Origin of the sequence: Streptomyces sp. NBC_00344 (genome assembly GCF_036088315.1) — a bacterium.
In the GTDB taxonomy this organism is placed as follows: Bacteria; Actinomycetota; Actinomycetes; order Streptomycetales; family Streptomycetaceae; genus Streptomyces.
The window spans coordinates 4,865,299-4,921,765 of sequence record NZ_CP107996.1 but is presented as its reverse complement, the minus strand read 5'-3'; the positions used below and the strand labels follow the sequence as shown (position 1 = coordinate 4,921,765).

Genomic DNA, 56,467 nt, shown 5'->3' with positions numbered 1-56,467 from the left:
ACGGTTGGCGAGCGCGTCCGGCGCCGCACTGGGTGCGACGCCGGACGAAGGATTTCTGCTGGTGCCGTTCCCGGCAGTCCTGCCGGGAACGGCACCCGTGCCGCGGCGGGGGTGTTCGCCCCCGTGGGGCGACACCTGCCCGCCACGGCGCTAGACGTTGACGCCGAAGTCCTGAGCGATACCGCGCAGACCTGAGGCATACCCCTGGCCGATGGCCCGGAACTTCCACTCCGCGCCGTTGCGGTAAAGCTCGCCGAAGACCATCGCGGTCTCGGTCGACGCGTCCTCGCTCAGGTCGTAACGCGCCAGCTCGGAGTTGTCGGCCTGGTTCACCACGCGGATGTACGCGTTGCGGACCTGGCCGAAGCTCTGCTGGCGGCTCTCGGCCTCGTAGATCGAGACCGGGAAGACGATCTTGGAGACATCGGCGGGGACACCCGCGAGGTTCACCTTGATGACCTCGTCGTCGCCCTCGCCCTCACCGGTGAGGTTGTCACCGGTGTGCTCCACCGAGCCGTCGGGGCTCTTGAGGTTGTTGAAGAAGACGAAGTTCGAGTCGTTGGCGACCTTGCCCTCTTCGTTCGTCAGCAGAGCGCTGGCGTCGAGGTCGAAGTCACCACCGGTGGTGGTGCGTGCGTCCCAGCCGAGACCGACGATGACCGCGGTCAGATTGGGTGCGGCCTTGGTCAGCGAGACGTTGCCGCCCTTGCTGAGGCTGACTCCCACGAGTCCTCCCAATTGGTGTCGAGGGGCCGAGGAGGGCCCTTGCCCCCGTTTTTACGTGGCATCGGATCAACGAATCGATCCTAGTGACCGGTTCCCGGCCACGGCAGACTCTTGACCGGCCGGCTCAGAGGGTGTCGAGCGCCTTGACGTACTCGTTCAGGTCACGCGCGTCGGGCAGACCGTTGACCACGGTCCAGCGGACGACGCCCTCCTTGTCGATGATGAAGGTTCCGCGCACCGCGCACCCCTTGCCCTCGTCGAAGACGCCGTATGCCCGCGAGGCCTCGCCGTGCGGCCAGAAGTCCGACAGCAGCGGGTACTCGAGCCCCTCCTGCTCCGCGAAGACGCGAAGGGTGTGGATGGAGTCGTTGGAGACCGCGAGCAGCTGCACGTCGTCGTTGACGAACGTCGGCAGCTCGTCACGGAGCGCACAGAGTTCGCCGGTGCAGACACCCGTGAAGGCGAAGGGATAGAAGAGGAGCACCACGTTCTTCTCACCACGGAAGTCCGACAGCCTGACGGTCCGGCCGTGGTTGTCCTTGAGCTCGAAATCCGGGGCCTTGGTGCCGACCTCGATCGTCATGAAAACGCATCCCTTCGGTGGGGCCATTCGAATGATGTCCACCCTAGAGGGGAGCGAGCGGGCTCCGTACGTCCGCAGCCCCTCCGCCGTACCACCGCGTCCGGGCGGGGCCCCGCGGGCCCGGACGTACGGCAGAGCCCCCGCCGGTGACTACCGGCGGGGGCTCTCGGGGCTCATGGCGACTCAGCGCTTGCCGGACTTGGCCACCTTCGGGGTGATCAGACGGCTGCCCGTCCAGTCCTTGCCGGCGTTGATGCTCTTGGTCTGGGCCAGACCGGCGGTCTGAGCGGCCTCGTTGATGTCGCTCGGCTCGACGTAACCGTCACGGCCGGTCTTGGGGGTCAGCAGCCATACCGCGCCGCCGTCGTCGACCAGACCGATGGCGTCCACCAGCGCGTCCGTAAGGTCGCCGTCGTCCTCGCGGAACCACAGAACGACGGCGTCAGCCACATCGTCGTAGTCCTCGTCGACGAGTTCCTGGCCGATGACACTCTCAATACCCTCACGGAGTTCCTGCTCGACGTCGTCGTCGTAGCCGATCTCCTGGACCACCTGTCCGGGCTCGAACCCCAGGCGTGCTGCCTGGTTGGTCCGCTCCTCCGCGTGGTCCGCGGTCGCGCTCACGGTTTGCCTCCTGATCGTTTTTGGAATTGCGTCAGCCACGCGCGGGCGCGGGGCGTTGGCCGTAGTCCACACGGATGGGACCGATCGCGCAAGTACCCAGCGGCCGAGACAGCCGAAACGGTGACGATTCGATGCACCTCACCGCAACTCCGAGCGGGCCTGGACGCCCCTGCGTGACGTGCGCCACACTGTTCATCCGGGTTTGTGAGGTTCCGCGGCTTCGGTACGCCAATCGGGACCGAACGGGCTTTGGGAACACTTGAGCGTGCCGGGCGTAAGATTGCGATTTGGCCCGACCCATCCCGCGCCTTCGGACGGGAAATCTCGTCGAGGGGTGGTTACCCCTCGGTAGAGATGACGTAGAAGTCTTCGCGGTACACGATGGAGGCGGCGTACACCCCGTACTGCACGACCGAACAGCGAAGGAAAAGCGTGGCTTCCGGATCCGATCGCAACCCGATCATCATTGGCGGCCTTCCGAGCCAGGTCCCGGACTTCGATCCGGAAGAAACCCAGGAATGGCTCGACTCACTCGACGCCGCCGTCGACGAGCGTGGTCGCGACCGCGCCCGCTACCTGATGCTCCGCCTGATCGAGCGCGCACGCGAGAAGCGCGTGGCCGTGCCCGAGATGCGCAGCACGGACTACGTCAACACCATCGCCACCAAGGACGAGCCCTTCTTCCCCGGCAACGAGGAGATCGAGCGCAAGGTCCTCAACGCCACCCGCTGGAACGCCGCGGTGATGGTCTCGCGCGCCCAGCGTCCCGGAATCGGGGTCGGTGGCCACATCGCCACCTTCGCCTCGTCGGCCTCGCTGTACGACGTGGGCTTCAACCACTTCTTCCGCGGCAAGGACGACGGCCTCGGTGGGGACCAGGTCTTCTTCCAGGGTCACGCGTCCCCCGGCATCTACGCCCGCGCCTTCCTTCTCGACCGGCTCTCCGAGCAGCAGCTCGACGGTTTCCGCCAGGAGAAGTCGAAGGCGCCGAACGCCCTGTCGAGCTATCCGCACCCCCGGTCGATGCCGGACTTCTGGGAGTTCCCGACCGTCTCCATGGGTCTCGGCCCGCTCGGTGCGATCTACCAGGCACGGATGAACCGCTACATGGAGGCGCGCGGTATCGCCGACACCTCCACGTCACATGTCTGGGCCTACCTGGGCGACGGTGAGATGGACGAGCCCGAGTCGCTCGGCCAGCTGTCCATCGCCGCCCGCGAGGGGCTGGACAACCTCACCTTCGTGGTGAACTGCAACCTTCAGCGGCTCGACGGCCCGGTGCGCGGCAACGGCAAGATCATCCAGGAGCTGGAATCGCAGTTCCGCGGCGCCGGCTGGAACGTCATCAAGCTGATCTGGGACCGCAGCTGGGACCCGCTGCTCGCCCAGGACCGCACCGGCATTCTGGTCAACAAGCTGAACACCACGCCGGACGGGCAGTTCCAGACATACGCGACCGAGACCGGCGCCTACATCCGTGAGCACTTCTTCGGCGACGACCAGCGGCTGCGCTCCATGGTCGAGGGCATGACCGACGAGCAGATCCTGCACCTCGGCCGCGGCGGCCACGACCACCGGAAGGTCTTCGCGGCCTATACGGCGGCCAAGGCCCACAAGGGTCAGCCGACGGTGATCCTCGCCCAGACCATCAAGGGCTGGACACTGGGCCCGAACTTCGAGGGCCGCAACGCGACCCACCAGATGAAGAAGCTGACGGCCGACGACCTGAAGCGCTTCCGTGACCGGCTGCATCTGCCGATCGCTGACAAGGAGCTCGAGGACGGCAACCCGCCGTACTACCACCCGGGGCGGGACTCCGAAGAGATCCAGTACATGCACGAGCACCGCAAGGCGTGCGGTGGTTACGTACCGACCAGGGTGGTGCGCGCCAAGCCGCTGCCGCTGCCGGACGACAAGGCGTACGCGACCGCGAAGAAGGGCTCGGGCCAGCAGTCGATCGCCACCACCATGGCGTTTGTCCGCGTCCTGAAGGACCTCATGCGGGACAAGGAGATCGGCAAGCGCTTCGTGCTGATCGCCCCCGATGAGTACCGCACATTCGGCATGGATGCCTTCTTCCCGAGCGCGAAGATCTACAACCCGCTCGGCCAGCAGTACGAGTCCGTCGACCGCGAGCTGCTGCTCGCGTACAAGGAGTCGCCGACCGGTCAGATGCTGCACGACGGCATCTCCGAGGCCGGCTGTACGGCGTCGCTGATCGCTGCCGGTTCCGCGTACGCCACCCATGGCGAACCGCTGATCCCGGTGTATGTCTTCTACTCGATGTTCGGTTTCCAGCGGACCGGCGACCAGTTCTGGCAGATGGCCGACCAGCTCGCCCGCGGCTTCGTGCTGGGCGCCACGGCCGGCCGCACCACGCTGACCGGTGAGGGTCTGCAGCACGCGGACGGTCACTCCCAGCTGCTGGCGTCGACCAACCCGGCCTGTGTCGCGTACGACCCGGCCTACGGATACGAGATCGCGCACATCGTCAAGGACGGTCTGCGCCGGATGTACGGCGGGACGCCCGAGGAGAACGAGGACGTCTTCTACTACCTCACCGTCTACAACGAGCCGATCCAGCATCCGGCGGAGCCGGCCGGCGTGGACGTCGACGGCATCCTCAAGGGCATCCACCGCATCAGTGCGGGCGAGCAGGGCCGGATCCCGGCCCAGATCATGGCGTCCGGTGTCGCGGTCCCGTGGGCGATCGAGGCCCAGCGGATCCTCGCCGCCGAGTGGAACGTGAAGGCCGATGTCTGGTCCGCCACGTCCTGGAACGAGCTGCGCCGGGAGGCGGTCGATGTGGAGCGGCACAACCTGCTCCACCCCGAGGAGGAGCAGCGCGTCCCGTACGTCACGCGGAAGCTCGCCGATGCCGAGGGCCCGTTCGTGGCCGTCTCGGACTGGATGCGCGCGGTGCCCGACCAGATCTCGCGCTGGGTCCCCGGCGCGTACCAGTCGCTGGGTGCGGACGGCTTCGGTTTCGCCGACACCCGGGGTGCGGCACGGCGCTTCTTCCACATCGACGCGCAGTCGATCGTGCTCGCGGTGCTCACGGAGCTCGCCAAGGAGGGCAGGATCGACCGCTCGGCGCTGAAGCAGGCGCTCGACCGCTACCAGTTGCTGGAGGTGGCCGCGGCCGACCCGGGCGCGGCGGGCGGCGACGCGTAGGTTCGCCGGTACATCATCACCGCGGCGGGCGGCGGGGCCCTGGGGTCCCGCCGCCCGCCGCGGTTCTTTACGATGCGCTGCATGAAGCAGCAACCGGCCCAGATGCGCTGGGAGCGGCGCACCCAGTGGCCCCTGCTGGCGCTGGCCATCGCTTTCGCCGTCGCCTACGCCGTCCCGATCATCCAGCCTGATTCCCACTCCGCGTGGATATCGGCCTGCACGGTCACCGAGTGGGTGGTGTGGGCGGCGTTCGCCGTCGACTACGCGGTGCGTCTCGCGCTGACACCGGACCGGAAGTTCTTCATCCGGACCCACTGGCTCGATCTGCTGGCGGTACTGCTGCCGCTCGCCCGGCCGCTGCGGCTGCTGCGGCTCGTGTCCACACTGGCCCTGGTCGGGCGGCGGGCCAGGATGGCCCCCCAGATACAGCTGACGACCTATGTGGGCGGCGCGGTGGTGGGGCTGCTGATGTTCGGGTCCCTTGCCGTGCTGGAGGTCGAGCGGAACGCGCCGAACGGCAACATCCGGACGCTCGGCGACGCGGTGTGGTGGTCGTTCACCACGATGACGACGGTGGGCTACGGGGACCACTCCCCCACGACGGGTCTCGGTCGCGTGGTCGCGGTGGGGCTGATGATCTCGGGGATCGCGCTGCTCGGGGTGGTGACCGCGAACATCGCTGCCTGGTTCATCTCCCGCTTCGAGCGGGACGACGAGGAGGAGCACCGGCGGATCGCGGCGATCGAGGCGCTCACCGCGGAGGTGGTCGCGCTGCGCACGGCCGTGGCGGCGCTGTCCGGCGAGCCCGGCTCCGGAAGGGCCATGGGCCTGCCCCACCCGCCCCCTGCCACCGCCGGGAGCGGTACCCCGGCCGGGGCGGATGCCGCCGGCCGGCTGCCGGCACCGTCCGGTGAGTGAGCGGGGAGCGGCCGGGGCCGGTCAGTTCTCCCGGGGCTGAGGCGCGGTTGCACCGAACTGCGGGGACTCATCCCGTGGGCTCGGGAGGGAGGACCGCCTCCCCCCGGGTTGGCCAACTGCGTCCGGGGAGCCGAACAGCACCGGTCGAGCAGCGGCGCGGCCCAGGTCCGTGGCGCCGCGGGAGCTAGGATCCGGGCCATGGCTCTGACCATGAACGACATGGACCGGTTCGAAGCCTCCATGCCTCGCCTGGAGGCCATCGCCTACCGCCTCCTCGGCTCCGCGAGCGATGCCGAGGACGCCGTACAGGACACGTTCCTGCGCTGGCAGGCCGCCGACATCGGCCGCATCGAGGTCCCCGAGGCCTGGCTGACGAAGGTCCTCACCAACCTGTGCCTCAACCAGCTCACCTCGGCCCGCGCCCGGCGCGAGACCTATGTGGGCCAATGGCTGCCCGAGCCGCTGCTCGCCGGGGACCCGATGCTCGGCCCGGCCGACACTTCCGAGCAGCGCGAATCCGTCTCGTTCGCGGTTCTCACCCTCATGGAGCGTCTCTCCCCCAACGAGCGGGTGGTGTACGTACTGCGGGAGGCCTTCGACTACCCGCACCGGCAGATCGCGGAGATCCTCGACATCACCGAGGCCGCAAGCCAGCAGATCTACCACCGCGCCAAGAAGCACGTGGCGGACGGCAAGGCCCGGACCGAGATCGACGAGGCCGCCGCCCGGCGGATCGTCGAGGAGTTCCTCGCGGCCGCCACCAGCGGCCGGACCGAGCCGCTCGTGCGGCTGCTCACCGAAGATGCCATCGCGATCGGCGACGGCGGCGGGAAGGTCCCGGCCCGCGCCAAGGCGTTCGAGGGTGCCCTCGCGGTCGCGACGTTCATGCGGGGCCTGTTCAAGCCCGGCAAGGCCAAGCGCGCCATCGTCGGCGGCTCCCCCGAGGTCTACGTCACGACCGCCAACGGCGCCCCCGCCCTCGTGGCTGTCTTCGACGGCCGGGTCATCGGCGTCATGTGCCTGGAGATCACCGCCGCGGGCATCGCCGCGTTCCGCAACCAGGTCAACCCCGACAAGCTCGAACGCGCGACCCGGCGGTGGGTGGCCGCCGACCATGGAGAACCCCTGCTCATCGCCTTCTGACCGCGATGTGAGGTGCTTCACATCGCACCCCTGTCAGGAATCGGCGGGCTGTCCGGTTCAAGTGGCGAACCCGCGCGAGACAGGAGCAGGGAAATGAAGCACCGAATCATCGTCCTCGGAGCCGGATACACCGGAGCCATCGCCGCCGGTCGCCTCGCCAAGCGGCTGCGCCGCGAGGACGTCACCATCACCCTCGTCAACGCCGAGCCGGACTTCGTCGAGCGCGTCCGGATGCACCAGTTGGCGGTAGGCCAGGACCTCGCGCCCCGGCCGTTCAGCGAGATGTTCGCGGGCACCGGCGTCGAGTTGAAGCTCGCGGAGGTCACTGCTGTTGACGTCGACCGCAGGACCGTCGCCATCACCGACGCGAACGGCGCCGAGGAACTGGCGTACGACAGCCTCGTGTACGCCCTCGGCAGCAGCTGGAACACCAGAGGCGTCCCCGGCACCGCCGAGCACGCCCACGAGATCGCCGGCCGCCCCGGAGCGCTCCGCCTGCGCGAGCGGTTGGCCGGACTGGCCGCCGGACAGCCGGTGGTCGTCGTCGGCGGTGGCCTCACCGGCCTGGAGGCGGCGACCGAGATCGCTGAGGCCCGCCCGGACCTCGACGTTGCCCTCGCCTCCCGTGGCGGGCTCGGCGACTGGCTCTCCCCCAAGGGCCGCCGGCACCTGCGGAAGGTGTTCGACAAGCTCGGCATCACCGTCCACGAGCACGCCGCCGTCACCGGAGTCGAGGCCGACCGCATCGCCACCGCCGACGGGAAGTCCGTCCCGACCGCGGTCACCGTGTGGACTGCCGGCTTCGCGGTCCACCCGATCGCGAAGGCCACCGCACTGGAGGTCACCGGCGCAGGCCAGATCGTGGTCGACGGGACCATGCGCTCGGTCTCGCACCCGGATGTGTACGCCATCGGCGACGCGGCCATGGCCATGGGCCCCGGCGACAAGCCGCTGCGGATGTCGTGCGCATCGGGCACCCCCGCCGCATGGCAGGCCGCCGACGCCATCGCGGCACGCCTGACCGACGGGAAGCTCCCGAACGCGCCGCTCCGCTACTTCAACCAGTGCATCTCACTGGGCCGCAAGGAAGGCCTGATCCAGTACGTCACCGCCGACGACCGTGCCGTCCGGGCGGCTCTGACCGGACGGTTCGCCGCCGTCTACAAGGAGCTGGTCTGCAAAGGCGCGGCCTGGGGCGTGGCCAATCCGACGCTCGGGATGCCGGCCCGGCGCCGCCGCGTCGTGCAGGAGGGGGGCCGGGCCGACTCGGCCGCCAGGGCATCGGCCTGACCCGGCCGTGCTCCTGCGGGCCTTGGACGAGAACGCGGACCCCGGCGCCGAACAGGTGGGTGAAACCGCGCAGCTCGGACCACGGGCACGTGGCCCGAGGCACGCACGAGGGGTGTGCGAGCTGATGTACGGCACTGGCCTTTCGGATCCGGTCCCGGCTCGCGTTCAGCCGGCCGGCGGCCCGCTCGTCGCGAGCCGTGCGGCCCTTGCGGACCACGGTGTCACGAACGGATCGGGCGGCGAACCGGCAGGTGAGAGCCGCTTTCAGCCGGTGATCCGGTCAGCTCTCCCAGATCTTGAACGCCCTTACCTGATAAGGCGATCGAGGCAGCCAGGTGCCCCCGCCGGGATACGTGGCGAACTCCCCCGTCTCCGCACACTCCGCGGACTGGTACGTCGTGACGGGCCGCCCGGTGCGGTTGGCCAGCGACTGGACGGTGGTTCCGGCGGGGAGAGCCGTACAGCTCTCGATCTCCGCCCCGGAGAGTTCGACGTTCCGGCGGGTGCCCTTGAAGTCGGCCCGCTCCCAGAGGCAGAGCTGACCGGCCGCGCAGTCCCCGAGACGGATGTGGGCGAGCGCCGGTGCGGGCAGCGGTGCGAGCACCGCCGCCGTCAGAAGGGCGGCCAGGACGGCCTTGCGCTGGGTGGAAGTGCTGTTCATGGTGCATCCCCCGGTTCGTGCGGATCAGTTGTCCGCAGCCTGGGCCGCCCGGAGGCGCCGGCGGAAGGGGTGGCGGTGAGCACCACCCGGATAGGCGACAGCCCCGCCGGATGTCTCCGACGGGGCTGTTGATGCCCGGGGTTGACGCGGACCGGCGTGAGCCGGAGGGCTCACGCGGACCGGCCGGGCCGGGGCGCGTTCGGACGTGAGCCGCGCCCGAACGGGGTCCGGATGCGGGCCGCGCCCGGCCCTGGCCTCAGATGTGGGCCGCGCCGGCGCCGGCTTCGGCGTTCTCGCCGCGCTTGGTGAGCAGTGCGACGAAGATCGCCACTGCGGCGACCCCGGCCGCGACCAGGCAGGCCAGGCCCATGCCCGAGATGAAGGTGTCGTGGGCGACATCCGTGATCTTCGCGGCGATCGCCGCCGGGGTGTTCGGTGCCACCGGAGCGCTGCCGACCTGGACCGCCTGCGAGGCCTGGTCCAGCTGATCGGACGTGAGCGGCGGGAGCTTGGCCGCGGCCCAGTTGTCCGGCAGCGCGCTGTCGACCTTCGATGCCATGACGGCGCCGAGCACCGCTGTGCCGAGGCTGCCGCCGATCTGCATGGCGGCCTGCTGCAGACCGCCCGCCACACCGGAGAGTTCCATCGGGGCGTGACCGACGATGACTTCGGTCGCGCCCACCATGACCGGCGCGAGGCCGAGACCGAGCAGGGCGAACCAGATCGACATGGCAGCACTGCCGGTGTCGGTCTCCAGCGTGGACATGCCGTACATGGCCACAGCCGTGAGGAGCATGCCGCCGGCCAGCGGGATGCGCGGGCCCAGCTTGGTGATCACCGCGCCGGCCAGCGGGGAGCCGACGATCATCATGCCGGTGAGCGGCAGCAGATGGAGACCGGCGTCGACCGGGCTCATGCCGTGCACGTTCTGCAGATAGAAGGTGACGAAGAACAGACCGCCCATGAAGGCGATGGCCATCAGGACCATCAGGACCACACCGGCCGACAGCGGCACGGAGCGGAACAGGCCCAGCGGGATGAGCGGTTCCGCGACCCGCGTCTCCCAGAACGCGAACAGAGCGAAGCAGACCAGCGAGGCGGCCAGGAAGGCCCAGACCTTGCCGTCGCCCCAGCCCCAGGCGGGAGCCTTGATGAGCGCCCAGACCAGGCAGAACATCGCCGCGGAGAGCAGCACGATGCCGAGGATGTCGAAGGACCTCGGGGCGTTCGCGGCGCGGTGGTCCTTGAGGATCACCACGCCCATGAGGAGCGCCACCACGCCGACCGGCACGTTGATGAAGAAGACCGACTGCCAGCTGACGTGCTGGACGAGCAGGCCGCCGATGATCGGGCCACCGGCTGTGGAGGCACCGATGACCATGCCCCAGAGACCGATGGCCATGTTGAGCTTCTCGGCGGGGAACGTCGCCCGCAGCAGACCGAGCGCGGCCGGCATCAGCAGAGCGCCGAACAGGCCCTGGAGCACGCGGAAGGTGACGACCAGGGTGACACTGCCGGAGAAGCCGATGGCACAGGAGGCGGTGGCGAAGCCCACCACGCCGATGAGGAAGGTCTGCCGGTGCCCGAAGCGGTCGCCGAGCTTGCCCGCGGTGATCAGTGTCACGGCGAGCGCGAGGAAGTAGCCGTTGGTGATCCACTGGACCTGCGCGAAGGTCGCGCCGAGGTCCTTCTGGATGGCGGGGTTGGCGATCGCGACGATCGTGCCGTCGAGCGCGACCATCATCACGCCGATGGCAACGGAGATCAGCGTCAGCCAAGGGTGGCCACGGAGCCCCTTGGCCGGTGGGCCCACGGCATCCTGCGGCGCCTGTTCGACAGTGGTCTGACTAGTCATACGGGTCAGATTAGTGTCAGTCTCTGACAGTTGACCAACCAATTCACAAGTCGGTCGCTGTCACGTAGCTCACAGGTAATCTGAAGAGCTCCGGACAAAGCTGCGAAAACGGAAAGAGGTCCCATAGGTGGCGATCGAGCAGACGCACCCGCCGGCGCAGGGTGCGCCGACCGGACTGCGGGAGCGCAAGAAGCAGCGCACCCGTGACGCTCTGCTGAGGGTCGCGCTCGAACTGTTCACGGCCCAGGGGTACGAGCACACGACCATCGACGAGATCACCGAGGCCGTCGAGGTCTCCCAGCGCACCTTCTTCCGGTACTTCGCCGGCAAGGAGGAAGCGGCCTTCGCCGTACAGGACCTGGTGGAGTCCCACTACGTCTCGGCACTGACCGCCCGGCCCTCCGCGGAAAGCCCCTTCGAGGCCATGCGCAACGCCGTCCTCACCTCCTGGGACAGCGTCGGCCAGGCCATCGAGAACCTCGTACCGGTCGAGCTGTACCTGCGGACGTACCAGATGATCGAGTCGTCGCCCGCCCTGCTGGCGATTCACCTCCGCCGCTCGTCCGAGATGGAGGAGAAGATCGCCCGCCTGATCGCCGAGCGCGAGGGCCTCGACGTGGACAGTGACCCCCGGCCGCGCGTGGCGGTGGCCGCGTTCACCGGAGTGATGCGGGTGACCGGTCAGCTCTGGGGCAGAGGGCAGGACGTCAGCATCGCGGCCATGCGCGAGCTGACCGTGACCTATCTCGACCAGATCGGGCCCGCGCTGAGCGGGAACTGGCGTACGACAGACGCACACGGTACGTAGCCAACCGGATGCATTCCCACCATGGAACGTGATGTCCGTCACTGACGTCGCGAGGGGCCCTCCGCGTCTCCTAGGGTGGGCCTCAGTGACTTCCTTCGACTCCTCCCCCACTCTCACCGTCTGGCGCACTCTGCTCGCGCTCGCGGTGGTGTTCGTCATGCTGGCCACGACCGGATGGACCGCGACCCACCACCACAGGACCCCCGGCGCCCGCGAGGCCTCGCTCGCCGCCTGGGGCCGTGGCACCGTCGCCGGTCATCAACTGCCGTCGCCCGCCGCGTCGCCGTCCCGGCTCGCGCATTTCTTCGCCTCGCTGAGCACCACACAGCGCACTCGCCTCGCGGACCGCTATCCGCTGGTCGTGGGCAACCTCAACGGCGCCCCGGTGACCCTGCGCTACCACGCGAACCGTTCCGCACTGGAGCAGGCCCGCACCGTGGAACGCCGGCGGCTCACGGACTCCACGCTGAGCGCCGACGGACACCAGGACGCCGTACGTACCTACGACCGGTACTCGGCGCTGCTGCAGGACGGCCGGCAGATCCTGGCGTTCGACCCGGCGGGTACCGGCCGGGTCGCCGAGGTCTTCGGCAATCTGCAGCGCGCCCAGCACATCTCGGTCGTCGTGCCCGGAGTCGACACCAATCTGCTGACCTTCCAGCGGGCCCAGCGCCCGTACTCGGCACCGGTGGGCATGGCCAAGTCGCTGTACGCCGCCGAGCACACCACAAGCCCGGGCGCCCATACGGCAGTTATCGCCTGGGCCGACTTCACTTCGCCGGTCGGGGTCGGAGTCGACGCCGCCATCGGCCGGCTCGCCGAGGACGGTGCCGTACGGCTGCACGCACTGGTCGACGCCCTGCCGGGGAACGCACCGGTTGCGCTGATCTGCCACAGCTACGGGTCGGTGGTGTGCGGGGTGGCCGCGCACGACATGTCCACCAGGGTCAGCGACATCGCGGTCGCCGGAAGCCCGGGGATGCGGACCGGGAGCGCCGCGGGGCTGGACACCGACGCCCGGGTGTGGGCGATGCGGGACAGCGACGACTGGATCCAGGACGTGCCGCATCTGGACGTCGGCGGCCTCGGGCACGGCGCAGACCCCGTGTCCTCCGGCTTCGGCGCCCGAGTGGTCTCGGCGGGCGGTGCGCACGGCCACGCAGGCTACTTCGAGCCGGGCACCGAAAGTCTCAGCAACTTCGCCGCAGTGGGTACCGGGAAGTTCGCCTCCGTGAGCTGTGCGGACGGCAGGGACTCCTGTCACAGCTGATTTTGCGGTGACGGAGGGGACGGACGCGCGTAGAAGCCGGTGAATCCGGTCCCGCGCCGAGGGGCGACGCGCGGGCGCACGCCCCCTACGATGTGGCACATGGGTGATGTGCTGGCGGGAATTCAAGCCACCTGGGAGTTCGCGACAGACTCCGTGCTCATCCGCTTCGAACGGGGGATCCGCACGCCGAAGCTGTTCACGGCGCTGCGCGGGCGGCGTATCCCGCACGAAGCGCTGGAGTCCGTGACTCTCAGAGGGGGCAGACGCGGGACGGTGGTGCTGCAGGCGGTGCCGCGCGCCGGCGCGGATCCGCTGATGGAGGCGGCGTCCGGCCAGCTGAAGGAGGCGTGCGACCCGTACCGGCTGGTGCTGCCCGCGGAGCGGGTGACGCTCGCGGAGTACTACGCCGAGGAGCTTGCCGCCCGTCTGACCCCGGACGCCAAGGAGCCGGCCGAGCGCTTTCTGGTGGCAGCCCCGGAGGGGCCTCTGCACTTCAAGGCCTACGACGGCAAGGCGTCCTTCGACGGCAAGCAGGTGTCGTTCAGGTGGTCGTGGACAGGGGCCTCGTCCGCCAAGTGGAAGTGCGGCGACCAGCGGATTCCGGTGACGGACCTGACCGGCGTCGACTGGCGCTCCCCGGAGGCCCTGGACGGCTATCTGCGACTGCTCAAACGCGGCGACGGCGGTGCCGCGCAAGCGGACCAGGACCCCTCCGCGGTGGTCTTCGGGCTCGGCTACGGACCCGTGCACGAGTCACTGCCCTTCGCCGCCGCCGTACTGGGAGCGGCGAGGAACGCCAGGACCGCTCCGGTTCCGGTTCCAGTGGCCGCCGGGAGGCGTGATCCCGCCGATATCGCCGAGCGGATACGGCACTTGGCAGAACTGCACCACTCCGGTCTGGTGACCGACGAGGAGTTCACCGCCAAGAAGTCGGAACTGCTCGCCGAACTGTAGGGAGCCCGGGTGCGTCGCGTTGTCCCGCGCCGGCCCCGGGACTGCGCTCCATACCGGGGCCGGCGCTTCACACCGGAGTCACTCTCCGTGCGTGCGGCACCGCGGGGCACCGGCCCGGGAATGCGGGAACAGCCCGCCGGGCGGCCTCGGGGGCTGCTCGCGGCGGGCTGCGCACAGGTGCCGGGGCGGGTGCCCGCCGGGACAGCCGCTATTCGCGGGCCGCAGCTGTCGACGACATGTCCGGGTACCGCTCCCCGGCGACCTGGCCGGCGATCGGCTCCAGGAGGGCCAGGTCGTCCGCGGTCAGCCGGAGGCGGGTGGCGCCGGTGTTCTCCAGCAGACGGCTGCGCTTCCGGGTCCCCGGGATCGGCACCACCGCGAGGCCGTGCACCTCAGCCCGCTGCTGCACCCAGGCGAGGGCGACCTGGGCGGCCGTGGCTCCGTGCGCCGCGGCGATCTTGTGTACCGGCTCGAGCAGTGCCGCGTTGGTCCTGGCGTTGTCACCCGTGAACCGGGGCTGGGACTGACGGAAGTCGCCGCCGGCCAGCTCCTTGGACGCGTCCGAGAACGAGCCGGTCAGGAAACCGCGGCCGAGCGGGGAGTACGGCACGACGGCCACCCCGAGTTCGGCTGCCGCGCCCACCGCACTGATCTCCGTGTCACGGCTGAACAGCGACCACTCGGACTGCAGCGCGGTGATGGGGTGCACGGCATGAGCCTCGCGCAGCTCGGCCCCGGTGACCTCGCTCAGACCGAGGTACTTGACCTTCCCCGCCTGTACCAGCTCCGCCATGACGCCGACGGACTCGGCCAGCGGCACGGAGGGGTCGCGACGGTGCATGTAGTAGAGGTCGATCGCCTCCACGCCCAGCCTGCGCAGGCTGGCCTCGACCGCCTGGCGGACATAGGCCGCGTCGTTGCGCACGGCGCGGTACCCGGGGTCGTCCGCGCGGCGCTCGACGGCGAACTTGGTGGCCAGGGTGATCTCGTCGCGGTGTGCGGCGACGAACGGGGCCAGGAAGCTCTCGTTGGCGCCCGAGCCGTAGATGTCGGCCGTGTCGATGAGGGTGACGCCCGCCTCGACCGTTGCCTCGAGCGTGTCGCGGGCCGCCGCCTCGTCGGTGTCTCCGTAGAACTCGCTGATGCCCATGGCACCGAAACCCTGCACACCGACCTCGGGCCCGTTCCGGCCCAGTCGTACCTTGCTGATCTTTTCGCTGCTCATCAGGTCTAGAACCTCTCCGACGCCCGCCGGGCGTCCGCGTAAAAGCCGATCTTGAAGTCGAGTACGGCGAGGGTGTCCTGCAGCTCCGCGATGCGCGTCCGCACATCGCGGCGGGTCTGCTCGAGGAGCTCCTGCCTCGCCTCGAAGGTGGCCTCCCCTTCGCGTGCCAGCTCGGCGTAGCGGACCATGTCCGCGACCGGCATTCCGGTCAGCCGCAGCTTGCCGACGAAGACGAGCCAGTCCAGGTCGCGATTGCTGAAGCGGCGCTGACCGGTGTGCGACCGGTCGATGTGCGGCATCAGGCCGATCCGCTCGTACCAGCGCAGGGTGTGTGCGGTGAGCCCGGTGAAGGCGACGACCTCGCTGATCGTGTACTGGTCCTCGCCGTCGGGACGCCTGTCCCGGGTGGACGGCGCCGCGCAGATGTTCGCTGTCTCCGGTGCGGGCACGGTCTCGATCACAGTCATGCGGTCCCAGCTCCCCTTCGTCCTCGCGACACCCTCAACGCTAAATCCTTCGAGTGCACTCCAAGCAAGCGAAAACGGGAAGAACTTTCCGGGACGCCACCGCTAGCCTCTCCGGCATGAGCCCCGTTCGCCGCGCCACCCCCGACGATGCCCAGGAGCTGGTCCGCCTGCGCAAGGTCATGCAGGACTCGATGTCAGGAGAGCGGGATCCGGACACCGGCTGGCAGTCCGCCGCCGTGGAGACACTCCGCGTGAAGCTCGCGGATCCCGCGGGCGACCTCACCGCGTTCGTCGTGGACCGGCCGGACGGCGGCCTCGCGGCGTGCGTGGTGGGCATCGTCGAACACCGGCTCGGCGGCCCCGGCAACCCCGAGGGTGTGAGCGGTTATGTCTTCAGTGTCGCGACCGACCAGGACATGCGTCGCCGCGGCTTCTCCCGCGCCTGTATGGAGGCGCTGCTCGACTGGTTCCGCGAGCGCGGGGTCCCCAGGGTCGATCTGCGTGCCTCGTCGGCGGGCGAGCCGCTCTACGCCTCGCTCGGCTTCGTACGGACCCCCGATCCCGCGATGCGGCTGGCCCTGTAGCCCCCGCGGGTGCCCGGCGGGCACCCCCTAAGCTCGTCACCCATGAAGAGCCTGGTGATGACCGAGAACTGGCCGGTGGAGAACGCGGCGGCCGCTGTCGTACGAGCGGACGGGACCCTGGCCGGTGCGCACGGCCCGACCGGACGGCGCTTCCGGCTGGCATCGGTCACCAAGCCGCTCACCGCGTACGCCGCGCTGGTGGCGTACGAGGAAGGCGCCGTCGAGCTCGACGAACCGGCGGGCCCCAGTGGATCCACCGTCCGTCATCTGCTCGCGCACACCAGCGGACTGGCCTTCGACGAACAGCGGGTGATGGCAGGCCCCGGCGAGCGCCGGATGTATTCCAACGCCGGCTTCGAGGCCCTGGGCGAGCACATCGCGAAGGCCACCGAGATCCCCTTCCCCGACTACCTGCGCCAGGCGGTGCTCGAACCGCTCGGTATGACGTCGACCTCCATGGACGGCTCCCCCGCCAAGGACGGCGTGTCGACGGTGGACGACCTGGCGCGGTTCGCCGCCGAGTTGCAGGCTCCCCGCCTGCTCGACCCGCGCACGGTCGCCGAGGCGACCTCGGTCGTCCATCCGGGGCTGAAGGGCGTACTGCCCGGTTACGGTGTGCAGGACCCGAACGACTGGGGCCTCGGTTTCGAGATCCGCGGCACCAAGTCCCCGCACTGGACCGGCGCTTCGTCCTCGCCCCGCACCTCCGGCCATTTCGGCCAGTCGGGCACGTTCCTGTGGGTCGACCCGGATGCGGGGGCCGCCTGTGTGGCGCTGGCCGACCGGGACTTCGGACCGTGGGCGATCGAGGCCTGGCCGCCGTTCACCGACGCGGTGCTCGCCGAACTGGCCTCCTGAGACGTCGGGCGCGGGCCCGCTGTCAGACCGTGCCGAGGTCCCAGATCAGCACTTCGGCCGCGGTGTCCGCCACCACATCGAGCCCGCTTGTGTCAGTGAGACGGGCCGCGTCGCCCGGTGCCAGCTCTGTTTCTCCCAGGCGAATTTCGCCCCGCACCACATGGAGGTAGACCCCCGCGGAGTCCGGCACCGCGGTGCGCTCGCCCGGGATCAGCCTGCGGACGTGGAGCAGCACGCCCGCCGCCCTGACCTCGTAGGGCGTGGAGTCCGCGATGCCGTGCACGATGTCGTACGAAGGGTCGCCGCCCGGCTCCAGCGGAGTGAGCCACATCTGGACGAAGACCAGCGGGTCCTGTCCCTCGTTGCGCTCCTCGTGGCGCACTCCGCCGGCCGATGACAGCCGCTGGACGTCGCCGGGCCGCACCACCGTGGCATGCCCGGCCGAGTCACGGTGGGTGAGCTCGCCCTCGGCGACCCAGGTGATGATCTCGGTGTGGCTGTGCGGGTGCTCGTCGAAGCCGGCCCCCGGCGCCAGCCGCTCCTCGTTACAGGCGAGGACCGGGCCGAAGCGGAGGTTGCCGGGGTCGTAGAACGCGCCGAACGAGAAGGCGTGCAGGGATTCGATACCGGCCGCGGGATCGCCCCCGCGGTAGCGCTCGCCGGAGCGCCGTACATCCATCACGCCGACCACCGTAGCCCCGCCACGCGATACCGCTCTCCCGATAAGGCAGTCTTGTGCATGTGCCCCGACCCCATGCCGCGCAGCCCTCACCGCACACCGCACATCCGCATGCCGCGACGCTGAAGCGTCTGGAGCAGGCCTCCGGCAGGCTCTCGGCGAACGCCATCGCCCGGATGGACGAGACGCTGCCGTGGTACCGGGCGATGCCTCCGGAGAACCGGTCCTGGATCGGCCTGGTCGCTCAGGCCGGCATCGCGGCGTTCACCGAGTGGTTCCGGCATCCCGAGGCGCCGCAGGCCATCTCCACCGATGTCTTCGGTACCGCTCCCCGCGAACTGACCCGGGCGATCACCCTGCGGCAGACCGTCGAGATGGTGCGCACCACCATCGAGGTCATGGAGACGGCCATCGAGGAAGTGGCCGCCCCCGGTGACGAGTCCACCCTCCGTGAGGCGCTTCTGGTGTACGCCCGGGAGATCGCCTTCGCCACCGCACAGGTGTACGCGCAGGCGGCTGAGGCGCGTGGTGCCTGGGACGCGCGGCTCGAGTCGCTCGTGGTCAACGCGGTCCTCTCCGGTGAGGCCGACGAGGGGGCCGTGTCCCGCGCCGCGGCTCTCGGTTGGAACTCGCCCGACCATGTCTGTGTGATCCTGGGCACCGCCCCCGACGGGGACAGCGAGCTCACCGTCGAGGCCATCCGCCGCGCCGCGCGGCATGCCAAGGTCCAGGTGCTGACCGGGGTGCTCGGGAACCGCCTGGTCGTGATCGCGGGCGGCAACGACAACCCGCTCCAGGTCGCCAAGGCTCTGATCGGCCCTTACGCCGCGGGGCCCGTGGTCGCGGGACCGATCGTTCCCGACCTGCTGGCAGCCACCCGCTCCGCACAGGCCGCCGCCGCCGGACTCAAGGCCGGCTACGCCTGGCAGGACGCGCCACGCCCGGTGCTCGCCGACGATCTGCTGCCGGAACGCGCCATCGCGTCCGATCCGGCAGCGCGCGAGCAGTTGGTGGAGGAGATCTACAGACCGCTGGAAGAGGCGGGTTCGGCGCTGCTCGAAACCCTGAGCGTCTATCTGGAACAGGCCAGCAGCCTCGAAGGGGCGGCCAGAATGCTCTTCGTGCATCCCAACACCGTGCGCTACCGGCTGCGACGTGTGACGGACGTCACCGGGTGGTCACCCTCCGATGTGCGATCCGCATTCACCTTGCGGATCGCGCTCATCCTGGGGCGCCTGGCCGACGGGGATACGCAGCTCTAGACTTTTGTCGAACACCAACAATTAGCCCGCCGGTTCTTCGTCCCTGTCCCCACGGGCGTTTGGAGCCGTCCACAAGAGAGAGTGTGAGGGTGCTCGTACTCGTCGCTCCCGGCCAAGGCGCTCAGACGCCCGGCTTCCTGACTCCCTGGCTCGAACTCCCCGGTGCCGCCGACCGTATCGCTGCGTGGTCGGACGCCATCGGACTCGACCTTGCCCACTACGGCACCCAGGCCGACGCGGACGCCATCCGCGACACCGCCGTGGCCCAGCCCCTGCTCGTCGCCGCAGGTCTGCTGTCGGCGTCCGCGCTGGGTGACTTCACTCCCGGCGCCGTCGCCGGACACAGCGTCGGCGAGATCACCGCCGCCGCCTTCGCAGGCGTACTGGACGACGCCGCGGCGCTCGGATTCGTACGGACCCGGGGACTCGGCATGGCCGAGGCCGCCGCGGTCACCGAGACCGGAATGGCGGCGCTGCTCGGCGGCGAGCCCGAGACGGTCCTGCCTCATCTGGAACGGCTCGGTCTGACTCCGGCGAATGTGAACGGCGCCGGCCAGATCGTGGCCGCGGGCACCGCGGAGCAGCTCGCCGCGCTCGCCGAGAACAAGCCGGAGGGGGTGCGCAGGGTCGTCCCGCTCAAGGTGGCCGGCGCCTTCCACACCCACCACATGGCCCCGGCGGTGGCCGAACTCGGCAAGGCCGCGGAGGATCTGGCCGTGTCGGAGCCGGTCGTGCCATACATCTCGAACGCCGACGGCAGGGTGGTCAGCACCGGCGCCGAGATCATCGCCCGGCTGGTCAACCAGGTCTCCAATCCGGTCCGCTGGGATCTCTGCATGGAAACCGCTCTGGGGCTTGGCGCGACCGCGCTCATCGAGGTCTGCCCCGGCGGCACCCTGGTGGGGCTGGCCAAGCGCGCCATGCCCGGTGTCCGGACGCTGGCCCTGAAGACTCCCGACGATCTCGAAGCTGCTCGTGAACTCATCGCCGAGACCCAATCGCCTGCCGCTGACGCGGCAGGTGCCTAAGGAGTCCGAGAGCATGGCGAAGATCAAGCCCGCCCAGGGCTCCCCGCACGCACGCATCATGGGTGTCGGCGGCTACCGCCCGACCCGGGTGGTGCCCAATGAGGTGATCCTGGAGACGATCGACTCGTCCGACGAGTGGATCCGCTCGCGCTCCGGCATCTCGACCCGCCACTGGGCCTCCGACGAGGAGACGGTGGCCGCCATGTCGATCGAGGCGTCCGGCAAGGCGATCGCCGATGCCGGGATCACCGCCGACCAGATCGGCGCGGTCGTCGTCTCGACCGTCTCGCATTTCAAGCAGACCCCGGCCATCGCCACCGAGATCGCCCACAAGGTCGGCGCCGGCAAGGCGCCCGCCTTCGACATCTCCGCGGGCTGTGCCGGCTTCGGCTACGGACTGACCATCGCCAAGGGCATGGTCGTCGACGGATCAGCCGAATACGTCCTGGTCATCGGCGTCGAGCGGCTCAGCGACCTCACCGACCTGGAGGACCGTGCGACGGCCTTCCTGTTCGGTGACGGCGCGGGCGCGGTCGTCGTCGGTCCGTCCGACGTGCCGCATATCGGACCCACCGTCTGGGGGTCCGAAGGTGACAAAGCGGAAACGATCAAGCAGACCGCTCCGTGGTCCGACTACCGTGGCGGCAACGGCCCGGCCAAGTTCCCCGCGATCACGCAGGAGGGCCAGGCGGTCTTCCGCTGGGCCGTGTTCGAGATGGCGAAGGTCGCCCAGCAGGCGCTGGAAGCGTCCGGGATCACCGCGGACGACCTGGATGTCTTCATCCCGCACCAGGCCAATATGCGCATCATCGACTCGATGGTGAAGACACTCAAGCTGCCGGAGCATGTCACGGTCGCCCGTGACATCGAGACCACCGGCAACACCTCGGCAGCCTCGATCCCGCTCGCAATGGAGCGGCTCCTGGCAACCGGTCAGGCCAAGAGCGGCGACACCGCGCTCGTCATCGGCTTCGGGGCGGGTCTCGTCTACGCCGCGGCGGTCGTTACCCTCCCCTAGGGCATTCCGGAGCAATCCGGTTCGTTCGAACTTCCCCAGATGTCACCGAAACACTCTGCTACACACCGAAGGAGCGCCACCATGGCCGCCACGCAGGAAGAGATCGTCACCGGTCTCGCCGAGATCGTCAACGAGATCGCCGGTATCCCGGTCGAGGACGTCCAGCTGGACAAGTCCTTCACCGACGACCTGGACGTCGACTCGCTGTCCATGGTCGAGGTCGTTGTCGCCGCCGAAGAGCGCTTCGACGTCAAGATCCCCGACGACGACGTCAAGAACCTCAAGACGGTCGGCGACGCTGCCGACTACATCTCCAAGCACCAGTCCTGACCCACCCCTTGCGGCTGACGCCACCCGGCGGTGGCGCCGTGCTTCAGATCCCTCTACACGTGGAGAAGAAATTCCAGTGAGCCCGACCAATCGCACCGTGGTCGTCACCGGTATCGGCGCAACCACACCGCTGGGTGGCGACAGCGCATCGACCTGGGACGGACTGCTCGCGGGCCGTTCCGGCGTGAAGCCTCTCGTCGATGAGCGTTTCGCCGAGCTTCCGGTCCGTATTGCCGCGCCCGCGGCCGTCGACCCGAGCGAGGTCCTGCCCCGTCCGCTTGCCCGCAAGCTGGACCGCTCGGCCCAGTTCGCGGTCATCGCGGCCCGTGAGGCCTGGGCAGACGCAGGCTTCACCGCAAAGGCCGGCGAGGACACGGCTGTCCAGCCCGAGCGGCTCGGCACGGTCATCGCCTCCGGTATCGGCGGCATCACCACTCTGCTCGACCAGTACGACGTGCTGAAGGAGAAGGGCGTACGCCGCGTCTCCCCGCACACCGTCCCCATGCTGATGCCGAACGGCCCCTCGGCCAACGTCGGGCTCGAGCTCGGTGCCCAGGCGGGTGTGCACGCACTGGTCAGCGCATGCGCGTCCGGCGCCGAGGCGGTCGGTTACGCGGTCGAGATGATCCGCACCGGCCGGGCCGACATCGTCGTCGCCGGCGGCACCGAGGCGACCATCCATCCGCTGCCGATCGCCGCCTTCGCCAACATGATGGCGATGTCCAAGAACAACGACCACCCGGAGCAGGCCTCCCGCCCGTACGACACGGCCCGGGACGGCTTCGTACTCGGCGAGGGCGCCGGCATCGTCGTCCTGGAGTCGGCCGAGCACGCCGCCGCCCGCGGCGCCAGGGTGTACTGCGAGGTCGTGGGCCAGGGCCTGTCGTCGGACGCCCACCACATCGCACAGCCGGAGCCCACCGGTCGCGGCATCGCAGCCGCGCTGCGGCATCTGCTCGAATCGACCGGCCTGAAGCCGGCCGAGGTGGTTCACCTCAACGCGCACGCGACGTCGACCCCGCAGGGTGACGTGGCGGAGATCAAGGCGCTGCGTCAGGTGCTGGGCGACGACCTCGACCATGTCGCGGTGTCCGCCACGAAGTCGATGACCGGGCATCTGCTCGGCGGCGCCGGCGGCATCGAGAGCGTCGCGACGGTTCTGGCGGTGCACCACCGCATGGCACCGCCGACCATCAACGTCGACGAGCTCGACAAGGACGTGGACGCCGACATCGTGCGGGACAAGCCGCGGGCGCTGCCGCAGGGCGCCATCGCGGCCGTCAACAACTCCTTCGGATTCGGTGGGCACAACGTGGTGCTCGCGTTCCGCTCGGTCTGACCACCGGCGCCCGACGCCGAGCCGGCGCCCGCTCCCCCGCAGAGGGGGAGCGGGCGCTGTGCTGTCCCGGGCCCGTAACAGCGGTGGCCGACATGGTAACTTCGCTGTATACGAGTCGTATGCACCGTCGTACGCTCGGGTCGTCGTTCACAGGGTCGTGTACCGGGGTCGTGTACAAGGGGGCCGTTCAGTGGTGGTGTCGGGCAGGGAGCGCGCCTACGCGTATCTCAAGGAGACCGTGCTGACCGATCCCGCGATGCAGGGTGAGTTCCTTTCGGAACAGGAGATCGCCGACAGGATCGGAGTCTCCCGTACACCGATCCGCGAGGCGTTGCTGCTGCTCGCCGCCGAGGATCTCGTCGAACTGGTGCCCAAGCGCGGCGCACGGGTCGCCCCGTTGTCCGGCCGCGAGATCAGCGAACTGATGCAACTGCGCGGAATCGTCGAGCGGTTCGCCGCCGAGCACGCCATTGCCGCGGGCACCGCGCCCATCGAGGAACTGACCGCCTGCCTGGAGAGCCAGCGCCTGCTCGGCGGCCCCGAGCAGGCCAAGGAGTTCATCGCGGTGGACCACCTCTTCCATGCCACGCTGGTGTCCGCCGTCGGGAACAGCCTGCTCGACCGCCACTACGAGGGGCTGCGCAGCCGCCAGGTGCGGGCGGGTGTGGTGGCGCTCTACAACCAGCGGGGACGCCAGGACGCCGTACTCCACGAGCATCAGGCCATCGTGGACGCGCTGGCCGACGGCGCCGCGCCCGCCGCGTGCACGGCGATCGACAGCCATCTGCGGTCCACACTCGCGGTGTTGCTGGCAGGCTGAAGCCCCGGAGCCCGGCAAGGGCAAGGCGTCGGACGGCCGGCCTCAGGCGTCCCCGTCAGGCGTCTCCGTCAGGCGTCTCCGTCAGGCGTCTCCGTCGACGGCGCGGTCCGGTCGCCTCCGTGCTCGTGTCCGTGTTCGTGTTCGTGTTCGTAGGTGAGAACGAGCATGGTGACGCCATCCGTTGTGACCCATGGACCGTGCTCCATTCCCGGTGGCCGGCACGCGTACATACCGGCCGTGAACGTCCGGTCCAGGGTGAGGTCGTGCAGCGAGCCCGCGAGGATGTAGACCTCCTCCCAGCAGTCGTGGCGGGCAACCCCGAGCGCGGAACTGTCGGTGCCCGGCGCCCAGCGCTGGAGCACCGTGCGGTGGTGGACATCCGTGGCCGCGGCGAGCGGCTGTTCCAGGACGCCGGGCGCGGAGCCCGGCGGCGTGGTCCACGGGGCGGCGGGCGGATGGAACTCCGACTCCGGCTTGTTCACGCGGACCCCCCGATCCTGGTCTCTCCGTCCATACCCCGGACCAGGCGCCGATTGGCCAGGACGGACGTGCTGCGCCGCACCGCGGCGACCTCGTCTGCGTCGATGTCCCCGACCAGCAGGCCCGGTTCGGCGCCCAGTACGTGCCGTACGGTGCCGTCAGGGCCGATCACGCTGGAGCGGCCGATGCCGGTGGGCGCCCCGGAGACGGCGGTGGCTCCGCTCGCCGCGGGGTCCGCCTGGTCCACGGCCGCGACCCAGAGCGTGGCGTCCAGCGCGCGGGCACGGACCAGCAGATCCCACTGCGCGGCCTTGCCGGGGCCCGCGCCCCAGGACGCGGGGAGGAGGGTCAGCGCCGCGCCGGCGTCCGCGTGCGCCCGGAACAGTTCGGGGAAGCGGATGTCGTAGCAGGTGGCGAGCCCGACACGGACCCCGTCGACCTGGAACGTGACGATACGGTCCCCTGCCGCCACACCGTGCGACTCGGTGTAGCCGAACGCGTCATAGAGATGGATCTTGTCGTAGGCCGCTTCCACCCCGGGGCCGGTGGCCAGCAGGGTGTTGGTGACCTTCCCGTCCGGTGCGGGGGTGAACATCCCCGCGACCACCACGACCCGGTGCTGTGCGGCGATCTCGCGCACCCCGTCGGCCCACGGCCCGTCGAGCGGCTGCGCGAGAGCGGCGAGGGGGTTGCCGAAGGCCGCCATGGTGGCCTCGGGGAAGGCCACCACCCGGGCGCCCGTCTCGGCGGCGCGCCGGGTCTCCTTCTCGACCAGGGCCAGGTTGGCTCCGGGGTCGGGTCCGGTGGTGAGCTGACTCAGGGCGATACGCACGAGGGCGACTCCGTTCGGTGGGCAGGGGTGAGGTCCGCGTCTTCCGCCGGGTCCGCGTCGCGGCCCAGGCAGAGTCCGGTGACGGTGACGGCCGCGGCGACCGCGAGGTACAGGGCGAGCGGCACCCAGACGTGGAAGGTGCCGAGCAGAGCGGTGAAGATCAGCGGGGCGACCGCGCCGCCGATGAGCCCCGCCAGCGTGTAGGCGAGCGAGGAGCCGGTGTACCGCAGGCGCGGGCTGAACTGCTCGGCGACAAAGGCCGCCTGGGGCCCGTACATCAGCGAGTGCAGCATCAGGCCCACCACCACACCGAGGGTGAGCAGGAGCCACGACCCGCCACCGACCAGGGCGAAGAACGCGAAGGGCCACAGGCCGGCGCCGACCGCCGCGCAGCCGTACAGCAGCCGCCGGTTGACCCGGTCGGAGAGTGCGCCGGCCAGCGGGATCATGAAGAGCTGCAGGGACGAGCCGATGAGTACGGCGGCAAGCGCGGAGCCGCGGGACATACCGAGCTGATCGGTGGCGTAGGTCAGCACGAAGACGGTGAACATCGCGTACAGCACGTCGGGGCCGACCCGGCTGAGGATCGCGGCGGTCAGGCCACGCGACTGCGTGGTGAACACCTCTTTGACAGGGGCTTCCGGGCGCGTCTTCTCCGCCTCCATCGCCTTGAAGACGGGGGTCTCCTCCAGGCTCATCCGGATCCACAGGCCGAAGCCGACCAGCACTCCGGAGAGCAGGAACGCCACCCGCCATCCCCAGGAGAGGAACTGGTCCTCGCTGAGCAGCGCGCCGAGCGCGGCGAGAGCGCCGTTGGCCAGCAGGTTTCCGGCGGGCGGGCCGATCTGGGCGGCCGAGGCGTAGAAGCCGCGGCGGCGCGGGTCGCCGTACTCGCTGGAGAGCAGTACGGCCCCGCCCCACTCACCGCCGACCCCGACGCCCTGCGCGAAGCGCAGCACCACCAGGGCGATCGGTGCGGCCACGCCGATGGTGCCGTAGGTGGGCAGCAGACCGATGGCGACGGTGGCGGCGCCGATCAGCACCAGCGTCGCGGTCAGAACCCTCTTGCGGCCGATCACATCGCCGAGCCAGCCGAAGACGAGGCCGCCGAGCGGTCGGGAGACGTAGCCCACCGCGTAGGTGGAGAACGCCAGCAGAGTCCCGGTGAGCGGGTCCTCGGACGGGAAGAAGAGATCTCCGAAGACCAGCGCGGCGGCCACCGAGTAGATGGCGAAGTCGTACCACTCCAGTGAGGTGCCGACGAGGCTGGCGAGGAAGGCGCGGCGGATCCCGGAGCGGTTCGCGAGAGATGCCTCGGTGCCTTGCTGAGTGTGCTGCATGCTTCCGGTCCTGACTTCGGGAACATCGACCTTTCGGCATACTTCTTGTATACAGGCAGTATGCGCAACCCCCGCGCCGGAACTTAACCCCTTCGAAACCACCTTTCAGGAGGCCCTTCCATGGCCGTGCTGACCTTCGAGCTCCCCGACGGATCCGCTCGTGACGTCGATGTCCACCGGGTGCTCAACGCCGGATACGCCGGGCGGAGCCAGGACGATGTGGCCGCGCATGTGGCCGAGCTGGCGGAACTGGGTGTCCCCGCGCCGGCCACCATTCCGGCCCTCTACCCCGTCTCCCCGTATCTGGCGCAGCAAACCGACCGGGTCGCCGTCCAGCACGGCCGCACCTCGGGCGAGGCGGAGTGGGCTCTGGTCGTGGCCCCGGACGGCGAGCTGCTGCTGACGGCTGCCTGCGACCACACCGACCGCGATCTGGAGGTACACGGCGTCGCCTGGAGCAAGAACGCGAGCCCCGACGTCCTGGCCCGCACGGCATGGCGGCTGACGGAGGTGGAGGACCGCCTCGACTCCCTGACCCTGCGCGCCTGGGTGGGCCCGGCCGGAGCGGAGACGGCGATCCAGAACGGCACTCTGGCCGAGCTGCTCCCCCCGGCCTACTGGCTCAAAGCTCTCGAGGACCGCGGCGACCTGGTCCCCGGCACGGTCCTCATCTCGGGCACGATCCCGATGGCCGAGAACGTCGACCAGTTCGGCGACCGCTGGCGCGTGGAACTCTCGGACCCCGCCACGGGCAACACCATCCGCCTGGCCTACGACGTCGTCCCCATGCCGGAACCCATCGGCTGACATCCGCCGGAACCTGGCCCGGCCGGCGCGTGCGACGCGATCCGAGCGGGCGGGTGAGGCCACTGCGGGCCCGGCCGGGGCGTGAGCCGCTCCGGGCCGGGCGGCGCGTGAGCCCCCCGGCCCGGCCGGGCTCGATGCGTTCCCGCCCCGGCCCCACCCTCCGTTACGCCTCGAAGCTGGCGAAGTACGAGGCCGCCATGTCATCGCCACCGTGCCCCAGCGCCTGCGCCCGCCGGAAGCGCTCCCCGCCCGCCGCGGCCACATCGAGCCGTACACCGGCCGCACGGCCCGCCTCGACGATCAGCCGGGCGTCCTTGGCCGCCGTGGTGACCGAGAAGCTCGGGGTGTAGTCCTCGGTGAGGATCGCCTGCGCCTTCAGATGCAGATAGCCGCAGTCCAGCGATCCGCCCCCGACTGCGTCCAGGAAGCGCGCCGGGTCGACGCCGAGACCCGCGGCCAGGGCCAGCGCCTCGGCCGTCCCGTTGGTGAGGGCGAGGACCCAGCTGTTGCAGACGAGTTTGAGGCGGGTGGCCGCTCCGGTGGCGCCGTCGTCACCGACCCAGACGGTTTTGGTGCCGACCGCTTCCAGGACCGGGGCGAGCACATCGCGCGCCCGCCCGGGGCCGGCCGCCAGGACGGTCAGCAGGCCCTTCTCCGCCGGTTCCTTGGTACCGAGGACCGGGGCGTCCACGAAGACCAGTCCGTGGGTGCGGGCCAGACCGGCCAGCGGGGTGATCGCCTCGGTGCCCACGGTGGTGGACTGCAGCCAGACCGCTCCGGAGCTCAGCGATGCGAGGGCGGCGTTCATGGCGTCGGCAACCGCGCCGCCGTCGTACAGCATGGTGAGGATCACGTCCGCGCCCTCCACCGCCTCACCGGGGGTACCGGTGACACGTGCGCCGGCCGCGGCCAGCGGCTCGGCCTTGGAGCGCGTACGGTTCCAGACCCGTACGTCGAGTCCGGCGCGGCAGAGGTTACGGGCCATCGCGGCGCCCATGATGCCCGTACCGAGGACAGCTACTGAAGTGTTGTCAGCCATGACTCCACGGTAGGTCGGCTCACACCACTTGGTGCAGCCAGCGCACCGGTGCGCCTTCGCCGGCGTGCCTGAAGGGCTCCAGCTCGTCGTCCCACGGCTTCCCGAGCAGCTTGGCGATCTCCGCCTCGAGGTCGCTCTCGCCGCCCAGCGACCGGGTCAAAGCGGCACGCAGCCGGTCCTCGGGGACCATGATGTCCCCGTGCATGCCGGTGACGGCATGGAAGATGCCCAGCTCCGGGGTTGCGCTGTAGCGCTCGCCCTCCGCGGCGGGACACGGCTCCGATGTCACCTCGAAGCGCAGCAGATTCCAGCCACGCAGCGCGGACGCGAGTTTGGAGGCCGTGCCGGACTCGCCCTTCCAGGAGAACTCGGCTCTCCAGGTGCCGGGTGAGGCCGGCTGTCTGATCCAGTCCAGATTCACCCTGGCACCCAGCACCCCCGCCACTGCCCACTCGACATGCGGGCACAGCGCGCGGGGTGCGGAGTGCACGTACAGAACTCCACGTGTCGTCACCGGGACCTCCAGTGCGGTTCGAGGTTCGCCTTCCCCAGCGGCGTCTCGCCCGTTCTGCCCCGGGGTGCAACAGTAAACAGCATCGGGAGTTAATCTCCTGAAATGGGACAGTATGTGACGGGATGTATTTATCGGATCCGCGGGTGAGCGAAGTTGTCACTGGTTCGACGGGGAAAAACTACCGCGCGGCGGCCTCCCGGGTGTGACGTACTGTCGGTCCAGGGGCCTCAGGACACCCAGCATTCACTCGGCAGGACGTCAGGGTCCGCCACTTGGAGGGGGCCAGAGCATGCCGGAGACCGGCCGGAAACTTCGCGACCGCGCCACGGTCGCCACGTTGACGGCGGCGCTTCTCGTGCCGCTCGGGGCGCTGGCGGGGTGTGACTCCTCCCCCGGCGGGCCCTCGGCGCATCGTCACCCGTCCCCCTCACCCGCCTGGGACACCAGCCCGGGTTCGGTGGCCGCGGTGGGTGACTCCATCACCCGCGGCTTCGATGCCTGCACGATCCTGTCGGACTGCCCCGAGGTCTCCTGGGCGACCGGCACGGACGCCGGGGTGCGCAGCCTCGCCAGCAGGCTCGGTGCGAAGAGGGTCTGGAACGACGCGCGGACCGGCGCCCGGATGGCCGATGTGCCCGGCCAGATCGAGGCGATCGTGGCGCACAAGCCCGCTCTGGTGACCGTCATGGCGGGTGCCAATGACGCCTGCCGGGACTCGGTTTCGTACATGACACCGGTGGATGAATTCCGGACATCGTTTGCGACAGCGCTGAAACGATTGCGCAGGGCTCTGCCGAGGACCCAGGTGTATGTGTCGAGCGTCCCGGACCTGAAGCGGCTCTGGTCGCAGGGGCGCGGCAATCCGCTGGGCAAGCAGATCTGGAAGCTGGGACTCTGCTCGTCGATGCTGCGGGACGCCGACGCGATGGACAAGTCCGCTGTTCAGAGGCGCGACACCGTGCAGAGCCGGGTCGTCGCGTACAACAAGGCGCTCAAGGACGTGTGCGCCGGCGACCGGCACTGCCGGTACGACGGCGGGGCGGTCTTCGACTACCGCTTCACCGGTGGCCAGTTGAGCCGCTGGGACTGGTTCCATCCCAGCAGGGACGGCCAGGCGCATCTCGCCGAGATCGCCTACCGCAACGTCACCGCAGAGCACCCTCCGGCGTAGGGTCACGATCATGAGCGCGCAGCCGGAACCCTTCGGCCGTCTGGCAGACGGCACCCCTGTCCACCGCTGGACCCTCGAGCGGGGTGGTACGCGGGTGCGCGTACTGACGTACGGCGGAATCGTGCAGTCGGTGGACGTGCCCGACCGTGAAGGCGCGCGGACCGGTGTGGCACTGGGCTTCGCCGACCTCGCCGGGTATCTGGAGCGCCCCGGCCCGTATCTCGGCGCGCTCGTCGGCCGTTACGCGAACCGGATCGCCGGGGGCGTCTTCACCCTCGACGGGCAGACGTACCGGCTGGCCCGCAACAACCCGCCCAACAGCCTGCACGGCGGGGACCTCGGTTTCGACAAGCGCGTCTGGGAGGCCGAGCCCGCCGGCGCGTACGGGGTGCGGCTGTCCCGCGTCAGCCCCGACGGCGAGGAGGGCTTCCCCGGCCGGCTGCCGGTCACCGTGACGTACAGCCTGGACGGGAACGGCGCCCTTCGGATCGCCTATGAGGCGACCACCGACGCGCCGACCGTGGTCAATCTGACCAATCACTCGTACTGGAATCTGGCCGGTGCGGACTCCGGCAGCGCGGCGGGCCATGAACTGCGGATCTCCGCCTCCCGGATCACCCCCGTCGACGAGCACCTGATCCCGACAGGGGAGCTCGCACCGGTGGAGGGCACCCGCTTCGACTTCCGTGCGCCGCGGAAGGCCGGGCCGGGATACGACCACAACTACGTGCTCGACGGCCCGGACGCGGCCGAACTGTACGACCCGGGCTCGGGCCGGGTGCTGACCGTGACGACCACCGAGCCGGGAATCCAGCTCTACACCGGCGACCACCTCGACGACGGTCCGTTCGGCGCCGGAGACGGCATCGCCCTGGAGACCCAGCACTTCCCGGACGCACCCAACCGGCCGGACTTCCCCAGTGCGGTGCTGCGGCCGGGGGGCGTCTACGCGTCGGAGACGGTCTACGGGTTCTCGGTGCGATAGGGGAAAGGCCCTGGCCAACGAGGCGGGGCATTCCATTGTGCAGCGTATCGGGCTGTACGCGGAGGTGGCGGTCGCGGGGTGGCCTGGCCGTTCTTCGCCACCGAATGGAGAACGAGGCACGGCGTTCGCGTGCGGATGCCGATGGCCGACCACGTATCCGACCCGGCCACCGGACTCGCCGTCACTGACCTTCTTCCCTTTGCTCTCCCCATGCGGGCCGCGAGCAAGGAAGCTCCGACTCCGACAGTGAGGAGGCGGAGCGTGGTGCGCGGGCCCACGCTCCGGGGAACGGGCCGGGGCCGGGAACTTCCCGTCATCCCGCGGCGTCGTCCCGTCTCCCCGATCCGGTTGTCCGGCCCAGCAGGTTCGCCTGCTCGCCCTTCAGCCGAGCGAACCTGTCGCGGGTGTACTCCCTCAACTCCCGGCCCGGAAAAGGCATGAGCGACAGGTGTTCTTCGTAGTTCCCCTGCGCCCAGCGGGCAGCGGTGATCTCGTAACCGGAGACGTGGGCGCAGAGCTGCAGCAGGGCCGGGGGCACTTCTTCCTCGATGAGGAGATCCGCCTTGGTGACCACCACGTCGCGCATCGCCTGGATATTGGGGATGAAAACGGTGGTGGCCCAGGTCCGCCACTGGGCCAGCTCCTCCTCGGTCGGAGGGATGTCGTGGTCGAACGGATCGCGTCCGTCAGGGCGGGCGTACGTCTCCGAAAAGGCGTCGTACACGCGGCTGTTGGCCTCCATCAGCGCGAAAAGGGGACCGTAGAAGTCGCTCAACTGCCGGTTGACCCGGGCCAGTCGGGCCTGCCTCTGGGTAAGTCGCAGTCCGTTGAGATACGTCACCAGGTAGCCGATGAACGCCAGCCCGACGGTCAGGATCGCTGTCGTCATGGGAAGTGATGCTAAGCCGCCCTATCGGATCGCATGAGGCCGGCCGGTCGCTTCCCGTGGGCAGCGAGAGCCATTTCCGGCCCTGCCGCCTCGTCACTCACGGGTGATGCACAGCAACACCCCACACCCGCCGTGCACACTCCCGCTCCGGCAACGCCATCCGGCCGGTCACCCACGCCCGTCCAGGACCGCTACGGCTGCGGCCGCCTCTTCCGTGCGACGGAACCGGCCACTGCCACGACCGGCCACCCCGGCGCGCCGACAGCCGCCCGGCAGCGATACGCAGCCATCCCCACCCATCGGAGGAACCCGCATGGTCAGCTCGCCGCACGAGGCGATGCACCGCATCGTCCGGGAGTATCGGGATGTCGCGCTGCATGGTTCAGCCGCACCACCACAGCGACCTCTGCGGAGGCGAGCTTCGCGGAGCCGTAGCGGGGGTCTGCCGCGCGGACCAGCAGGGCGGAGGGCACCCGAGTGGACGGGTGCCCTCCGCACCAGGCGCCGTGTGACGCGCGCACCACGTACGGACCCGGCGCGTCCACCTCGCGACGCGCCGGAGGTCAGACCTTGACCGCCGCCGTCAGCCTGGTGTCCGTGACCGAGCGGGAGGCCTGGATCTCGTATGGCCCCTCCTGCCGGGACCAGCCGCCGGATTCCTCGTCCCAGATCTCGAAGGCGCGGGACGAGAGGTCGATCTCCACCTCGACGGTTTCACCGGCGGCAGCCCGCACCGTGGCGAAGCCGGCCAGCTGGCGGGCGGCGCGCTCCGCTCCGCCGTCGAGAGGTGCGGCATAGATCTGCACGGTCTCCCGGCCCGTGCGGCTGCCGGCGTTGCGGATACGCACAGTGGCTCGGGCAGCGGTGGCGTCCAGGGACTCGTACTCCCACGTCGTGTAGCCGAGGCCGTGGCCGAAGGGGTAGGCGGCAGTGGTGCCCGCCTTGTCCCAGGCCCGGTATCCGATGAACACACCTTCTTCGTAGGGGAGTTCACCGCCGGACGGCTCGACCCTGCTGACCGGGGCGTCCTCAAGGACGGCCGGCCAGGTGGTGGGCAGCCTGCCGCCCGGCTCCTCGGCGCCGAGGAGTACGTCGGCGAGTGCGGCGCCGCCCTCCTGGCCGGGGAACCAGCTGAGCAGCACCGCCGCCACGTCCTCCCGCCAGGGCAGCTCCACCGGGGAGCCCGCGTTGACGACCACCACGGTGTTCGGGTTGGCGGCGGCCACCGCGCGCACCAGGTCGTCCTGACGGCCCGGCAGCTTCAGGTCCTTGCGGTCGAAGCCCTCGGACTCGACCCGCTCGGTGGTGGCGACCACCACGACGGCGGTGTCCGCGTCCCGTGCCGTCCGGGCCGCCTCGGCGATCAGCTCGTCGGCGTCGCGCTGCGGATCGCGGTGCATCAGGGAGAAGCCGATGGCCTGGAGTCGGGCGTCCGGGCTCTTGTAGACCGTGTACGCCAGGGCGATCGCGACCGAATCGCCCGCTGTGAGGTCGACTCCACCGCGCTCGACCGGGCCGCCGAAGACCGCCCCGAACGGATCGGCCTCGTCGCCCGGCAGCTCGTCCCCGTCGAAGAGCACCTGCTCGCCGACGGTGAGCCGGAAACCGCCGAGCCCCCGGGTGCCGAAGGTGTGCTGCCCGCTCTCCCGAGGGGTGAAGGTGCCCTTCACCTCGATCGTGTGCAGCGTTTCATGGGTGACGCCTTCCGGCAGGTCACTGCCCACCCACTGGATGCGCCCGCCCGGGATGGAGGCCGTCCCGATGACCCGGCCGTCCTCGTCGCGGCAGATGGCGTGGAGCGCGAAGCCCTGTTCGGCGGCGGAGAGTTCACCGCTCGGGTCGGCGCCCAGCGCATACCTGACCGCCCCTTCCGGAAGAACCGCCGCCAGTCCGTCCAGCGGAGGGACCACCCGGGTGGGGAACACGGTGGCCGAACCGCCGCCCAGGATGCGGGCATCACGGGCTGCCGCACCGATCAGGGCGACCTTGGCGGTGCCGGCCGCGGTGAGCGGGAGCGCGCCGCCCTCGTTGCGTACCAGGACGAAGCCGCGGTGGGCGATCTCGCGGGCCAGTTCGCGTCCGTCCACATCCGCCGGCGGATCGGTGACGACCGGCGGGGCGCCTTCGAGAATGCCGACCCGGGCCGCCAGCCGCAGCACATTGCGGACCGCCGCGTCCACGTCCGCCGCGCCGACCTCACCCGACCGGACCGCGGCGGCGAGCGGTTCGCCGTACGGGGTGACCGGGCCCGGCATCGCGACGTCGAGGCCGCCGGTGATGGCCCCGGCGGTGGAGCGGGCTGCCGTCCAGTCGGAGACGTTGAAGCCGTCGAAGTTCCATTCGCCGCGGAGGACTTCGTCGACCAGGTAGCGGTGCTCGGTCATCGTCGTGCCGTTGACCGTGTTGTACGCGGTCATGATGCCCCAGGGATGGGCATTTCTGACGATGGCCTCGAACGGTGCGAGGTACAGCTCGCGCAGCGGTCGCGGGGCGATGAGGTTGTTGACGGTGAAGCGGTCGGTCTCCGCGTCATTGCCGACGAAGTGCTTGACCGTGGTGCCGACACCGCCGCTCTGGACGCCCTGGACATAGCCGGTGCCGATCTCCCCGGTGAGATACGGGTCCTCCGAGTAGCACTCGAAGTGGCGGCCACCGAGCGGCGAGCGGTGCAGATTGACGGTCGGCGCCAGCAGGACGTGCACGCCCTTGCGGCGCGCCTCCTGCGCCAGCAGCACCCCGGCCCGGCGGGCCAGCGCGGGGTCCCAGGTGGCAGCGAGCGCGGTCGGGGAGGGCAGCGCGATCGACGGGTCGTCGGCGGTCCAGCGCACACCGCGGACACCGATCGGCCCGTCCGACATGACCAGCGACTGCAGTCCGATCGCGGGCAGTTCGGGGAGGGTCCAGAAGTCCTTTCCGGAGATCAGCCGAGCCTTGGCATCGAGGTCGAGCCTGCCGAGCGCCGCTTCCACGACTGCCTCACGGACCTGCTCCGCATCGTTGATCGGGTGGTCTGCCACGGCCGTACCTCCGCATTGACGTCCAGTGTGTGTCTCCATCCTGGCGCGACTACCGGTAGATCGGTAGGTTAAGTTATTCATCTGTAATCTTAGGTGTGGTGTCATACGGTCTTCGGACATACCGCGGGGAAGGGGCCGGTGCATGGTCAGTGCCAGAAACGAGGAACGGCGTGCGGAGATCCTCCGGGCCGCGCTGGAGGTGATCGCCGAGCGCGGCTACCGGGGCACGACCCTCGGTGCCGTCGCCGAGCGGGTCGGCCTCACCCAGCAGGGGCTGCTGCACTACTTCCCCACCAAGGAGGCGCTGCTGGTCGCCGTCCTCGAGGCACGCGACCGCTGGGACCCGGGGGCGGCCGGACGCTCGCCGGGCGCGTGGCGGCTCGATCTGCTCGGCTCACTCGTGGAGTACAACGCGATGCGCCCCGGCATCGTGCAGACCTTCGCCGCGCTGCTCGGCGAGAGCGTCACGGACGGCCATCCCGCCCGGGAGTTCTTCACCCGCCGTTATGTGCAGGTGCGTGGTTCCATGGCGGCCACCCTGCGCGGGGAGTTCGGCGACCGGCTGCCCGGCGGGCTCACACCTGATGAGGCGGCGCCGCTGCTGGTGGCGGTGATGGACGGGCTGCAGTACCAGTGGCTGCTGGACCCCGAGGCGGTGGACATGCCGGCCGCGTTCCGGGCGTTCGTCGCCTTGTTGGGGGCACCCGCCGTACGGTGACGCCGAATACGCCCGAGTGACGCGGCGGGGGATCAGCCCGCCGCGGTCACATCCGCCTCGTCCGGAGCGGCGGCCGGGGCGGGGTCCGGATCCGGGTCCGTCTCCCCCAGCAGGTCGCGGCTCATCAGCGTCGCACCGGCGACCGCCCCAGGCATCAGGAACACGGCGACGAGCGGCACCACGAACGCCAGCGCCAGCGGTACACCGAAGCCGAGGACCATCAGCCGGCGCCCCTTCAGCAGCACCAGACGCTGCCTGAACTCGATGCGCCTGCGCTGCAGCGCCACCGCTGTGAGCTCCTCGGTGAGGAAGAAGCCGGTGACGCAGAACCCGATGGCCGGCACGACCGTCTGGCCCACGCCGGGGAGGAAACCGGCGGCGAAGAGCAGGATCCCGTAGAACGTGACCCGCACCAGAATGCGGAGACTGTCCCGCGCGGAGATCCAGAGCTCGCGCCAGAGCGGGAGGCCCGACTCATGGACCTCGCCGTTCTCCGACTTCTCCACCCGCTCCGAGAGCGCCTCGTAGAAGGGCTGGCCGATCAGCAGTGTCATCGCGGTGAAGGAGATGACGGACAGGAGAAGGGCCAGCGCCCAGAGCAGTACGGTCAGGGCGCCCCTGAGAAGTCCCGCCCAGGGCGAGCTCCAGTCGTCCGCGAACGGGGTGGCCCAGGCCGTCACGTCGTCCGCCCAGAAGAAGAGGGCGACCAGCACTGCCAGATACAGCACCAGCGTGATGAGACCCGGCAGCAGGCCGAAGCCGTACTGCCTGCCGTGCCGTCCGACCCAGCGCTGGCCCTTCACGAGATAACCGAAACCCGCCCCGAGATCACCCATGGCGCAAGCCTATCGGTGTGCGTCCACCTGCAGAACGGTCACCGGAACCGGCCGCTCGGGCTCGGCGAGGGTGTCGGTGCCGGCCTGCGCCGTCCCAGACAGAACCGTGACGCTTGGTATTTGTCGTTCGAAATTCCGGACGCCTTTCGATATTTCGGCTCAAGGAGCATGCCGTCCCGGACGTCACACCGTCAACACCGCCGACACACCCTGCGGCTACGGACCGAAACCGTGATCCGCGGAGGCATTGACGTTGAATGCATCACGCGCTTACGGTCACGCCAGCATTTCGAACGCATGACGAAATATCGAACGCCGCCGCTCCCCAGGGAGCGGCATCACGCACACCACCGGGGGGCAACTGCCTTGCGAATCACCGGAATCAGCACCCACGTCGTCGGAACGCCCTGGCGCAACCTCACCTATGTGCAGGTCCACACGGACGATGGGCTCACCGGCGTCGGCGAGACCCGCATGCTCGGCCGCACGGACGCACTGGTCGGCTACCTGAAAGAGGCCGAGGCCAACCACATCGCCGGCTCCGACCCGTTCGCACTGGAAGACCTCGTCAAGCGGATGAAGTACGGCGACTACGGGCGGGCCGGCGAGATCGTCATGTCAGGCATCGCCGTCATCGAGATGGCCTGCTGGGACATCAAGGGCAAGGCGCTCGGCGTCCCGGTCTGGCAGCTGCTCGGCGGCCGGGTCACCGACCGGGTCAAGGCATACGCGAACGGCTGGTACACCACCGAGCGCACCCCGGACGCCTACCACAAGGCCGCTCGCACAGTGATGGAGCGTGGCTACCGCGCCCTGAAGATCGACCCGTTCGGGACCGGGCACTTCGAGCTCGACCAGGCACAGACCACCTACGCGGTCTCGCTGATCGAGGCGGTGCGGGACGCCATCGGTCCGGACGCCGAGCTGATGCTGGAGATGCACGGGCGGTTCTCCCCCTCCACCGCGGTCCGCCTCGCCCGCGACCTCGCCCCCTTCAGGCCCGCCTGGCTGGAGGAGCCGGTCCCGCCGGAGAACCTCAAGGCGCTGGAGAAGGTCGCTGCCAAGGTGGACATCCCGGTCGCCACCGGCGAACGCATTCACGACCGGATCGAGTTCCGCGAGCTGTTCGAGTCCCAGGCCGCCGACATCATCCAGCCGGACGTGGGCCACATCGGCGGCATCCTGGAGACCCGGAAACTCGCCGCGACCGCCGAGACGCACTACATGCTCGTCGCCCCGCACAACGTGGGCGGATCCGTGCTCACCGCAGCCAGCCTCCAAGTGGCGGGCTGCACCCCCAACTTCAAGATCCTCGAGCACTTCAACGACTTCGCGGACGCAGAGATCAAGAAGGTCGTGAAGGGCGCGCCGCAGGTCGTCGACGGATACTTCGAACTGTCCGATGCGCCCGGCCTGGGAGTGGAGCTCGACGTGGACGCTGCCGCCGAATTCCCGCAGCAGCAGGCCAGGTTCGACCTCTGGGCCGAGGGCTGGGAGAAGCGCGCCCCCAAGGCGCCCCGGTGAGCGGGATGAGCCGCGCCGTCGTCGTCGACGCCCCCGGAGTGCACCACGTGGTCAGCGGTGTGCAGCCCGAACCCGGCCCGGGCGAGGTGCTCATCAGGGTCGCAGCGGCCGGAATCTGCATGAGCGACCGCGAGGTGTACGACGGCCACCGCGATCCGGGCTACGTCCGCTACCCGGTCGTCCCGGGCCATGAGTGGTCCGGAACCGTCGAGGCAGTGGGCGCGGGTGTTGACCCCGCGCTCGCCGGGCGCAGGACCGTCGCCGAGGGCTTCCGCTTCTGCGGAACGTGTGCGCAGTGCCGGCGCGGCGCGACCTCGCTGTGCGGCGCCGGTTACGACGAGACGGGCTTCACCCGCCCCGGCGGATTCGCCGACCATCTGGTCGTCCCCGCCCGGCTGCTCCATCCGCTGGCCGACGACGCGGATCTGCGGTCGGCCGCCCTGCTGGAGCCCGCGGCCGTCGTGGCAGCGGCGGTACGGGCGGCACGGCCCGAACCCGGCGACCGCATCGCCGTCGTCGGTGCGGGCACGCTGGGCCTGCTCGCCGTACAACTGCTCGCGGCGACGTCACCCGCGGAACTCACCGTGATCGACCCCCGGGCCGAACGGGCCGCGCAGGCAGTGGTTTTCGGTGCGACGGGGACACGTGCGCCGGAGGAGGCGCCTGAGGTGCGCGGCCGCTACGACCTGGTGGTCGAGACCGCCGGCGCACCCTCCACCGCGGCCGACTCCTGCCTCCTGCCCCGCCGCGGCGGCCAGGTGGTGCTCACCGGGATGTTCACTCCCGGCGCCAGGGGCATCGACCCCGTGCACCTCTCGCTGAACCAGCTCACCGTACGGAGCATCTTCGGGGCGCCGTCCGCTGCCTGGTCCTTCGCGGTGCGCGCGTTCACCGCGGGAATCCTCGACCCCGCACCGCTGATCACGCACGAGTTCCCGCTCGAGCGGTACGCGGAAGCCGTCGCGCTCGTCGGGAGCGGCGATCCGAAGACCGGGAAGGTGCTGCTGCGGCCGTGAATCCCACCAGGCCGGGCACCGGCCCATGCCCAACGACACGAACCGTGTCCGAAATACCGAACGCGCTACCGAGTATGCAAGGAACCCGCCTGTGACCGACGCATCCGCCTCCTCCCCCCGCCGTCCCGGCGAACAGGCACTCGCCGCCCTCGGCCTCGCCGCGCCCGCGCTCAGCCCCACCGACGCCTCCGGCCGGTGTTTCCCCGACGGCGGCACCTGGCGCACCGAAGTGCCCTCCGTCGAAGGGCCCGAGGCGCTCGACGTCGTACTCAAGGAGTCCGCCCAGCTCGACGTGCCCATCCACCGCATCAGCCAGGGCAGCGGCGTCTGGATGCTCACGGACACCGAGATAACCGACATGGTGGACGCCTGCGCCGAGCGCGACATCGAACTGTGCCTGTTCACCGGGCCGCGCGGCACCTGGGACATCGGCGCCTCCACCCGTACCGAATCGGGCGGCGGCGGGCTGCGGGCCCGGGGCCACGACGCGGTCGCCGGTTCCCTCGAGGACGCCGTCCGCGCCACCGGGCTCGGGGTGAAGTGCCTTCTCGTCGCGGACGAGGGTGTGCTCTGGTCACTGCACCGGCTGCGCTCCGCCGGGGTGATCCCCGCCGACACCACCTTCAAGGTCTCCGCGCTCATCGGCCCGGTGAACCCGGCCTCGTATGCCGTGTTCGAGCAGCTCGGTGCGGACTCCATCAACATCCCGTCCGACCTCACACTCGCGCACCTCACGGAGATCCGCCGGGTGTCCGCCGCCCCCATGGACCTCTACATCGAGGCGCCCGACGACCTGGGCGGCTACGTCCGGATGTACGAGGCCGCCGAGCTGATCCGGCGCGGCGCGCCGATCTACCTGAAGTTCGGGCTCTCCAAGTCGCCCGGCATCTACCCCTACGGCGCCCAGCTGCGCGACCGCACCCTCGACACCGCCCGTGAGCGTGTCCGGCGCGGCCGGCTCGCCCTCGATCTGCTCGCACGGCACGGCGCGGACGGCGGCATGTCGCCGCTCGGTTCCCGGCTGCCCGGCTCCCTCAACCGTTTCACCGTCTCCCCCTCCACCGAGAAGGACTGATGACCATGAGCCACACACGCCGCGCCGCGCTCGCCCTGACCGCCGGCGCCCTGACCCTCTCCCTCGCCGCGTGCGGGCAGAGCAGCGAGGGCGGCAGCAAGGAGACCAAGACCGGGGGCAAGGGCTCCACGATCGGCATCGCCATGCCGACCAAGTCCTCCGAGCGCTGGATAGCCGACGGCAACAACATGGTCAAGCAGTTCAAGGCCATGGGCTACAAGACCAATCTGCAGTACGGCGACGACAACGTCGACCAGCAGGTCGCCCAGATCGAGAACATGATCACCAAGGGCGTCGACGCCCTTGTCGTCGCCGCTGTCGACGGCAAGTCCCTCTCCGACGTGCTCCAGCAGGCGGCGGACCAGCACATCAAGGTGATCTCGTACGACCGGCTGATCCTCGGCACCCCGAACGTCGACTACTACGCCTCGTTCGACAACGAGAAGGTCGGTGTGCTCCAGGCGACCTATCTGATCGACAAGCTGGGGCTGAAGAGCGGCCGGAAGAAGGGGCCGTTCAACATCGAGCTCTTCGCCGGCTCGCCCGACGACAACAACACCCGCTACTTCTTCGACGGCGCGATGAAGACGCTGAAGCCGTACATCGACAAGAAGCAGCTCGTCGTACGCTCCCGGCAGACCGCGCTCGATCAGGTCACCACGTTGCGCTGGGACGGCGGGACCGCGCAGAAGCGCATGGACGACCTGCTCACCAAGGCGTACTCCTCGGGCGCGAAGGTCGACGCGGTCCTCTCACCGTACGACGGGATATCGATCGGTGTGCTGTCCGCGCTGAAGTCGGACGGCTACGGCACGAAGGCCAAGCCGTACCCCCTCGTCACCGGGCAGGACGCCGAGGTCGCATCGGTGAAGTCGATCATCGCGGCCCAGCAGACGCAGACCGTCTACAAGGACACCCGGGCGCTCGCCAAGCAGGCCGTGCAGATGGCCGACGCCGTACTGAACAAGAAGAAGCCCCAGGTCAACGACGTCAAGACATACAACAACGAGAAGAAGGTCGTTCCCGCCTATCTGCTCAACCCGGTCAGCGTGGACAAGTCCAACTACAAGTCGGTCCTGGTCGACTCGGGCTACATCAAGGCGAGTGAGCTGCAGTGACCGGCACGCCGGTTCTCGAGATGCGCTCGATCGTCAAGACCTTCCCCGGGGTCCGCGCGCTCTCCGGTGTGTCCCTGACGGTCGCCGAGGGCGAGGTCCACGCCGTCTGCGGTGAGAACGGCGCGGGCAAGTCGACCCTGATGAAGGTGCTCAGCGGGGTGCATCCGCACGGGAGTTACGAGGGAGACATCCTCTTCCAGGGTGCCGACTGCGCGTTCCGGGACATCCGGGCGAGCGAGGCGCGCGGGATCGTCATCATCCACCAGGAGCTGGCGCTCATCCCGTATCTGTCCATCGCCGAGAACATATTCCTCGGCAACGAGCACGCGAACCGCGGGTTCATCAGCTGGAACGAGACGCTCAAGCACGCCTCCAGGCTGCTGAAGCGGGTCGGGCTGAACGAGCACCCGCAGACCCGGGTCGCCGACATCGGGGTCGGCAAGCAGCAGTTGGTGGAGATCGCGAAGGCGCTCTCCAAGGAGGTCAAGCTGCTCATCCTCGACGAGCCGACCGCTGCCCTGAACGACGACGACAGCGCCAAGCTGCTCGATCTGATCCTGGAGCTGAAGGACCAGGGCATCACCTCGATCATCATCTCGCACAAGCTCAACGAGATCGCCGCGGTCGCCGACTCCGTCACCATCATCCGCGACGGGCGGACCATCGAGACCCTCGATGTGAAGGCCGCGGTGACGACCGAGGACCGGATCATCCGCGGGATGGTCGGCCGCGACCTCGACAACCGCTTCCCCGAACGCACCGCCTACGAGGGCGACCCGGGCTCCCGGCCCGCCCTCGAGGTGCGCAACTGGACCGTCCACCATCCCATCGACCAGCAGCGCAAGATCGTCGACGATGTCTCCTTCCATGTGCGCAAGGGTGAGATCGTCGGCATCGCGGGGCTGATGGGAGCGGGCCGTACCGAGCTCGCGATGAGCGTCTTCGGGCGCAGTTACGGCCGCAACATCTCCGGCTCGGTCTTCAAGGACGGCCGGGAGATCCGTACGAAAACCGTCCCCGAGGCGGTCGGCCACGGCATCGCCTACGTCACCGAGGACCGCAAGCACTACGGCCTCAACCTGATCGACACCATCGGCCGCAACATCACGATGAGCGCGCTCAAGAAGGTGTCCAAGCGCGGCGTGGTCGATGAGCACGAGGAGACCCGGGTCGCGGAGTCGTACCGGAAAACCATGAACATCAAGGCCCCGACCGTCTTCGAACACGTCGGCCGGCTGTCGGGGGGCAACCAGCAGAAGGTCGTCCTCAGCAAATGGATCTTCGCGGGCCCCGACGTCCTGATTCTCGACGAGCCGACACGCGGCATCGACGTCGGCGCCAAGTACGAGATCTACACGGTGATCGACCAGCTCGCCGCCGAGGGCAAAGCCGTTGTCTTCATCTCCTCCGAACTCCCCGAACTGCTCGGCATGTGCGACCGCATCTACACGATGGCGGCGGGCCGGCTCACCGGTGAGGTCGCCAGGGCTGACGCGACGCAGGAACTGCTGATGCGCCACATGACCATGAACAGAAGGTAGTTGTTATGGGTCCGGTCACCACCGAAGCCCCGAAGAGCGCCGGTCCGGCGCCCGAAGTCCCCCGCTCCACCACCGGAGCCCTCCTGATGGAGGCCGCTCGCCGCAACATGCGCCAGTACGGGATGCTGATCGCGCTCGGCCTGATCGTCGTGCTGTTCCAGATCTGGACCGGCGGCGTCCTGCTCAAGCCGAACAACGTCACCAATCTGGTCCTCCAGAACAGCTACATCCTGGTGCTGGCCATCGGCATGATGATCGTCATCATCGCCGGCCACATCGACCTTTCCGTCGGCTCGCTGGCGGCGTTCGTCTCCGCCGCCGGCGCCGTCATGATGGTCGATCACAAGGTGCCCTGGGTACTGGCACTGGTGATCGCACTGCTGATCGGTGCGGCCGCCGGGGCCTGGCAGGGCTTCTGGATCGCCTATGTGGGCATCCCCTCGTTCATCGTCACACTCGCCGGAATGCTGATCTTCCGGGGCGCGACGCAGATCCTCCTGGGCTCGCGCTCAGTCGGACCGCTCCCGGACGGCTTCCAGAAGATCTCGACCGGCTATCTGCCGGCGATCGGCCCGAACACGAACTACCACAACCTCACCCTGCTGATGGGCCTGGGCCTGATCGCGGTCGTCCTGATCCAGGAGCTCCGCTCGCGCCGCCGCGAGAAGGAGTACGAACTCGACATCCTGCCCAGGGGCCTGTTCCTCACCAAGTGCGTGGCGATGAGCGCCGCGGTCCTCGCCTTCACGATGACCCTCGCCAGCTACCGGGGGGTGCCGGTCGTACTCCTGATCCTGGCCGCCCTGCTCATCGGACTGGGCTTCGTCATGCGCAACGCGGTCATCGGCCGGCATGTGTACGCGCTCGGCGGCAACCAGCCCGCGGCCAAGCTGTCCGGCGTCAAGGACAAGCGGACCATCTTCATGGTCTTCGTGAACATGGGTGTCCTGGCGGCCCTGGCCGGTGTCGTCTTCGCGGCCCGGCTCGGCGCCGGGACCCCCAACGCCGGAGTGAACTTCGAACTCGAAGCCATCGCGGCGGCCTTCATCGGCGGCGCCTCCATGAGCGGCGGCGTCGGCACCGTGTTCGGCGCGATCATCGGCGGTCTCGTCCTGGGCGTGCTCAACAACGGCATGTCCCTGGTGGGTGTCGGAAGCGACTACCAGCAGGTCATCAAGGGGCTGGTGCTGCTCGCCGCGGTCGGCTTCGACGTCTACAACAAGCGCAAGGTCGGTTCATAGGTCCCGTAGGACTCTCTCTGAGGAGCTGCACGCATGCTGAACCGTTCACACAAGCCGAGCAGACGCACCGTGATAGCAGCGACGGCGGCGGCCGGGGTGGCCGCCACCACATCGATGGGCAGTGCCCGTGCCGCCGGGGGAGGCACACCGTCGAAGGAGCTCTTCGGCAGACTGGCCGACGGCACCAGGGTCCATGTCTGGACGGTCGCCAACGGCGGGACCCGCCTCCAAGTCCTCTCCTACGGAGGGATCATCCATTCCCTGGAGGTCCCCGACCGCAGGGGACACACGGCGAACATCGCGCTGGGTTTCGACAACCTCGCGGACTATGCCGCCAAGAGCCCCTTCTTCGGTGGTCTGATCGGGCGGTACGGCAACCGGATCGCCGGCGGGAAGTTCACCCTGGACGGCGCCGGATACCAACTCCCCCTGAACGACGGGGTGAACAGCCTGCACGGCGGCACCAAGGGCTTCGACAAGCAGATGTGGCACATCGAACCCCTCACCCGTGGCTCCGATCGCGGGCTGGTGCTCTCCCGGATTTCTCCCGACGGCGAGATGGGTTACCCCGGCACCCTCAGGGTCCAGGTCACCTACACCCTCACCCAGCACGGGGAATGGCGGATCGACTACGAGGCGACGACGGACCGGGCAACCGTCATCAACCTCACCAGCCACACCTATTTCAACCTGGCAGGTGAGGGCAGCGGTTCCGTCTACGACCACACCCTGGAGCTGGCCGCCGCCCGCTACACCCCGGTCGGCTCCTCCCTCATCCCGACCGGCGACCTGCCCAGGGTCTCCGGCACCCCCTTCGACTTCCGTCGCGCGAAGGCGATCGGGGCCGACATCCGGGAGGCTGACCAGCAGCTCGTGTACGGCAAGGGCTTCGACCACAACTGGGCGCTGGACAAGGGCATCACCGCCCGTCCCGAGTACGCGCTCACACTCGCCGATCCCGGGTCGGGACGGGTGATGAAGATGTACACGACCGAGCCCGGTCTGCAGTTCTACTCCGGCAACCAGCTGGACGGCACGCTGGCGGGCACATCCGGGAAGCTCTACCGGCAGGGAGACGCGCTCTGCCTCGAGGCCCAGCACTACCCGGACTCCCCCAACCAGCCGGCCTTCCCGAGCACGGTGCTCAGGCCGGGGCAGACCTACCGCACCACGACCGTCCACGCGTTCTCGTCCCGCTGACGGGCCCCAGGGAACGCTGTGCCCCGCAGGTGCCTGACCCCTGCGGGGCGCAGCCCTGTCCGGGCCCCGGCAGGCTCACCCGGTGTGGTTCGCTGCCAGTGCGAGCAGTTCGCCGACCGACCAGTGGTCCAGCGCATTGCGGCCGTACTTCGCCGCCAGGACGGTGCCGTCCCCGCTGATCAGAAAGTCCGCGGGAAGGCCGAAGACACTCTCGTGCTCGGTGGGGTACGAAGGGCGGCCGGCCCTGTTTCCGCGCCAGCCGTCCGGGAAGCCGCGCACCGCGGTGGGCCAGACCCGCGGGTCGAACACGGCCTTCTTGGACGACCCCACGCCGAACGCCGCGTACAGCGTCTTCTCCGGGTCGGGAACGACCGCGAAGGGGAGACCGTCGTGGTGCGGCAGCATCGCCTTCGCCGACGAGTGGAAGACCGCCACCTCGAAGATCCCGGCGTCCACGAGCTCGTTGTGGCGGACGGCGATCGAGCGCAGATGGGTGTTGCAGAAGGGGCAGCCGGCGAAGCGCCGGAACTGCAGATGGGTCAGCAGGCCGGGAGCCGGCACACTGACCCGCCGGCCGTGGATGGTGGTCAGCTCCCGGGAGCCGACGGTGTCACCCGGCGCGTAGTGGTGCTCCGCGTGCGACGCGGCGGGGGCGTGGTGGCCGGACGGGGTGTTCCGTGATGTCTTCATGCACCTGGGAGCGCCGCGGGGGCCGGAGTGTGACATCCCGGGCCTCTGGACGGCCGCCCGTCTCGCGGCCACTGCCCGGTCCCGTCATCCGGTCCCGTAAAAGGGCCCGCGCTGCGCGGGCCGCTCCACGGGGTCGTCCCCCGGCCTCCCCGGCATTCCGGCGTTCTGGCCTCCCGTGGGGCCCGGGACCGTGCGTCAGCCCGCGAAAGGCGGCTGCGGCACACCCTGTCCGGCATCCGGCAGCACCAGGAGCGAGCCGGCGAGCGGCGGCGGGGCTCCGAGTCCGACGCGGGCCGTGCTGATGTAGAGATCACGCAGTTCCCGGCCGCCGAAGGCGCAGGCGGTGGGGCGGCTCACGGGCAGCGGGATCGTACGGTCCAGGGCGCCTTCCGGGGTGTAGCGGCGCACGGCGGCGCCGTCCCAGAGGGCCACCCAGACGCAGCCCGCCCCGTCGACCGTCAGCCCGTCGGGGTATCCCGCCCCCTCCTCGATCAGCGTGAACTCCCGCCGGTTGTAAGGGAGTCCGCCGTCGAAGTCGAAGACGTCGATCCGCCGGGTCGGAGAGTCGATGTAGTACATCAGGGAGCCGTCGGGGCTCCAGCCGGTGCCGTTGGAGACGCCTGCGGTCAGTTGCTGCGCGACGTTGCCGTCCGCGGTGATCCTGGTCAGTGTGCCGCCGCCGGGTGCCTCGTCGTACCGCATGGTGCCCGCCCAGAGCGCACCGTCGGGCGCGACGGCGGCGTCATTGCCCCGCCGCCCGACCACCGGGTCGTGCACCAGCCAGGAGAAACCGCCTTCGGGCCCGTAGAGGCCCACCCCGTCCCGCAGGTTGGCCACGAGTCCCCCGCCGGCCCGCGGCTTGGCGGCGCCGACGTGCTGCTCGGTGGCCATGACGGTGCGCCGGCCGCTCACCGGATCGAAGGTGTGGATCCGGGCGGACAGGATGTCGACCCAGATGAGCCGGCCGGTCAGCGGATCCCAGGTCGGGCCCTCGCCGAGGACCGCATGCTCACGTACTGCCACGTCCGGGCGGTTCATCCGAGTCCCCGGTGGCCGAGCCGGGTGGAGAGTTCGGCCGCGCCCTTGAGCGCCAGCTGCTCCAGCTCACTCTCGCGCTCGTCGCTCCACCGGATCATCGGTACGGAGATGGAGAGCGCCGCGACGACCCGCCCCGCGCCGTTGCGTACCGGCGCGGCCACGCAGCTCACGTCCGGGTTCGACTCACGGTGCTCGACCGCTACGCCCCGCTCGCGGATCGCGGCGAGCGCTTCCCGCAGGGCGTCCGCATCCGTCATGCTGTTGGGTGTCATCGCGGTGAGCTCCCGTCCGGAGATCCGGGCATCGCGCTCGGCCTCGGGCAGCGAAGCGAGCAGCATCTTCCCGACGGAGGTGCAGTGCGCGGGCAGCCTGCGCCCGGCGGCCGAGACCATCCGGACCGCATGGGTGGAGTCCACCTTCGCGATGTAGATGACATCGGTGTCCTCGAGGATGGCCACATGCACGGTCTCGTCGCAGGTCTCGGCGACCTCACGGGCGACCTGCTGCCCCTCGGCCGCGAGGTCGAGCTGCTCGGCGTAACGGCTGCCGAGCTGGTATGTCCGGACGCCGAGCCGGTACCGCCCGGGCTGTTCGGGGACGGGCACCAGATAGGCGCGGGCCGCGAGCGTGGTGAGCAGCTCGTGCACCGTGGTGCGCGGGAGTTGAAGTCTGCGGGTCACATCGGGCGCCGACAGCGAGCCGTCTCCTTCGAGGAACAGCTCGAGTATGTCCAGCGCCCGGGTCACCGCCGGGACCAGTCGCCCCATGGTGGTCCACCCACCCCTTCTTGTCGGCACTCCAGTGTTCGAAACCCCGGCCAATGGTCGGAATAACGAACACAGCGTATCCACAGCGCCGTTCACCGGGCAATGGCGCGGCGTACCGCCGTACCCGCGAAGAGCCGCACCCGGCCGGAGCTGGGTGCGGCTCTTCGGTGTTCACACAGGTCAGGCGACAGCCAGCTCGACCTTGATGTTGCCGCGGGTGGCGTTCGAGTACGGGCACACCTGGTGCGCCTTCTCGATCAGCGACTGCGCGGTGGCGGTGTCGACGTTCGGGATGGACGCGGTGATCGCGACCTCCAGCCCGAAGCCACCCTGCTCGTTCTTGCCGATGCCGACCGCGGCGGTCACCGTCGAGCCGGAGATGTCGGCCTTCTCCTGGCGGGCGACCACACCGAGAGCCCCCTGGAAGCAGGCGCTGTAACCGGCGGCGAAGAGCTGCTCCGGGTTGGTCCCGGCGCCGCTTCCACCCATCTCCTTCGGCGGATTGACGACCACGTCGAGGTTGCCGTCGCTCGAGGAGACCCGGCCGTCACGGCCGTTCTCCGCGGTGGCCACGGCGGTGTACGCGACGTCGATCTTCTGTATTGCCATGAAAATTCCTTACGTTGTGTACGCCGCGGCTCGCGCCCACGACCGCGGCGGCCTGATGATGAGACTACTGGCTGAGGGCGACGATCATCTTCCCGGTGTTCTCACCGCGCAGCATGCCGAGGAAGGCGTCGACACCCTTCTCCACACCCTGGACGACTGTCTCCTGGTACTTCAGCTCGCCCGAGGCGATCCAGCCGGCGACTTCCTGGACGAACTGCGGCTGCAGGGCGGTGTGATCGTTGACGAGCATTCCCTGCACACGCAGCCGCTTGCCGATGATCAGTGCCAGGTTGCGCGGGCCCGGGGTCGACTCGGTGTTGTTGTACTGCGAGATCATTCCGCAGATGGTGGCGCGGCCGTGCACGTTGAACGAGGTGATGGCCGCTTCGAGGTGCTCGCCGCCGACATTGTCGAAGTAGACGTCGATACCGTCGGGGGCCGCCTCCCGCAGCTGCTTCGACACCGGACCGTTCTTGTAGTTGAACGCCGCGTCGAAGCCGAGGTCCTCGATGAGGTGCTTGACCTTCTCGTCGGAGCCTGCGGAACCGATGACCCGGGCGGCACCCTTGAGCCGGGCCATCTGCCCGACCTGGTTTCCGACCGCACCGGCCGCGCCGGAGACGAACACCGTGTCGCCCTCCTTGAAGGAGGCGACGTCGAAGAGACCCGCATAGGCGGTGAGACCCGTCATGCCGAGCACGCCGAGGTAGGCGGAGAGCGGCGCGAGCGAGGCGTCGACCTTGGTGGCGTACTGAGCGGGCACCTGGGCGTACTCACGCCAGCCGAGCCCGTGCAGGACGTGGTCGCCCACCGCGAACCCGTCGGCGTTCGAGGCGATGACCTCGCCCACCGCGCCGCCGTCCATGGGCTTGTCGAGCTGGAAGGGCGGGGTGTACGACTTCACGTCGTTCATCCGGCCGCGCATATAAGGGTCGACCGAGAAGTAGAGGTTGCGGACCAGGATGCGGCCTTCGGCGGGCTCGCTCACCTGGGCCTCGCGCAGCGCGAAGTCCTCGGGGGTGGGCCAGCCGTTCGGACGGGCGGTGAGGTGCCATTCGCGGCCGGTGGCGGGGAGTACTGACATGCGGGGTGCAACCTCCTAGAAAAGCTTCAGGTGATGAAACAACCATGCGCCTCGATATTTTAGATTGTCAAGTAAGTGGGTATCATGGTTCCCATGGCCACTCGAACAGACCCGCTGACCTCCGAAGTCGTCGAGCTGATCGGTGACGTCGTCGCCCGCTACTACGAGGAGTACGACGAAGCCGCGGCGGGGCATTCACTCACCGGGGCCCAGGCCCGGGTACTGGGTCTGCTCTCCATCGAGGCGATGCCCATGCGCCGTATCGCCGGAAAACTCAAATGTGAGCCGTCGAACGTCACCGGCATCGTCGACCGGCTCGAAGCCCGCGGCCTGGTCGAGCGCCGCCCCGACCCGTCGGACCGCCGGATCAAACTCGCCGCGGCAACGGACCTGGGCACCGAGACCGCGGAACAGCTCCGCGCGTCACTGAATTTCGCCCGGGAGCCGCTGGGAGAGCTGTCCGCCGAGGAGCGCACAGTTCTGCGCGACCTGCTCAGGCGCATGCTCGGCTGAGCCGCACGGCTCAGGTGCACCACCAGAGGAACCGGGTGCAGGTCTCCGTCGGCGCCGGTTCGGGCGGTGGCGGGGGCGGCGGCTGCGAGGCGGGCGGGGGCGCCGGGGTGCCCGGGCTGTCACTCTGCCCCGGCGACGAGGGCCCCGGTGCGGCCGAGGACGGCTGGGGCGCTCCGGGGGACGCGGTCCCGCGTGGCCCGGGACGGGCGGAGGCGGAAGCCGCCGCCGTGACGGCCGCCGTTCCCGGTCCGCCGGACGGCTCGCCCCTTCCCGCCACCGTCGACCGCTGCGCCGCGGGTACGGCCGACGGGCGGCCGGGGCTCTCGCTCTCGGCTCCACCGGGGGCCGGAGGCTCCGTGGGCCGGTCCTCCTCGCGTACCGAACCGGCGGCCTCTCCGTGCTGCGGCGCCTCGGTCGCCAGCTCGGCCAGGCTCAGCGCACCGGCGGCAAGGACCACGCCCAGCGTGGCGAACAGCGCGGTACGCCGCCCGGAACGCCTGCGAGCACGACGGGCACGGCCGGGCCGCTTGCGGGCACGCCGGTGCCCTGCGGGCACCGGCTCGCGTATGTGGAGCTCGTACACCGCGGGTTCGTCGGCCGCGGGCCGCCCGAGATCCTCTGCAGGAGTGCCGCAGCCGGCACAGGCGAGGGCGCCGTTGAGGTGTCTGCGACACGCGTAGCAGTAATCCATGGCGACCGCAGATTATGCGGGCGGCGGGGCCACCGGGGGCACAAACCTGTGAGGATCTTGTGTGGAAGCCACCCTTTCACCGTGTGTCGCGGGGTCGGGGCAGGATGGGGGCATGCCGCATCCAGGAGCCCCCTTCGGGCCGCTCGACTTCCAGCTGGTGCTGCTGCGCCGGATGGCCGACCAGCAGCCGGGGCTGGTCGAGGACGCCCGCCACGAGCTCGGGGTCCCGCTCGCCGTCATGCGGGAAGCCAACCGCCGCTGGCAGGCGATGGTCCGTTCCCCCCGGTCCCGAGGCGCCGCACAGCGCTACCGCTCGGTGCTCGGCGAGCCCACGGCGACCACCCGCAGGAAGATCGGCGATCTGGAGTGCGACGCCTTCCAGTGGCAGGTGCCGCTCTGGCCGGATCTGCGGTTCGAGGTGCTGACCGCACCCGGCGGCCCGGTGTGGAACGAGTGGCTGGTCCGCGCCCCGGGGGCCGCCGGCCCCGTGCTGTCCTCGGTGGAGGATCTGCGTCCCTGGTCGTGCACGGTCGACGAGGTGGCCCGCGCCTTCGCCGCCGTCCGGCCGATGGAGGGATCGGCACCGACCCGCTGGCAGCTGGCCATCACCCCGCCGGACGGCCGGCGCTGTGTCGCCGACTTCACCTGGGGCCTGCTCCAGGAGGTGCGGTTCCCCGACGAACCACCGGGATGACAGGACGGTCCCGAAGGCTGCCAGGTCACCCCTGGCACGGTGTCAGGGCCCGGTACCCGACCGGCGCAGCCCAGCGCGCGCACGGCCTTTCGGCCGCGCACCATTACGAGGAAGGGCCGGCCGTCGCCGGTGCTCCACCCAGCGCCTTCCGGGAGATCCCGTCGTGACCGTGAGTCTTGAGCAGTTGCGCCGTTGCCAGGTGGCCGTCGACCTCGGGGCCGCCAGGACCCGGGTGTACGTGAAGGGCACCGGGCTCGTCGTGGACGAACCCAGCTGCGCCGCGGTCAACGTCCGTACCGGCGCTCTGATCGGCGTCGGCGCGTTCGCCGAGCAGATGACCGGCCGTACCCCCCAGTACATCCGGGTGGTCCGCCCCGTCAGCGGCGGCACCGTCGTCGACATCGACATGGCCAGACGGATGCTGCGCCAGCTGCTCGGTGACAAACTCCGACGCAAACTGCGCCGGACCCCGATGCTGCGTGCGGCGGCCTGCACCCCGCACGAGGCCGATCCGCTCGCCCAGCGCGCGACGGTCGAGACCCTGGTCGGACTCGGCGCCCGCCGGGTCGAGCTGGTCGACACGCTGATCGCGGCCGCGGTGGGCTGCGGGCTGCCGGTGGAGCAGCCGACCGCCACCATGATCATGGTCTGCGGTGCGGCCACCACCCAGATCGCCGTGCTCTCGCTCGGCTCGATCGTCACCGCCGAGCGGGTCCCGGTCGGCGGTGAGGCGATCGACCGGGCGATCATGCAGCACCTGCGCGAACACCACGAACTGCTGCTGTCGACGCAGTCGGTGCGCCCGCTGCAGATGACCCTCAGCGGCGCCGGCCTCTCCCCGCACGGAACCCCGACCACCTCGATCCATGGACGCGATGTGATCACCGGGCTGGCCCGCACGGTGGACGTGGACACCGCGGCGATGCGGGAGGCGATCCACAGCCCGCTGACGGCCGTGATCGACGGAATCGGCAGAGTGCTGCGTGAGTGCCCGCCCGATCTGGTCGCCGACCTCGTCGACCGCGGAATCATAATGGTCGGTGGCAGCGCACGGCTGCCCGGCCTCGACCAGATGCTGCGTGATGCCACCGGAATGCCGGTGCACATCGCCGAACGACCCGACGTCTGCTCGGTGCTCGGCCTGGGTTCGATGCTGGAGGGAAAGATCCGGCAGAAGGTCCTCGACCCGCTGAACGACTGACCGCGGAACGACCGACCGCTGTCCGCTCATCGGCCACGCGGCGGACGGCGGGTGAGGGAAACCGGGGTGACACGATGAGCGACGACTCACGGCTCCCGATGCTTCTCGAAGCGGTGGCGGGCGTCGGCACCGGCCTCGGTCTGCGGGCCACCCTCCAGCACATCGTGGATTCGGCGGCAGACCTGACGGGCGCACGCCACGGTGTCCTGGCGGTGGTCGACCCGGAGCGCGACAGGCTCAGCGACGTGTTCTCGACCGGCAGCGCCGGCGAGGCCCTGATCAGTCTTCCCGTCGACTCACCCGGGCTGCTGCGGGTGCCCATCCAGGTGGACGGCGAGACCTTCGGTGCCGTGCGCCTCTCAGGGAAACGGGACGGGGCCTTCGACGCGGACGACGAGGCGCTGCTGAAGGTCCTGGCAGCCCAGGCCGGCCTGGCGATCGGCAACGCCCGGCTGTACGAGACGGCCATGCTGCGGGAGCGCTGGATCAAGGGGGCCGCCACCGTCACCAACGCCCTGCTCACCGGTGAGACCGCGAACGACGCACTGACGACCGTGGCCGAACAGGCCCGCAGTCTCGCCGATGCGGTGGCAGGTGTCGTACTGCTGCCCACCGAGACCGGCGGCATGGAGATCGTCGCGGCGTCCACCTTCGACGACCCGGGCGACCTGGTGGGCACCACCATCGAGCCCGGCTCCTCCGTCCTTGTCCAACTCCTCGGCGGTGAACCGGTGTTCATCGGGGACTCGTCGACCGATCCCCGCATGACCACTCATGTGAGGGCGCGTTTCGGGCCGAGCATGATGATTCCGCTGCAGAGCGGCGGCAAGCTGATCGGGACGCTGGCGCTGCCCCGGCGGCGCAGCTCCCGGCCGTACAGTGACGTGGACCGTACGCTGGCCATGCAGTTCGCCTCGCAGGCCGCGCTGGCGCTGGTACTCGCCGACGCACAGCAGAACCGGGAGCAGCTCGCGGTGTACGAGGACCGCGACCGGATCGCCCGTGATCTGCACGATCTGGTGATCCAGCGGCTCTTCGCCACCGAGATGATGCTGGAGTCCACCCGGCGCCGGGCCAACGGCGCGGACCTCGGGGAACTCATCGGCAGGGCCGTGGACGAACTGGACTCCACCATCCAGGACGTCAGGACCGCGATCTTCGCCCTCCAGCAGCCACCGGCCCGGGCACCGTCCACGCTGCGCGGCCGGGTACTGCGCGAGACGGAGGGAGCGGGCGTGCTGCTGGGCTTCATCCCATCGGTGCGCTTCCTCGGCCCGGTGGACTCCCGGATCCCCGACACGATGAGCGGTGAACTCCTGGCCGAGCTGCGCAGGGCGCTCGCCCTGGCCCACCGGGCGGCGAACGTGTCGCACATAACGGTGGTGATCGACGCACGGGCACAGACCGTGCGGATGACCGTCACCCATGACGGGACATCGGAGACACCGGACGCCGAGGGCGGCACCAATCCGGCGGTCTGGGAGGCACCACCCGAATCCCCGCGGCCCGGCACGCCGCTGCCTTGAGACCGACCGGCCAATGGCGCGTGGCCCCGGCCCCGGGACGCCGCCCCCGTGTGCGGGTCGGTCTAGGGTGCGGGGCATGACCGTCCTTCTCCCTGCCCTGCACCCCACGTCCGGCCGGGAGGCCGTACGCTTCGGCGCGCGCACCCTGTCCTACGGCGAACTGGCCGCGGCCGCCGGAACGCTGGCCTCCCGGATCACCGGCGCCGGACGCGTCGCGGTGTGGGCGACACCCACGCCCGAGACGGTGGTCGGAGTGGTGGCCGCACTGCTGGCCGGAGTTGCGGCCGTACCGCTGAATCCGAAGACTGGCGAGCGGGAGCTGGCGCACATCGTGTCGGACAGCGCGCCGACCGCGGTGCTGGCCGGAGCGGGCGAGGAACTGCCTGCCGGACTCGCGGGGCTGGACCGTATCGGTATTCCGCTCACGGGTCCGCCTTCCGCGCTGCCCGCCGAGCCCTCCCCGGAGACGCCCGCGCTGATCGTGTACACCTCCGGCACCACCGGACCGCCGAAGGGCGCCGTACTGCCGCGCAGGGCCATCGCTTCGACGCTGGACGCGCTGGAGGAAGCCTGGCGGTGGACGGCCGACGACGTCCTGGTGCACGCCCTGCCGCTGTTCCATGTCCACGGTCTGATCCTCGGCATCCTGGGACCGCTGCGACGCGGCGGATCCGTACGCCACCTGGGCCGGTTCTCCGCGGAAGGTGTCACAAGGGAACTGCGCTCCGGAGCGACCATGCTCTTCGGGGTGCCGACGATGTACCACCGGCTTGCCGAGTCCCTCGAAACGGACCGGGATCTGGCCGGAGCGCTGGCACGGGCCCGCATTCTGGTGTCCGGCTCCGCGGCGCTCCCCGTGCACGACCACCAGCGGATCACGGCGGCGACCGGCTGCCGGGTGATCGAGCGGTACGGCATGACCGAGACCCTGATGCTGTGCTCCGAATCCCCGGCCGGGGCGGGCACCGCGTCCCCGCCCGGCACCGTCGGTGTTCCGCTGCGCGGCGTCGAGCTGCGCCTGGCGGACGAGGCCGACGGCATCGGCGAGATCCAGGTGCGCGGACCGAATCTCTTTCTGGAGTATCTGAACCGGCCGGACGCGACGGCGGCCGCGTTCGACGGCGACTGGTTCCGTACCGGCGATCTGGCGGCCGTCGACGAGCAGGGCCGGGTCCGGATCGTCGGCCGGAAGGCAACCGATCTGATCAAGAGCGGCGGCTACAAGATCGGTGCCGGCGAGATCGAGAACGCGCTTCTCGAGCATCCAGGGGTCGCCGATGTGGCTGTCACCGGCGAGCCCGACGCGGATCTGGGTGAGCGGATCGTCGCCTGGATCGTTCCCGGGGACCCGCAGTCCCCGCCGGGAGAAACGGAGCTGGCGGACCATGTGGCCCGGCGGCTGTCACCGCACAAGCGCCCGCGCACCGTCCGGTATCTGTCCGCGCTGCCTCGCAACGAGATGGGGAAGATCCTCAAACGGTCGCTGGCCGGTGGCGCCGGAGTGTGACGGACGAGAGCGCTACGGCTGCGGCGACCTGGCGTCGTAGCGCAGGAAGTTGCGGCGGCCCACAAAGGCCAGCAGGGCGACCGCCAGAACACAGGCGATGCCGCCACCGACGACCGCGACGGTCGGGGTCGACAGATCTCCCGCCGATCCGGCGAGGAAGTCGCCGAGTCGCGGGCCGCCCGCCACCACCACGATGAAGACCCCCTGCAGCCTGCCGCGCATCTCGTCGGGCGCCGCCACCTGCATCATGGTGTTGCGGAACACCATCGACACGGTGTCCGCGGCTCCGGCCACCGCGAGGAAGAACAGCCCGAGCCAGATGTTCCTGGTCAGTCCGAACACCGCCACGGCGAGCCCCCACCCTGCGACGGCGCAGACGATGGCGAGACCGTGCCGCCTGACGCCGCTCAGCCAGCCCGAGAAGACCCCGCCGAGCAGTGCTCCCACCGCCGGCGCCGCGACCAGCAGCCCGGTCGTGCGGGCATCGCCCGCGTACCAGAGCACGGCAACGGCGGGAAAGAGCGCCCTGGGCTGGGCCAGGATCATGGCGCAGAAGTCGGAGAAGAACGTCATGCGCAGATTGGGACGCGTGGCAAGGAAGCGCAGTCCGTCCAGCACCGATGCCCGGCGCCCGGCTCCGGCCGCCCGGTCCGGAAGCATCGAGGGCAGCCGCCACATCGCGTACAGCGCGGCCAGGAAGGAGAGCGCGTCGACGAGATAAGCGGCCTGGTAGCCCCAGAAGCCGACGATCAGTCCACCGAGCATCGGCCCGAGCAGCATTCCGGAGGTCCCGGTCATCGAACTCAGCGCGTTGGCGGCAGGCAGCTGCTCGGCCGGCACCAGCCGGGGCATCATCGCCGATCTGGCCGGTGCGTTGAGGGCCGCGCAGACGGACTGCAGCGCCACGATGCCGTAGAGGAACCAGACGTGGTGGAGGCCGGAGAACGCGGCTGCCGACAGTCCGGCCGAGAGGACTGCCGAACCGATGGCGCTCCAGAGTCCCAGTTTCCGCCGGTCCAGAGTGTCGGCGACGGCTCCTCCGTAGAGACCGAAGGCGACCAGCGGCACCAGGGAGAAGAGCCCCACCAGGCCGACCGAGAAGCTCGAGCGGGTCAGGTCGTACACCTGGAGGGAGATCGCCAGTGCGGTCATGCCCTGACCGATCCAGGAGACCGTGTTGCCGAACCA

General features: G+C 69.8%; 53 protein-coding genes and 1 pseudogene (1 of these 54 cut by a window edge). 31 read left to right on the top strand and 23 right to left on the bottom strand.

Annotation, left to right across the window (positions count from 1 at the left end; all coding sequences use genetic code 11):
• Window positions 1–150: 150 nt before the first annotated feature.
• The 3 genes from OHS16_RS22145 to OHS16_RS22135 all read right to left on the bottom strand — a co-directional run bounded on the left by OHS16_RS22145 (window position 151) and on the right by OHS16_RS22135 (window position 1,933).
• The gene (locus tag OHS16_RS22145; protein ID WP_328538975.1) at window positions 151–726 is read right to left on the bottom strand and encodes a TerD family protein; all 576 of its coding nucleotides are present in this window, start codon (window positions 724–726) and stop codon (window positions 151–153) included.
• Window positions 727–850: 124 nt separating this feature from the next.
• Window positions 851–1,309: a peroxiredoxin gene (locus OHS16_RS22140; protein ID WP_328538974.1), complete on the bottom strand. Its 459-nt coding sequence runs from the start codon at window positions 1,307–1,309 to the stop codon at window positions 851–853.
• Between the two features lie 183 nt (window positions 1,310–1,492).
• Complete coding sequence (locus OHS16_RS22135) at window positions 1,493–1,933, bottom strand: DUF3052 domain-containing protein (protein ID WP_328538973.1); 441 nt, start codon at window positions 1,931–1,933, stop codon at window positions 1,493–1,495.
• Window positions 1,934–2,365: 432 nt separating this feature from the next.
• Here OHS16_RS22135 and aceE point away from each other — a divergent pair, with 432 nt between their 5' ends.
• The 4 genes from aceE to OHS16_RS22115 all read left to right on the top strand — a co-directional run bounded on the left by aceE (window position 2,366) and on the right by OHS16_RS22115 (window position 8,458).
• Window positions 2,366–5,107: a pyruvate dehydrogenase (acetyl-transferring), homodimeric type gene (aceE, locus tag OHS16_RS22130; protein WP_328538972.1), complete on the top strand. Its 2,742-nt coding sequence runs from the start codon at window positions 2,366–2,368 to the stop codon at window positions 5,105–5,107.
• Between the two features lie 81 nt (window positions 5,108–5,188).
• Window positions 5,189–6,025, top strand: a complete 837-nt coding sequence (locus OHS16_RS22125) for a potassium channel family protein (RefSeq protein WP_328538971.1) — start codon at window positions 5,189–5,191, stop codon at window positions 6,023–6,025.
• A gap of 198 nt (window positions 6,026–6,223) precedes the next feature.
• Window positions 6,224–7,168, top strand: coding sequence for an RNA polymerase sigma factor SigJ (gene sigJ, locus OHS16_RS22120; RefSeq protein WP_328538970.1), 945 nt, complete (start codon window positions 6,224–6,226; stop codon window positions 7,166–7,168).
• Between the two features lie 93 nt (window positions 7,169–7,261).
• On the top strand, window positions 7,262–8,458 hold the full coding sequence (locus OHS16_RS22115) for an NAD(P)/FAD-dependent oxidoreductase (RefSeq protein WP_328538969.1): 1,197 nt from the start codon (window positions 7,262–7,264) through the stop codon (window positions 8,456–8,458).
• 280 nt (window positions 8,459–8,738) lie between these two features.
• Here OHS16_RS22115 and OHS16_RS22110 read toward each other — a convergent pair whose 3' ends face one another.
• Together OHS16_RS22110 and OHS16_RS22105 are read right to left on the bottom strand one after the other, a co-directional pair.
• Window positions 8,739–9,119, bottom strand: coding sequence for a peptidase inhibitor family I36 protein (locus tag OHS16_RS22110; protein ID WP_328538968.1), 381 nt, complete (start codon window positions 9,117–9,119; stop codon window positions 8,739–8,741).
• Between the two features lie 237 nt (window positions 9,120–9,356).
• Window positions 9,357–10,974, bottom strand: a pseudogene (locus OHS16_RS22105) (MFS transporter); the annotation flags it as partial.
• 127 nt (window positions 10,975–11,101) lie between these two features.
• On the opposite strand from OHS16_RS22105, the gene OHS16_RS22100 reads away from it, so the two are divergent.
• From OHS16_RS22100 to OHS16_RS22090, 3 genes are all read left to right on the top strand, one after another.
• Window positions 11,102–11,782, top strand: a complete 681-nt coding sequence (locus OHS16_RS22100; protein ID WP_328538966.1) for a TetR/AcrR family transcriptional regulator — start codon at window positions 11,102–11,104, stop codon at window positions 11,780–11,782.
• An 85-nt stretch (window positions 11,783–11,867) separates the two neighbouring features.
• Window positions 11,868–13,052: an alpha/beta hydrolase gene (locus tag OHS16_RS22095; RefSeq protein WP_328538965.1), complete on the top strand. Its 1,185-nt coding sequence runs from the start codon at window positions 11,868–11,870 to the stop codon at window positions 13,050–13,052.
• A 99-nt stretch (window positions 13,053–13,151) separates the two neighbouring features.
• Window positions 13,152–14,006 (top strand): DUF4429 domain-containing protein, encoded by an 855-nt coding sequence (locus OHS16_RS22090; RefSeq protein WP_328538964.1) that lies wholly within the window; start codon window positions 13,152–13,154, stop codon window positions 14,004–14,006.
• Between the two features lie 208 nt (window positions 14,007–14,214).
• Here the strand turns inward: OHS16_RS22090 and OHS16_RS22085 are convergent, their stop codons facing one another.
• Together OHS16_RS22085 and OHS16_RS22080 are read right to left on the bottom strand one after the other, a co-directional pair.
• A complete protein-coding gene (locus OHS16_RS22085; RefSeq protein WP_328538963.1) occupies window positions 14,215–15,231 on the bottom strand; it encodes an aldo/keto reductase in 1,017 nt (338 codons plus the stop codon).
• Between the two features lie 5 nt (window positions 15,232–15,236).
• The gene (locus tag OHS16_RS22080) at window positions 15,237–15,698 is read right to left on the bottom strand and encodes a MerR family transcriptional regulator (protein ID WP_328538962.1); all 462 of its coding nucleotides are present in this window, start codon (window positions 15,696–15,698) and stop codon (window positions 15,237–15,239) included.
• Between the two features lie 53 nt (window positions 15,699–15,751).
• Between OHS16_RS22080 and OHS16_RS22075 the strand changes: the two genes are divergently transcribed.
• Both OHS16_RS22075 and OHS16_RS22070 read left to right on the top strand, forming a co-directional pair.
• Window positions 15,752–16,282 carry a GNAT family N-acetyltransferase gene (locus tag OHS16_RS22075; RefSeq protein WP_443042666.1) on the top strand — a complete coding sequence of 177 codons (531 nt, stop codon included), beginning with the start codon at window positions 15,752–15,754 and terminating at the stop codon, window positions 16,280–16,282.
• Between the two features lie 42 nt (window positions 16,283–16,324).
• On the top strand, window positions 16,325–17,140 hold the full coding sequence (locus OHS16_RS22070; RefSeq protein ID WP_328538960.1) for a serine hydrolase domain-containing protein: 816 nt from the start codon (window positions 16,325–16,327) through the stop codon (window positions 17,138–17,140).
• Between the two features lie 22 nt (window positions 17,141–17,162).
• Here OHS16_RS22070 and OHS16_RS22065 read toward each other — a convergent pair whose 3' ends face one another.
• Window positions 17,163–17,819 (bottom strand): pirin family protein, encoded by a 657-nt coding sequence (locus OHS16_RS22065; RefSeq protein WP_328540938.1) that lies wholly within the window; start codon window positions 17,817–17,819, stop codon window positions 17,163–17,165.
• Between the two features lie 56 nt (window positions 17,820–17,875).
• Here OHS16_RS22065 and OHS16_RS22060 point away from each other — a divergent pair, with 56 nt between their 5' ends.
• The 6 genes from OHS16_RS22060 (at window position 17,876) to OHS16_RS22035 (ending at window position 23,616) form a co-directional block, all read left to right on the top strand.
• On the top strand, window positions 17,876–19,081 hold the full coding sequence (locus OHS16_RS22060; RefSeq protein WP_328538959.1) for a PucR family transcriptional regulator: 1,206 nt from the start codon (window positions 17,876–17,878) through the stop codon (window positions 19,079–19,081).
• Window positions 19,082–19,170: 89 nt separating this feature from the next.
• Window positions 19,171–20,109 carry an ACP S-malonyltransferase gene (locus OHS16_RS22055; protein ID WP_328538958.1) on the top strand — a complete coding sequence of 313 codons (939 nt, stop codon included), beginning with the start codon at window positions 19,171–19,173 and terminating at the stop codon, window positions 20,107–20,109.
• Between the two features lie 13 nt (window positions 20,110–20,122).
• The gene (locus OHS16_RS22050; RefSeq protein WP_328538957.1) at window positions 20,123–21,127 is read left to right on the top strand and encodes a ketoacyl-ACP synthase III; all 1,005 of its coding nucleotides are present in this window, start codon (window positions 20,123–20,125) and stop codon (window positions 21,125–21,127) included.
• Between the two features lie 81 nt (window positions 21,128–21,208).
• Window positions 21,209–21,457: an acyl carrier protein gene (locus OHS16_RS22045; RefSeq protein ID WP_328538956.1), complete on the top strand. Its 249-nt coding sequence runs from the start codon at window positions 21,209–21,211 to the stop codon at window positions 21,455–21,457.
• Window positions 21,458–21,533: 76 nt separating this feature from the next.
• Complete coding sequence (gene fabF, locus OHS16_RS22040; RefSeq protein WP_328538955.1) at window positions 21,534–22,796, top strand: beta-ketoacyl-ACP synthase II; 1,263 nt, start codon at window positions 21,534–21,536, stop codon at window positions 22,794–22,796.
• Between the two features lie 193 nt (window positions 22,797–22,989).
• Window positions 22,990–23,616 carry a GntR family transcriptional regulator gene (locus OHS16_RS22035; RefSeq protein ID WP_328540937.1) on the top strand — a complete coding sequence of 209 codons (627 nt, stop codon included), beginning with the start codon at window positions 22,990–22,992 and terminating at the stop codon, window positions 23,614–23,616.
• A 68-nt stretch (window positions 23,617–23,684) separates the two neighbouring features.
• Here OHS16_RS22035 and OHS16_RS22030 read toward each other — a convergent pair whose 3' ends face one another.
• The 3 genes from OHS16_RS22030 to OHS16_RS22020 are packed head-to-tail and all read right to left on the bottom strand — an operon-like array spanning window position 23,685 to window position 26,268.
• A complete protein-coding gene (locus OHS16_RS22030; RefSeq protein WP_328538954.1) occupies window positions 23,685–24,098 on the bottom strand; it encodes a cupin domain-containing protein in 414 nt (137 codons plus the stop codon).
• A complete protein-coding gene (locus tag OHS16_RS22025; protein WP_328538953.1) occupies window positions 24,095–24,928 on the bottom strand; it encodes a carbon-nitrogen hydrolase family protein in 834 nt (277 codons plus the stop codon). Before OHS16_RS22025 ends, OHS16_RS22030 begins: the two co-directional genes overlap by 4 nt.
• Window positions 24,913–26,268 carry an MFS transporter gene (locus OHS16_RS22020; protein WP_328538952.1) on the bottom strand — a complete coding sequence of 452 codons (1,356 nt, stop codon included), beginning with the start codon at window positions 26,266–26,268 and terminating at the stop codon, window positions 24,913–24,915. Before OHS16_RS22020 ends, OHS16_RS22025 begins: the two co-directional genes overlap by 16 nt.
• A gap of 120 nt (window positions 26,269–26,388) precedes the next feature.
• On the opposite strand from OHS16_RS22020, the gene OHS16_RS22015 reads away from it, so the two are divergent.
• Entirely contained in the window at window positions 26,389–27,075 is a 687-nt protein-coding gene (locus OHS16_RS22015; protein WP_328538951.1) for a DUF2848 domain-containing protein, read from the top strand.
• Between the two features lie 163 nt (window positions 27,076–27,238).
• Here the strand turns inward: OHS16_RS22015 and OHS16_RS22010 are convergent, their stop codons facing one another.
• Both OHS16_RS22010 and OHS16_RS22005 read right to left on the bottom strand, forming a co-directional pair.
• Complete coding sequence (locus OHS16_RS22010) at window positions 27,239–28,114, bottom strand: NAD(P)-dependent oxidoreductase (protein WP_328538950.1); 876 nt, start codon at window positions 28,112–28,114, stop codon at window positions 27,239–27,241.
• A gap of 19 nt (window positions 28,115–28,133) precedes the next feature.
• A complete protein-coding gene (locus OHS16_RS22005; RefSeq protein ID WP_328538949.1) occupies window positions 28,134–28,628 on the bottom strand; it encodes a DUF3145 domain-containing protein in 495 nt (164 codons plus the stop codon).
• A 289-nt stretch (window positions 28,629–28,917) separates the two neighbouring features.
• Between OHS16_RS22005 and OHS16_RS22000 the strand changes: the two genes are divergently transcribed.
• Window positions 28,918–29,799: an SGNH/GDSL hydrolase family protein gene (locus tag OHS16_RS22000; protein ID WP_328538948.1), complete on the top strand. Its 882-nt coding sequence runs from the start codon at window positions 28,918–28,920 to the stop codon at window positions 29,797–29,799.
• A 10-nt stretch (window positions 29,800–29,809) separates the two neighbouring features.
• A complete protein-coding gene (locus tag OHS16_RS21995) occupies window positions 29,810–30,784 on the top strand; it encodes an aldose epimerase family protein (protein WP_328538947.1) in 975 nt (324 codons plus the stop codon).
• A 313-nt stretch (window positions 30,785–31,097) separates the two neighbouring features.
• On the opposite strand, the gene OHS16_RS21990 is transcribed toward OHS16_RS21995, so the two are convergent.
• Both OHS16_RS21990 and OHS16_RS21985 read right to left on the bottom strand, forming a co-directional pair.
• Window positions 31,098–31,673: a hypothetical protein gene (locus tag OHS16_RS21990; RefSeq protein ID WP_328538946.1), complete on the bottom strand. Its 576-nt coding sequence runs from the start codon at window positions 31,671–31,673 to the stop codon at window positions 31,098–31,100.
• Window positions 31,674–32,236: 563 nt separating this feature from the next.
• Window positions 32,237–34,690, bottom strand: a complete 2,454-nt coding sequence (locus OHS16_RS21985) for a glycoside hydrolase family 3 protein (RefSeq protein WP_328538945.1) — start codon at window positions 34,688–34,690, stop codon at window positions 32,237–32,239.
• Window positions 34,691–34,832: 142 nt separating this feature from the next.
• Between OHS16_RS21985 and OHS16_RS21980 the strand changes: the two genes are divergently transcribed.
• Window positions 34,833–35,408: a TetR/AcrR family transcriptional regulator gene (locus OHS16_RS21980; RefSeq protein ID WP_328538944.1), complete on the top strand. Its 576-nt coding sequence runs from the start codon at window positions 34,833–34,835 to the stop codon at window positions 35,406–35,408.
• Window positions 35,409–35,440: 32 nt separating this feature from the next.
• Here the strand turns inward: OHS16_RS21980 and OHS16_RS21975 are convergent, their stop codons facing one another.
• Entirely contained in the window at window positions 35,441–36,244 is an 804-nt protein-coding gene (locus OHS16_RS21975) for an EI24 domain-containing protein (RefSeq protein ID WP_328538943.1), read from the bottom strand.
• A gap of 366 nt (window positions 36,245–36,610) precedes the next feature.
• On the opposite strand from OHS16_RS21975, the gene OHS16_RS21970 reads away from it, so the two are divergent.
• The 7 genes from OHS16_RS21970 to OHS16_RS21940 all read left to right on the top strand — a co-directional run bounded on the left by OHS16_RS21970 (window position 36,611) and on the right by OHS16_RS21940 (window position 44,959).
• Window positions 36,611–37,768, top strand: coding sequence for a mandelate racemase/muconate lactonizing enzyme family protein (locus OHS16_RS21970; RefSeq protein WP_328538942.1), 1,158 nt, complete (start codon window positions 36,611–36,613; stop codon window positions 37,766–37,768).
• Between the two features lie 5 nt (window positions 37,769–37,773).
• On the top strand, window positions 37,774–38,784 hold the full coding sequence (locus OHS16_RS21965) for a zinc-dependent alcohol dehydrogenase (RefSeq protein WP_328540936.1): 1,011 nt from the start codon (window positions 37,774–37,776) through the stop codon (window positions 38,782–38,784).
• 91 nt (window positions 38,785–38,875) lie between these two features.
• On the top strand, window positions 38,876–39,859 hold the full coding sequence (locus OHS16_RS21960; protein WP_328538941.1) for a hypothetical protein: 984 nt from the start codon (window positions 38,876–38,878) through the stop codon (window positions 39,857–39,859).
• 5 nt (window positions 39,860–39,864) lie between these two features.
• Complete coding sequence (gene chvE, locus OHS16_RS21955) at window positions 39,865–40,977, top strand: multiple monosaccharide ABC transporter substrate-binding protein (protein WP_443042665.1); 1,113 nt, start codon at window positions 39,865–39,867, stop codon at window positions 40,975–40,977.
• Entirely contained in the window at window positions 40,974–42,518 is a 1,545-nt protein-coding gene (mmsA, locus tag OHS16_RS21950; RefSeq protein ID WP_443042663.1) for a multiple monosaccharide ABC transporter ATP-binding protein, read from the top strand. Before chvE ends, mmsA begins: the two co-directional genes overlap by 4 nt.
• A gap of 5 nt (window positions 42,519–42,523) precedes the next feature.
• Window positions 42,524–43,759 (top strand): multiple monosaccharide ABC transporter permease, encoded by a 1,236-nt coding sequence (mmsB, locus tag OHS16_RS21945; protein WP_328538939.1) that lies wholly within the window; start codon window positions 42,524–42,526, stop codon window positions 43,757–43,759.
• Between the two features lie 33 nt (window positions 43,760–43,792).
• The gene (locus OHS16_RS21940; RefSeq protein ID WP_328538938.1) at window positions 43,793–44,959 is read left to right on the top strand and encodes an aldose epimerase family protein; all 1,167 of its coding nucleotides are present in this window, start codon (window positions 43,793–43,795) and stop codon (window positions 44,957–44,959) included.
• Between the two features lie 75 nt (window positions 44,960–45,034).
• Here OHS16_RS21940 and OHS16_RS21935 read toward each other — a convergent pair whose 3' ends face one another.
• The 5 genes from OHS16_RS21935 to OHS16_RS21915 all read right to left on the bottom strand — a co-directional run bounded on the left by OHS16_RS21935 (window position 45,035) and on the right by OHS16_RS21915 (window position 49,147).
• The gene (locus tag OHS16_RS21935) at window positions 45,035–45,649 is read right to left on the bottom strand and encodes a peroxiredoxin-like family protein (RefSeq protein ID WP_328538937.1); all 615 of its coding nucleotides are present in this window, start codon (window positions 45,647–45,649) and stop codon (window positions 45,035–45,037) included.
• A gap of 195 nt (window positions 45,650–45,844) precedes the next feature.
• Window positions 45,845–46,687: an SMP-30/gluconolactonase/LRE family protein gene (locus tag OHS16_RS21930; RefSeq protein WP_328538936.1), complete on the bottom strand. Its 843-nt coding sequence runs from the start codon at window positions 46,685–46,687 to the stop codon at window positions 45,845–45,847.
• Window positions 46,684–47,454 (bottom strand): IclR family transcriptional regulator, encoded by a 771-nt coding sequence (locus OHS16_RS21925; protein WP_328538935.1) that lies wholly within the window; start codon window positions 47,452–47,454, stop codon window positions 46,684–46,686. Before OHS16_RS21925 ends, OHS16_RS21930 begins: the two co-directional genes overlap by 4 nt.
• Window positions 47,455–47,634: 180 nt before the next feature.
• A complete protein-coding gene (locus OHS16_RS21920; RefSeq protein WP_328538934.1) occupies window positions 47,635–48,063 on the bottom strand; it encodes an organic hydroperoxide resistance protein in 429 nt (142 codons plus the stop codon).
• Window positions 48,064–48,127: 64 nt separating this feature from the next.
• Window positions 48,128–49,147 (bottom strand): NADP-dependent oxidoreductase, encoded by a 1,020-nt coding sequence (locus tag OHS16_RS21915; protein WP_328538933.1) that lies wholly within the window; start codon window positions 49,145–49,147, stop codon window positions 48,128–48,130.
• A gap of 93 nt (window positions 49,148–49,240) precedes the next feature.
• On the opposite strand from OHS16_RS21915, the gene OHS16_RS21910 reads away from it, so the two are divergent.
• Window positions 49,241–49,660, top strand: a complete 420-nt coding sequence (locus OHS16_RS21910; protein ID WP_328538932.1) for a MarR family winged helix-turn-helix transcriptional regulator — start codon at window positions 49,241–49,243, stop codon at window positions 49,658–49,660.
• A gap of 10 nt (window positions 49,661–49,670) precedes the next feature.
• Here OHS16_RS21910 and OHS16_RS21905 read toward each other — a convergent pair whose 3' ends face one another.
• Window positions 49,671–50,351: an SCO2400 family protein gene (locus tag OHS16_RS21905; protein WP_328538931.1), complete on the bottom strand. Its 681-nt coding sequence runs from the start codon at window positions 50,349–50,351 to the stop codon at window positions 49,671–49,673.
• Window positions 50,352–50,463: 112 nt separating this feature from the next.
• On the opposite strand from OHS16_RS21905, the gene OHS16_RS21900 reads away from it, so the two are divergent.
• From OHS16_RS21900 to OHS16_RS21885, 4 genes are all read left to right on the top strand, one after another.
• Window positions 50,464–51,045: a hypothetical protein gene (locus OHS16_RS21900; protein ID WP_328538930.1), complete on the top strand. Its 582-nt coding sequence runs from the start codon at window positions 50,464–50,466 to the stop codon at window positions 51,043–51,045.
• Between the two features lie 163 nt (window positions 51,046–51,208).
• Window positions 51,209–52,246 (top strand): rod shape-determining protein, encoded by a 1,038-nt coding sequence (locus tag OHS16_RS21895; RefSeq protein ID WP_328538929.1) that lies wholly within the window; start codon window positions 51,209–51,211, stop codon window positions 52,244–52,246.
• Between the two features lie 74 nt (window positions 52,247–52,320).
• Window positions 52,321–53,772 (top strand): GAF domain-containing sensor histidine kinase, encoded by a 1,452-nt coding sequence (locus OHS16_RS21890; protein WP_328538928.1) that lies wholly within the window; start codon window positions 52,321–52,323, stop codon window positions 53,770–53,772.
• A gap of 76 nt (window positions 53,773–53,848) precedes the next feature.
• Window positions 53,849–55,279, top strand: coding sequence for an acyl-CoA synthetase (locus OHS16_RS21885; RefSeq protein WP_328538927.1), 1,431 nt, complete (start codon window positions 53,849–53,851; stop codon window positions 55,277–55,279).
• Between the two features lie 12 nt (window positions 55,280–55,291).
• Here the strand turns inward: OHS16_RS21885 and OHS16_RS21880 are convergent, their stop codons facing one another.
• A protein-coding gene (locus tag OHS16_RS21880; RefSeq protein WP_328540934.1) for an MFS transporter crosses the window boundary here: on the bottom strand, window positions 55,292–56,467 show its 3' portion. The gene runs 63 nt beyond the window's last position; only the last 1,176 of its 1,239 coding nucleotides appear in the window; the start codon falls outside the window, past its right edge — the gene reads right to left on this strand; it ends in the stop codon at window positions 55,292–55,294.

Bases quoted from the DNA above. Each gene is read 5' to 3' on its own strand.
- OHS16_RS21900 (WP_328538930.1), top strand. From the start codon at position 50,464: ATGCCGCATCCAGGAGCCCCCTTCGGGCCGCTCGACTTCCAGCTGGTG.
- OHS16_RS22045 (WP_328538956.1), top strand. From the start codon at position 21,209: ATGGCCGCCACGCAGGAAGAGATCGTCACCGGTCTCGCCGAGATCGTC.
- OHS16_RS22050 (WP_328538957.1), top strand. From the start codon at position 20,123: ATGGCGAAGATCAAGCCCGCCCAGGGCTCCCCGCACGCACGCATCATG.
- chvE (WP_443042665.1), top strand. From the start codon at position 39,865: ATGAGCCACACACGCCGCGCCGCGCTCGCCCTGACCGCCGGCGCCCTG.
- OHS16_RS21990 (WP_328538946.1), bottom strand. From the start codon at position 31,673: ATGACGACAGCGATCCTGACCGTCGGGCTGGCGTTCATCGGCTACCTG.
- OHS16_RS22000 (WP_328538948.1), top strand. From the start codon at position 28,918: ATGCCGGAGACCGGCCGGAAACTTCGCGACCGCGCCACGGTCGCCACG.
- mmsB (WP_328538939.1), top strand. From the start codon at position 42,524: ATGGGTCCGGTCACCACCGAAGCCCCGAAGAGCGCCGGTCCGGCGCCC.
- OHS16_RS22015 (WP_328538951.1), top strand. From the start codon at position 26,389: ATGGCCGTGCTGACCTTCGAGCTCCCCGACGGATCCGCTCGTGACGTC.
- OHS16_RS22010 (WP_328538950.1), bottom strand. From the start codon at position 28,114: ATGGCTGACAACACTTCAGTAGCTGTCCTCGGTACGGGCATCATGGGC.
- OHS16_RS21995 (WP_328538947.1), top strand. From the start codon at position 29,810: ATGAGCGCGCAGCCGGAACCCTTCGGCCGTCTGGCAGACGGCACCCCT.
- OHS16_RS21920 (WP_328538934.1), bottom strand. From the start codon at position 48,063: ATGGCAATACAGAAGATCGACGTCGCGTACACCGCCGTGGCCACCGCG.
- OHS16_RS22115 (WP_328538969.1), top strand. From the start codon at position 7,262: ATGAAGCACCGAATCATCGTCCTCGGAGCCGGATACACCGGAGCCATC.
- OHS16_RS21890 (WP_328538928.1), top strand. From the start codon at position 52,321: ATGAGCGACGACTCACGGCTCCCGATGCTTCTCGAAGCGGTGGCGGGC.
- OHS16_RS22090 (WP_328538964.1), top strand. From the start codon at position 13,152: ATGGGTGATGTGCTGGCGGGAATTCAAGCCACCTGGGAGTTCGCGACA.
- OHS16_RS21965 (WP_328540936.1), top strand. From the start codon at position 37,774: ATGAGCCGCGCCGTCGTCGTCGACGCCCCCGGAGTGCACCACGTGGTC.
- OHS16_RS22020 (WP_328538952.1), bottom strand. From the start codon at position 26,268: ATGCAGCACACTCAGCAAGGCACCGAGGCATCTCTCGCGAACCGCTCC.
- OHS16_RS22110 (WP_328538968.1), bottom strand. From the start codon at position 9,119: ATGAACAGCACTTCCACCCAGCGCAAGGCCGTCCTGGCCGCCCTTCTG.
- OHS16_RS22080 (WP_328538962.1), bottom strand. From the start codon at position 15,698: ATGACTGTGATCGAGACCGTGCCCGCACCGGAGACAGCGAACATCTGC.
- OHS16_RS22140 (WP_328538974.1), bottom strand. From the start codon at position 1,309: ATGACGATCGAGGTCGGCACCAAGGCCCCGGATTTCGAGCTCAAGGAC.
- OHS16_RS22070 (WP_328538960.1), top strand. From the start codon at position 16,325: ATGAAGAGCCTGGTGATGACCGAGAACTGGCCGGTGGAGAACGCGGCG.
- OHS16_RS21905 (WP_328538931.1), bottom strand. From the start codon at position 50,351: ATGGATTACTGCTACGCGTGTCGCAGACACCTCAACGGCGCCCTCGCC.
- OHS16_RS22125 (WP_328538971.1), top strand. From the start codon at position 5,189: ATGAAGCAGCAACCGGCCCAGATGCGCTGGGAGCGGCGCACCCAGTGG.
- OHS16_RS21940 (WP_328538938.1), top strand. From the start codon at position 43,793: ATGCTGAACCGTTCACACAAGCCGAGCAGACGCACCGTGATAGCAGCG.
- OHS16_RS21925 (WP_328538935.1), bottom strand. From the start codon at position 47,454: ATGGGGCGACTGGTCCCGGCGGTGACCCGGGCGCTGGACATACTCGAG.
- OHS16_RS21980 (WP_328538944.1), top strand. From the start codon at position 34,833: ATGGTCAGTGCCAGAAACGAGGAACGGCGTGCGGAGATCCTCCGGGCC.
- OHS16_RS21935 (WP_328538937.1), bottom strand. From the start codon at position 45,649: ATGAAGACATCACGGAACACCCCGTCCGGCCACCACGCCCCCGCCGCG.
- OHS16_RS21930 (WP_328538936.1), bottom strand. From the start codon at position 46,687: ATGAACCGCCCGGACGTGGCAGTACGTGAGCATGCGGTCCTCGGCGAG.
- OHS16_RS21915 (WP_328538933.1), bottom strand. From the start codon at position 49,147: ATGTCAGTACTCCCCGCCACCGGCCGCGAATGGCACCTCACCGCCCGT.
- OHS16_RS22065 (WP_328540938.1), bottom strand. From the start codon at position 17,819: ATGGATGTACGGCGCTCCGGCGAGCGCTACCGCGGGGGCGATCCCGCG.
- sigJ (WP_328538970.1), top strand. From the start codon at position 6,224: ATGGCTCTGACCATGAACGACATGGACCGGTTCGAAGCCTCCATGCCT.
- OHS16_RS22085 (WP_328538963.1), bottom strand. From the start codon at position 15,231: ATGAGCAGCGAAAAGATCAGCAAGGTACGACTGGGCCGGAACGGGCCC.
- OHS16_RS21975 (WP_328538943.1), bottom strand. From the start codon at position 36,244: ATGGGTGATCTCGGGGCGGGTTTCGGTTATCTCGTGAAGGGCCAGCGC.
- OHS16_RS21885 (WP_328538927.1), top strand. From the start codon at position 53,849: ATGACCGTCCTTCTCCCTGCCCTGCACCCCACGTCCGGCCGGGAGGCC.
- OHS16_RS21910 (WP_328538932.1), top strand. From the start codon at position 49,241: ATGGCCACTCGAACAGACCCGCTGACCTCCGAAGTCGTCGAGCTGATC.